46 protein-coding genes (2 of these 46 running past the window's edge) are annotated in these 57,671 nt (G+C 70.3%); 14 read left to right on the top strand and 32 right to left on the bottom strand.

All coding sequences use genetic code 11. The features are described from left to right. From ACFY0T_RS27790 to thyX, 3 genes are all read right to left on the bottom strand, one after another. Positions 1-1,053: the 5' portion of a ribonuclease J gene (locus tag ACFY0T_RS27790; protein WP_388875956.1), read on the bottom strand. It extends 633 nt beyond the left edge of the window; 1,053 of the gene's 1,686 nt are visible here — the first part of the coding sequence; the start codon lies at positions 1,051-1,053; its stop codon lies off the left edge, out of view. 136 nt (positions 1,054-1,189) lie between these two features. Beyond that, positions 1,190-2,089, bottom strand: coding sequence for a 4-hydroxy-tetrahydrodipicolinate synthase (gene dapA / locus ACFY0T_RS27785; protein WP_388875953.1), 900 nt, complete (start codon positions 2,087-2,089; stop codon positions 1,190-1,192). Between the two features lie 210 nt (positions 2,090-2,299). After that, positions 2,300-3,040: an FAD-dependent thymidylate synthase gene (thyX, locus tag ACFY0T_RS27780; RefSeq protein ID WP_388875950.1), complete on the bottom strand. Its 741-nt coding sequence runs from the start codon at positions 3,038-3,040 to the stop codon at positions 2,300-2,302. A gap of 243 nt (positions 3,041-3,283) precedes the next feature. On the opposite strand from thyX, the gene ACFY0T_RS27775 reads away from it, so the two are divergent. Continuing rightward, entirely contained in the window at positions 3,284-3,523 is a 240-nt protein-coding gene (locus tag ACFY0T_RS27775; protein ID WP_388875947.1) for a hypothetical protein, read from the top strand. A 90-nt stretch (positions 3,524-3,613) separates the two neighbouring features. Further along, complete coding sequence (locus ACFY0T_RS27770) at positions 3,614-4,171, top strand: hypothetical protein (RefSeq protein ID WP_388875944.1); 558 nt, start codon at positions 3,614-3,616, stop codon at positions 4,169-4,171. 143 nt (positions 4,172-4,314) lie between these two features. Here the strand turns inward: ACFY0T_RS27770 and ACFY0T_RS27765 are convergent, their stop codons facing one another. The 5 genes from ACFY0T_RS27765 to rpsO form a co-directional block, all read right to left on the bottom strand. Further along, a complete protein-coding gene (locus ACFY0T_RS27765; RefSeq protein ID WP_388875942.1) occupies positions 4,315-4,767 on the bottom strand; it encodes a hypothetical protein in 453 nt (150 codons plus the stop codon). Between the two features lie 32 nt (positions 4,768-4,799). Then, positions 4,800-5,552, bottom strand: coding sequence for a 4-hydroxy-tetrahydrodipicolinate reductase (dapB, locus tag ACFY0T_RS27760; protein WP_388875941.1), 753 nt, complete (start codon positions 5,550-5,552; stop codon positions 4,800-4,802). A gap of 47 nt (positions 5,553-5,599) precedes the next feature. Continuing rightward, a complete protein-coding gene (locus tag ACFY0T_RS27755) occupies positions 5,600-6,979 on the bottom strand; it encodes a M16 family metallopeptidase (RefSeq protein ID WP_388875938.1) in 1,380 nt (459 codons plus the stop codon). Next, a complete protein-coding gene (locus tag ACFY0T_RS27750; protein WP_388875935.1) occupies positions 6,976-9,192 on the bottom strand; it encodes a polyribonucleotide nucleotidyltransferase in 2,217 nt (738 codons plus the stop codon). The genes ACFY0T_RS27755 and ACFY0T_RS27750 overlap by 4 nt, the downstream gene beginning before the upstream one ends. Before the next feature lie 364 nt (positions 9,193-9,556). Beyond that, the gene (gene rpsO / locus ACFY0T_RS27745; protein ID WP_030041128.1) at positions 9,557-9,844 is read right to left on the bottom strand and encodes a 30S ribosomal protein S15; all 288 of its coding nucleotides are present in this window, start codon (positions 9,842-9,844) and stop codon (positions 9,557-9,559) included. Between the two features lie 265 nt (positions 9,845-10,109). Between rpsO and ACFY0T_RS27740 the strand changes: the two genes are divergently transcribed. After that, a complete protein-coding gene (locus ACFY0T_RS27740) occupies positions 10,110-10,406 on the top strand; it encodes a DUF397 domain-containing protein (RefSeq protein WP_388875931.1) in 297 nt (98 codons plus the stop codon). 60 nt (positions 10,407-10,466) lie between these two features. Here ACFY0T_RS27740 and ACFY0T_RS27735 read toward each other — a convergent pair whose 3' ends face one another. Continuing rightward, positions 10,467-11,948 (bottom strand): PQQ-binding-like beta-propeller repeat protein, encoded by a 1,482-nt coding sequence (locus ACFY0T_RS27735; RefSeq protein ID WP_388875928.1) that lies wholly within the window; start codon positions 11,946-11,948, stop codon positions 10,467-10,469. Positions 11,949-12,350: 402 nt separating this feature from the next. On the opposite strand from ACFY0T_RS27735, the gene ACFY0T_RS27730 reads away from it, so the two are divergent. From ACFY0T_RS27730 to ACFY0T_RS27705, 6 genes are all read left to right on the top strand, one after another. Beyond that, positions 12,351-16,055 (top strand): SCO5717 family growth-regulating ATPase, encoded by a 3,705-nt coding sequence (locus ACFY0T_RS27730; RefSeq protein ID WP_388875925.1) that lies wholly within the window; start codon positions 12,351-12,353, stop codon positions 16,053-16,055. Positions 16,056-16,372: 317 nt separating this feature from the next. Next, entirely contained in the window at positions 16,373-18,241 is a 1,869-nt protein-coding gene (locus ACFY0T_RS27725) for an ABC transporter substrate-binding protein (RefSeq protein ID WP_388875922.1), read from the top strand. Positions 18,242-18,309: 68 nt separating this feature from the next. Then, entirely contained in the window at positions 18,310-19,377 is a 1,068-nt protein-coding gene (locus tag ACFY0T_RS27720; protein ID WP_388875919.1) for an ABC transporter permease, read from the top strand. Between the two features lie 23 nt (positions 19,378-19,400). Next, positions 19,401-20,339, top strand: coding sequence for an ABC transporter permease (locus ACFY0T_RS27715; protein WP_388875993.1), 939 nt, complete (start codon positions 19,401-19,403; stop codon positions 20,337-20,339). Further along, positions 20,336-21,313, top strand: a complete 978-nt coding sequence (locus tag ACFY0T_RS27710; protein WP_388875916.1) for an ABC transporter ATP-binding protein — start codon at positions 20,336-20,338, stop codon at positions 21,311-21,313. Before ACFY0T_RS27715 ends, ACFY0T_RS27710 begins: the two co-directional genes overlap by 4 nt. Further along, positions 21,310-22,296, top strand: a complete 987-nt coding sequence (locus ACFY0T_RS27705; RefSeq protein ID WP_388875913.1) for an ABC transporter ATP-binding protein — start codon at positions 21,310-21,312, stop codon at positions 22,294-22,296. Before ACFY0T_RS27710 ends, ACFY0T_RS27705 begins: the two co-directional genes overlap by 4 nt. A 125-nt stretch (positions 22,297-22,421) precedes the next feature. On the opposite strand, the gene ACFY0T_RS27700 is transcribed toward ACFY0T_RS27705, so the two are convergent. The 9 genes from ACFY0T_RS27700 to rimP form a co-directional block, all read right to left on the bottom strand. After that, positions 22,422-23,375 (bottom strand): bifunctional riboflavin kinase/FAD synthetase, encoded by a 954-nt coding sequence (locus ACFY0T_RS27700; RefSeq protein ID WP_388875910.1) that lies wholly within the window; start codon positions 23,373-23,375, stop codon positions 22,422-22,424. Positions 23,376-23,516: 141 nt separating this feature from the next. Then, positions 23,517-27,653 (bottom strand): trypsin-like peptidase domain-containing protein, encoded by a 4,137-nt coding sequence (locus ACFY0T_RS27695; RefSeq protein ID WP_388875907.1) that lies wholly within the window; start codon positions 27,651-27,653, stop codon positions 23,517-23,519. A 258-nt stretch (positions 27,654-27,911) separates the two neighbouring features. After that, positions 27,912-28,817 (bottom strand): tRNA pseudouridine(55) synthase TruB, encoded by a 906-nt coding sequence (truB, locus tag ACFY0T_RS27690; RefSeq protein ID WP_388875905.1) that lies wholly within the window; start codon positions 28,815-28,817, stop codon positions 27,912-27,914. Next, the gene (rbfA, locus tag ACFY0T_RS27685; protein ID WP_388875902.1) at positions 28,814-29,266 is read right to left on the bottom strand and encodes a 30S ribosome-binding factor RbfA; all 453 of its coding nucleotides are present in this window, start codon (positions 29,264-29,266) and stop codon (positions 28,814-28,816) included. The genes truB and rbfA overlap by 4 nt, the downstream gene beginning before the upstream one ends. A gap of 33 nt (positions 29,267-29,299) precedes the next feature. Then, the gene (locus tag ACFY0T_RS27680) at positions 29,300-29,593 is read right to left on the bottom strand and encodes a DUF503 domain-containing protein (protein WP_388875899.1); all 294 of its coding nucleotides are present in this window, start codon (positions 29,591-29,593) and stop codon (positions 29,300-29,302) included. A 284-nt stretch (positions 29,594-29,877) separates the two neighbouring features. Continuing rightward, positions 29,878-33,000 carry a translation initiation factor IF-2 gene (gene infB / locus ACFY0T_RS27675; RefSeq protein ID WP_388875896.1) on the bottom strand — a complete coding sequence of 1,041 codons (3,123 nt, stop codon included), beginning with the start codon at positions 32,998-33,000 and terminating at the stop codon, positions 29,878-29,880. Between the two features lie 147 nt (positions 33,001-33,147). Beyond that, on the bottom strand, positions 33,148-33,426 hold the full coding sequence (locus ACFY0T_RS27670) for a YlxR family protein (protein ID WP_388875893.1): 279 nt from the start codon (positions 33,424-33,426) through the stop codon (positions 33,148-33,150). A 113-nt stretch (positions 33,427-33,539) separates the two neighbouring features. After that, positions 33,540-34,526 (bottom strand): transcription termination factor NusA, encoded by a 987-nt coding sequence (gene nusA, locus ACFY0T_RS27665; protein WP_388875890.1) that lies wholly within the window; start codon positions 34,524-34,526, stop codon positions 33,540-33,542. Between the two features lie 2 nt (positions 34,527-34,528). Continuing rightward, complete coding sequence (rimP, locus tag ACFY0T_RS27660) at positions 34,529-35,035, bottom strand: ribosome maturation factor RimP (protein WP_388875887.1); 507 nt, start codon at positions 35,033-35,035, stop codon at positions 34,529-34,531. Positions 35,036-35,647: 612 nt separating this feature from the next. Between rimP and ACFY0T_RS27655 the strand changes: the two genes are divergently transcribed. The 3 genes from ACFY0T_RS27655 to ACFY0T_RS27645 are packed head-to-tail and all read left to right on the top strand — an operon-like array spanning position 35,648 to position 37,656. After that, positions 35,648-36,208, top strand: coding sequence for a hypothetical protein (locus tag ACFY0T_RS27655; RefSeq protein ID WP_388875885.1), 561 nt, complete (start codon positions 35,648-35,650; stop codon positions 36,206-36,208). Positions 36,209-36,213: 5 nt separating this feature from the next. Next, positions 36,214-36,717, top strand: coding sequence for a ferritin-like domain-containing protein (locus tag ACFY0T_RS27650; protein WP_388875882.1), 504 nt, complete (start codon positions 36,214-36,216; stop codon positions 36,715-36,717). A gap of 27 nt (positions 36,718-36,744) precedes the next feature. Next, the gene (locus ACFY0T_RS27645) at positions 36,745-37,656 is read left to right on the top strand and encodes an aminoglycoside phosphotransferase family protein (RefSeq protein ID WP_388875879.1); all 912 of its coding nucleotides are present in this window, start codon (positions 36,745-36,747) and stop codon (positions 37,654-37,656) included. On the opposite strand, the gene ACFY0T_RS27640 is transcribed toward ACFY0T_RS27645, so the two are convergent. The 12 genes from ACFY0T_RS27640 to ACFY0T_RS27585 all read right to left on the bottom strand — a co-directional run bounded on the left by ACFY0T_RS27640 (position 37,653) and on the right by ACFY0T_RS27585 (position 53,012). Continuing rightward, complete coding sequence (locus ACFY0T_RS27640; protein WP_388875990.1) at positions 37,653-37,802, bottom strand: hypothetical protein; 150 nt, start codon at positions 37,800-37,802, stop codon at positions 37,653-37,655. The genes ACFY0T_RS27645 and ACFY0T_RS27640 overlap by 4 nt on opposite strands. A 100-nt stretch (positions 37,803-37,902) precedes the next feature. Beyond that, on the bottom strand, positions 37,903-38,958 hold the full coding sequence (locus ACFY0T_RS27635; RefSeq protein WP_388875876.1) for a hypothetical protein: 1,056 nt from the start codon (positions 38,956-38,958) through the stop codon (positions 37,903-37,905). Between the two features lie 232 nt (positions 38,959-39,190). Continuing rightward, positions 39,191-40,882, bottom strand: a complete 1,692-nt coding sequence (locus tag ACFY0T_RS27630) for a proline--tRNA ligase (RefSeq protein WP_388875873.1) — start codon at positions 40,880-40,882, stop codon at positions 39,191-39,193. A gap of 104 nt (positions 40,883-40,986) precedes the next feature. After that, positions 40,987-41,556, bottom strand: coding sequence for a GNAT family N-acetyltransferase (locus tag ACFY0T_RS27625; RefSeq protein WP_388875870.1), 570 nt, complete (start codon positions 41,554-41,556; stop codon positions 40,987-40,989). A gap of 42 nt (positions 41,557-41,598) precedes the next feature. Continuing rightward, complete coding sequence (locus ACFY0T_RS27620; RefSeq protein WP_388875867.1) at positions 41,599-42,447, bottom strand: GNAT family N-acetyltransferase; 849 nt, start codon at positions 42,445-42,447, stop codon at positions 41,599-41,601. Between the two features lie 284 nt (positions 42,448-42,731). After that, positions 42,732-43,889 carry a flavodoxin-dependent (E)-4-hydroxy-3-methylbut-2-enyl-diphosphate synthase gene (gene ispG / locus ACFY0T_RS27615; RefSeq protein ID WP_388875864.1) on the bottom strand — a complete coding sequence of 386 codons (1,158 nt, stop codon included), beginning with the start codon at positions 43,887-43,889 and terminating at the stop codon, positions 42,732-42,734. A 162-nt stretch (positions 43,890-44,051) separates the two neighbouring features. Further along, entirely contained in the window at positions 44,052-45,356 is a 1,305-nt protein-coding gene (locus tag ACFY0T_RS27610) for a M50 family metallopeptidase (protein WP_388875861.1), read from the bottom strand. Next, on the bottom strand, positions 45,353-46,609 hold the full coding sequence (dxr, locus tag ACFY0T_RS27605; protein ID WP_388875859.1) for a 1-deoxy-D-xylulose-5-phosphate reductoisomerase: 1,257 nt from the start codon (positions 46,607-46,609) through the stop codon (positions 45,353-45,355). Before dxr ends, ACFY0T_RS27610 begins: the two co-directional genes overlap by 4 nt. Positions 46,610-46,753: 144 nt before the next feature. Continuing rightward, positions 46,754-49,498, bottom strand: a complete 2,745-nt coding sequence (secA, locus tag ACFY0T_RS27600) for a preprotein translocase subunit SecA (protein ID WP_388875856.1) — start codon at positions 49,496-49,498, stop codon at positions 46,754-46,756. A 28-nt stretch (positions 49,499-49,526) separates the two neighbouring features. After that, positions 49,527-49,922, bottom strand: a complete 396-nt coding sequence (locus ACFY0T_RS27595; protein WP_388875854.1) for a hypothetical protein — start codon at positions 49,920-49,922, stop codon at positions 49,527-49,529. Positions 49,923-50,114: 192 nt separating this feature from the next. Further along, on the bottom strand, positions 50,115-52,046 hold the full coding sequence (locus ACFY0T_RS27590; RefSeq protein ID WP_388875851.1) for an acyl-CoA dehydrogenase family protein: 1,932 nt from the start codon (positions 52,044-52,046) through the stop codon (positions 50,115-50,117). Positions 52,047-52,205: 159 nt separating this feature from the next. Beyond that, positions 52,206-53,012, bottom strand: a complete 807-nt coding sequence (locus tag ACFY0T_RS27585) for an endo-1,4-beta-glucanase (RefSeq protein ID WP_388875848.1) — start codon at positions 53,010-53,012, stop codon at positions 52,206-52,208. A 232-nt stretch (positions 53,013-53,244) separates the two neighbouring features. Between ACFY0T_RS27585 and ACFY0T_RS27580 the strand changes: the two genes are divergently transcribed. Then, the gene (locus ACFY0T_RS27580; protein WP_388875845.1) at positions 53,245-54,255 is read left to right on the top strand and encodes a LacI family DNA-binding transcriptional regulator; all 1,011 of its coding nucleotides are present in this window, start codon (positions 53,245-53,247) and stop codon (positions 54,253-54,255) included. Between the two features lie 309 nt (positions 54,256-54,564). Further along, positions 54,565-56,607, top strand: a complete 2,043-nt coding sequence (locus tag ACFY0T_RS27575) for a TIM-barrel domain-containing protein (RefSeq protein ID WP_388875842.1) — start codon at positions 54,565-54,567, stop codon at positions 56,605-56,607. A 49-nt stretch (positions 56,608-56,656) separates the two neighbouring features. Here the strand turns inward: ACFY0T_RS27575 and ACFY0T_RS27570 are convergent, their stop codons facing one another. Together ACFY0T_RS27570 and ACFY0T_RS27565 are read right to left on the bottom strand one after the other, a co-directional pair. Next, positions 56,657-57,370: a hypothetical protein gene (locus ACFY0T_RS27570; RefSeq protein WP_388875839.1), complete on the bottom strand. Its 714-nt coding sequence runs from the start codon at positions 57,368-57,370 to the stop codon at positions 56,657-56,659. 35 nt (positions 57,371-57,405) lie between these two features. Beyond that, positions 57,406-57,671, bottom strand: partial view of a glycoside hydrolase N-terminal domain-containing protein gene (locus ACFY0T_RS27565; protein WP_388875836.1) — the end only. The gene runs 1,957 nt beyond the window's last position; only the last 266 of its 2,223 coding nucleotides appear in the window; its start codon lies beyond the right edge, outside the window — the gene reads right to left on this strand; it ends in the stop codon at positions 57,406-57,408.

Raw genomic sequence — 57,671 nt, 5'->3', positions numbered from 1 at the left:
GTAGACCGCGTTCTCGTTGCCCGGGATGAGCGACGAGGCCAGGATCACCGTGTCGCCCTGGACGATGCGGATCTGGTGGTCCCGGTTGGCCATCCTCGACAGGGCCGCCATCGGCTCGCCCTGGGAGCCCGTACAGACGAGCACGATCTCGTGGTCCGGAAGGTCGTCCAGCGTCTTGACGTCGACCACCAGGCCCGGCGGGACCTTCAGATAGCCCAGGTCACGTGCGATGCCCATGTTGCGGACCATCGAGCGGCCGACGAAGGCCACCCGGCGGCCGTACTCATGGGCCGCGTCCAGGATCTGCTGGATGCGGTGGACGTGGCTGGCGAAGCTGGCCACGATGATCCGCTTGCTGGCGCCGGCGAAGACCTGGCGCAGCACGTTCGAGATGTCGCGCTCGGGCGGGACGAAGCCCGGGACCTCGGCGTTCGTGGAGTCCGAGAGCAGGAGGTCGATGCCCTCCTCGCTCAACCGTGCGAACGCGTGTAGATCCGTGAGCCGGCCGTCCAGCGGGAGCTGGTCCATCTTGAAGTCGCCGGTGTGGACCGCCATGCCCGCAGGTGTGCGGATGGCGACCGCGAGGGCGTCCGGGATGGAGTGGTTGACCGCGACGAACTCACAGTCGAAGGGGCCGATGCGCTCGCGCTGCCCCTCGGCCACCTCGAGCGTGTACGGGCGGATGCGGTGCTCCTGGAGCTTCGCCTCGATCAGGGCGAGGGTCAGCTTGGAGCCGATCAGCGGGATGTCCGGCTTCTCGCGCAGGAGGTAGGGGACGCCACCGATGTGGTCCTCGTGGCCATGGGTGAGGACGATGCCCTCGATGTCGTCGAGGCGGTCCCTGATGGACGTGAAGTCCGGCAGGATCAGGTCGATTCCGGGCTGCTCCTCCTCGGGGAAGAGCACTCCGCAGTCGACGATCAGAAGGCGGCCGCCGTACTCGAAGACCGTCATGTTCCGGCCGATTTCACCGAGGCCGCCGAGCGGGGTGACCCGGAGGCCGCCCTCGGGGAGCTTCGGCGGCGGGCCGAGTTCAGGATGCGGATGACTCAAAAGACTCTCCTCACCACGCGCGCCACGTACCTGGCAAGGCACGTGGCGCGCGTGACGTTCGTGCAGTAGCAGTTGTCTGTGTGGGGTGCAGGCCGATGGCCTGCGGGTCATGCGTATTCAGTTGTGAAGTCTGTGGTTAGAGCTCTACCCCGCCGGCGGCAAGATCGATCTTGAGCTGGGCGGTCTCCTCGGGCGACAGCTCGACCATCGGGGCGCGCAGCGGTCCGGCGGGCAGGCCCTGGAGGGTGAGCGCGGCCTTGGTCGTCATGACGCCCTGGGTGCGGAACATGCCGGTGAAGACGGGGAGCAGCTTCTGGTGGATCTCGGTGGCCTTCTGCACGTCGCCCGAGACGTACGCGTCGAGCATCGCGCGCAGTTCCGGGGTGACGACGTGGCCCACGACGGAGACGAAGCCGACGGCGCCCACGGAGAGCAGCGGCAGATTCAGCATGTCGTCGCCGGAGTACCAGGCGAGGCCGGAGCGGGCGATGGCCCAGCTGGCCCGGCCGAGGTCTCCCTTGGCGTCCTTGTTGGCGACGATACGCGGGTGCTCGGCCAGGCGCACCAAGGTTTCGGTGTTGATCGGCACGCCGCTGCGGCCGGGGATGTCGTAGAGCATCACCGGCAGCTCGGTCGCGTCGGCGATGGCCTTGAAGTGCCGGTACAGGCCCTCCTGAGGGGGCTTGTTGTAGTACGGCGTGACGGTCAGCAGGCCGTGCGCGCCGGTCTTCTCGGCGGCGCGGGCGAGCTGGATGCTGTGGTGGGTGTCGTTCGTGCCGACGCCGGCGACGATGTGGGCGCGATCGCCGACCGCCTCCAGTACGGCTCGTACGAGATCCGATTTCTCCGCGTCGCTGGTGGTCGGTGACTCGCCGGTGGTGCCGTTGATGATCAGGCCGTCGTTGCCTGCGTCCACCAGGTGGGAAGCGAGCCGCTGCGCGCCGTCGAGGTCGAGTGCGCCGTCCGCCGTGAAGGGCGTGACCATGGCGGTGAGGACCCGCCCGAAGGGGGTCTGCGGAGTGGAGGTCGGAGCCATGGGTAACACGCTACTCGCTGCTCAACGCGTGGTCTGCCCTCGGGGGACACGACAAAGCGCGACAAAGGTGGAACCCGGCACTGCCTGCTCGGGGGTTCAAGCAGTGCCGGGTCCGTTTGATCAGGCTAGATGAACTTCGCGAAATGCCGCAATACGGACACTTCGCCCGGTTGAACCGTACATCTGTGCCGGACGGCATGCGGAAGCGCGTTACGGCGCCACGCGCCCGTTGGCATTGAAGGCCGCATACGTCAGCGGCATGAGCTTGGCCCACTCCGCTTCCATCCGCTCGCCGACCATCTCGATCTCGCGCTGCGGGAAGGACGGGACCTTGGCCAGCTCGTGCTGGGTGCGCAGGCCGAGGAAGTGCATCAGCGAGCGTGCATTGCACGTCGCGTACATCGAGGAGAAGAGGCCGACCGGGAGGACGGCGCGGGCCACCTCACGGGCTACGCCGGCGGCGAGCATTTCCTGGTACGCCTCGTACGCCTGTCGGTATGAGTCCTCCATCACACGGCCCGTGAGCTCCTGCTGGGCCTGGGTGCCCTCGACGAAGACGTACTTGCCGGGGCGGCCCTCCTGGACCAGCTTGCGGGACTCGTCCGGGACGTAGAAGACGGGCTGGAGCTCCCTGTACCGGCCCGATTCCTCGTTGTACGACCAGCCCACGCGGTGCCGCATGAACTCGCGGAAGACGAAGATCGGGGCGCTGATGAAGAACGTCATCGAGTTGTGCTCGAAGGGACTGCCGTGCCGGTCCCGCATCAGGTAGTTGATCAGGCCCTTCGAACGCTCCGGGTCCTTCTTCAGCTCGTCCAGGGACTGCTCCCCGGCGGTGGAGACACGGGCGGCGAACAGCACGTCGGCGTCGGACGCGGAGTGCTTGATCAGCTCGACGGTGACATCGCTGCGGAAGCTGGGCTTGAGGTCGTCGGCGGGGGTGTCGGTCACGGTTCGGAGGGTCCTTCCCATCACAGGCTCGGGCGGCGCCCACTCTACGGCCCGGCACTGACAACGGGGCGTTCGGTACCTTGCCGCGACATTCATCGGCGAACTTCTGCGAATTCGGTGATTCTGGGCACCTGATGGGGCATTCGCTCGTCTGTAGGGGTGACGGCGATTTCGTTCGAGTCGCCGGTCGCCAGGCGCCTGAGCCCTGAGCCCCTACGAGTCTCCAGAGGAGAAGCAGCCCCCATGTTCCGTCGGCGCGAGCCCGTTCCGTTCGCCTTCATCGCCGAGGCCGACAAGTTCCGCAGCAATGTCACTCCCCCACCCCGCGAGCGGGCGTCCGCCGGACAGATAGCCGGGCGGTGGCTCATCGGGCTCACCGTGGTCGCCGGGCTCATCGGGTCACTGGTCCTCGGCATGCCCGCCCTGTCCCAGGATCAGTCACCTGCGAAGACGCAGCATTCCGAGGCCTCGGACGGGCGCTGACCCTTCCGGACCCCCAAGGGTGGTGAGCGAGCACCTGGCTCGATAGCCTCACCGGGCAGAGCCCATGCGTGGATTGAGTGAGGATCAGTCGTGCCCCTGCCCTTCCTGACGGCGGACCGTGCCTTTGACGAGGCGGCGGACGATCTCGCGCTGCCCTATGACGACCGCGACCGTTGGCGGCGCCCCTACCGGCCGGGCCCGTGCCGGGTGGGCGCGGCCGCGCTCGTCCTGCTGCTCGCCTCGTACGTGCTCGTCGCCGCAGTGATCATTGCCCTCACCGGGACCCCGACCGCCGCCGCGGCCTGTCTGGGCGGCGCCGCGGTCGCCATACTCTGCGCGCTGCGGCTGCTGCGCATGGGCGTGTGGGTGAGTGCGCGGGGTCTGCGCCGGGTGGGCTTCTTCCTGACGAGTACGACGCCCTGGGAGCGGGTCGCCGTGGTGCGGACGGTGCAGCAGCCGGTGCGCTGGCTCGGGCTGCCGCGCACCGTCCAGGGGCAGGCGCTGGTCCTCGTACGCAAGGATCGGGCGCCCGAAGACGTGCCGCCCCTGCTGACCACGCACAACGCCGACTTCCTGGCGCGTATGGAGGCCTTCGACCGCGCGGCGGACGCCATCGAGGTGTGGGCGGACGAGTACGGGCGGGGCTGAGGTCCCCACGACGAAGGGCCAGGACGCCTCCCACGGCGCGGCGAAGGGCCAGTAGGCCTCCACAGCGCACATGAAGAGGGCCGGTCCGCAGCGCGCGGACCGGCCCTCTTCGTGTGCGCGTCAGCGCTGAGCCCCGTACGGCCTCAGGCCTCCACGGACCTGCCCTCGTGCAGGGCGATGGCCCGCTGCATCGCCTTGCGGGCGCGCGGGGTGTCGCGGGCATCGTGATAGGCGACCGCGAGGCGGAACCAGCTGCGCCAGTCGTCCGGGGCGTCCTCGGTCTCGGCCTTGCGCTTGGCGAAGACCTCGTCGGCCGAGTCGCGGTCGATGCGGCCCCCGGGGGTGCGCCTCAACTCGTCGACGGGCAGGCCGCCTTCGGCGTCGAGCTCGGCGGCGAGCCGGTTGGCCTTCCGGACGAACTGGGTGTTCTTCCAGAGGAACCAGATGCCGATGACCGGCAGGACCAGCACCGCGACACCGAAGGTGACGGTGATCAGGGTGCCGTTCTGGATGAGGAGCACGCCTCGGCTGCCGACCAGGACGAAATAGACGACCAGGACGGCGGCCGTGAGGGCGTAGGTGATCTTCGCGCGCATGTCTGCCGACTATCTGTTGTCCGTCCCCCGGCTCAGCCGAGGTCCAGGAAGTGTTCCAGGCCGAAGGTGAGGCCCGGCGTGCTGACCACGCGGCGGACGCCGAGCAGGATGCCCGGCATGAAGCTGCTGTGGTGGAGGGAGTCGTGGCGGATGGTGAGGGTCTCGCCCTCGCCGCCGAGCAGCACCTCCTGGTGGGCGAGCAGGCCGCGCAGGCGGACCGCGTGCACCGGGACGCCGTCGACGTTCGCGCCGCGGGCGCCCTCCAGCGCGGTGGCCGTGGCGTCGGGCTGCGGGGCGCTGCCCGCCCGCTCCCGGGCCGCGGCGATGAGCTGGGCGGTGCGCGTGGCGGTGCCGCTGGGGGCGTCGACCTTGTTCGGGTGATGCAGCTCGACGACCTCGACGGACTCGAAGTACGGCGCGGCCACCTCGGCGAACTTCATGGTCAGTACGGCCCCGATGGAGAAGTTGGGCGCGATGAGCACGCCGGTCTCCGGGGACTGGGCCAGCCAGCCCTTGAGCTGCGCGAGGCGCTCGCCGGTCCAGCCCGTCGTGCCGACCACGGCGTGGATACCGTGCCGGACGCAGAAGTCGAGGTTGTCCATCACCGAGGCCGGCGTGGTCAGTTCGACGGCGACCTGGGCGCCGGTCTCGGCCAGCGTCTCCAGTGTGTCGCCCCGGCCGAGCGCGGCCACCAGCTCCATGTCCTCGGCGGCCTCGACGGCTCGTACCGCCTCGGCTCCGATACGGCCCTTGGCACCGAGGACCGCCACGCGCAGCTTGCTCATTGCTTCGTTCCTTAGAGAGACCTTGCAGAGACCTTGCAGGGACGGGGTTACGCGACCGCGTCGTGCAGACGGGACGCCTGCTTGTCCTTGAGCGGGCCGATGACCGACAGCGAGGGCCGCTGTCCCAGGATGTCGCGGGCGACCGAACGGACCTCGTCCGGGGTGACCGACGCTATCCGGGCCAGCATGTCGTCGACGGACATCTGCTCGCCCCAGCACAGCTCGCTCTTGCCGATACGGTTCATCAGCGCACCGGTGTCCTCCAGGCCGAGGACGGTGGAGCCCTGGAGCTGGCCGATGGCGCGGCCGATCTCGTCGTCCGAGAGGCCGTGCTCGGCGACTTGGTCGAGCTCGTCGCGGCAGAGCTTGAGCACGTCGTGGACCTGGCTCGGCCGGCAGCCCGCGTACACGCCGAAGAGGCCGCAGTCGGCGAAGCCCGAGGTGTACGAGTACACGCTGTAGGCCAGGCCGCGCTTCTCGCGGACCTCCTGGAAGAGGCGGGAGGACATGCCGCCGCCGAGGGCGGTGTTCAGGACGCCCAGCGCCCAGCGGCGCTCGTCGGTGCGGGCCAGGCCCGGCATGCCGAGGACGATGTGGGCCTGCTCGGTCTTGCGGCCGAGGAGCTCGACGCGGCCCGCGGTGCGGATCGCGCGGCGGCCGTCGCGCGGGGCGATCGGCTCGGCGACGGCCTCCTTGATGGCGCCCGCCTTCTCGAAGGCGGCGCGGACCTGGCGTACGACCTTGTTGTGGTCGACGTTGCCCGCGCAGGCCACGACCAGGTGCGTGGGGTCGTAGTGCTTCTTGTAGAAGCGGCGGATGCGGTCCGCGGTGAGGGCGTTGACCGTGTCGACCGTGCCGAGGACCGGGCGGCCGAGGGGGTTGTCGCCGAACATGGTGTACGCGAACAGGTCGTGCACGCAGTCGCCCGGGTCGTCCTCGGTCATCGCGATCTCTTCGAGGATCGCGCCGCGCTCGACGTTGACGTCCTCTTCGAGGATGAGCGAGCCGGTGAGCATGTCGCAGACGACGTCGATGGCGAGCGGCAGATCGGTGTCGAGCACGCGCGCGTAGTAGCACGTGTACTCCTTCGCCGTGAACGCGTTCATCTCGCCGCCGACCGCGTCGATGGCGGAGGAGATGTCCAGGGCGCTGCGCCGGGACGTGCCCTTGAAGAGCAGGTGCTCCAGGTAGTGCGTGGCGCCGTTCAGCGTGGGCGTCTCGTCGCGGGAGCCGACGTGCGCCCAGATGCCGAAGGTCGCCGAGCGGACCGAGGGCAGGGTCTCGGTGACGATACGCAGGCCGCCGGGGAGGGTGGTCTTACGGACCGTACCGATGCCGTTCTGGCCCTTGATGAGGGTTTGGGTACGGGCGACGGCCCGCGCCTCCGAAGAGGTGCGGGCCGTCGCCGTGGAGCTACTCGACGTCACTTGTCGGTGTCGTCCTTCTTTTCGTCGTCGCCTTCGCCCTCGATCACGGGGATGAGGGAGAGCTTGCCGCGGGAGTCGATCTCGGCGATCTCGACCTGGACCTTCTGGCCCACACCGAGGACGTCCTCGACGTTCTCCACGCGCTTGCCGCCGGCGAGCTTGCGGATCTGCGAGATGTGCAGCAGACCGTCCTTGCCCGGGAGCAGCGAGACGAACGCACCGAAGGTCGTCGTCTTCACGACGGTGCCCAGGTAGCGCTCGCCGACCTCCGGCATGGTCGGGTTGGCGATGCCGTTGATCGTGGCACGGGCGGCCTCGGCGGCCGGGCCGTCGGCGGCACCGATGTAGATGGTGCCGTCGTCCTCGATCGTGATCTCGGCGCCGGTGTCCTCCTGGATCTGGTTGATCATCTTGCCCTTGGGGCCGATGACCTCGCCGATCTTGTCCACGGGGATCTTGACGGTGATGATCCGCGGGGCGTTCGGGGACATCTCGTCCGGCGTGTCGATCGCTTCCATCATCACGTCGAGGATGTGGAGGCGGGCGTCGCGGGCCTGCTTGAGGGCCGCGGCCAGAACGGAGGCCGGGATGCCGTCCAGCTTGGTGTCGAGCTGGAGGGCGGTGACGAACTCCTTCGTACCGGCGACCTTGAAGTCCATGTCGCCGAAGGCGTCCTCCGCACCGAGGATGTCGGTGAGGGCGACGTAGTGCGTCTGGCCGTCGATCTCCTGGGAGATCAGACCCATGGCGATACCGGCGACGGGGGCCTTCAGCGGCACACCCGCGTTCAGCAGCGACATGGTGGAGGCACAGACCGAACCCATCGACGTCGAACCGTTGGAGCCGAGGGCCTCGGACACCTGACGGATCGCGTAGGGGAACTCCTCGCGGGTCGGCAGGACCGGCACGAGGGCGCGCTCGGCGAGCGCGCCGTGACCGATCTCGCGGCGCTTCGGGGAGCCGACGCGGCCGGTCTCACCGACGGAGTACGGCGGGAAGTTGTAGTTGTGCATGTAGCGCTTGCGGGTCACCGGGGAGAGGGTGTCCAGCTGCTGCTCCATGCGGAGCATGTTGAGGGTGGTGACGCCCAGGATCTGGGTCTCGCCACGCTCGAACAGCGCCGAGCCGTGCACGCGCGGGATGGCCTCGACCTCGGCGGCCAGCGTACGGATGTCCGTGACGCCGCGGCCGTCGATGCGGACCTTGTCCTTGATGACGCGCTCGCGGACCAGCTTCTTGGTCAGCGCTCGGTAGGCGGCGGAGATCTCCTTCTCGCGGCCCTCGAACTGCGGGAGCAGCTTCTCGGCGGCGATCTCCTTGACGCGGTCCAGCTCGGACTCGCGCTCCTGCTTGCCGGCGATGGTGAGCGCCTGGGCGAGCTCGCTCTTGACCGCGGCGGTCAGGGCCTCGAGAACGTCGTCCTCGTAGTCCAGGAAGATCGGGAACTCGGCGGTCGGCTTGGCGGCCTTCGCGGCGAGGTCCGACTGCGCCTTGCACAGGACCTTGATGAAGGGCTTCGCGGCCTCGAGACCGGCGGCGACGACCTCCTCGGTCGGCGCCTCGGCGCCGCCCTTGACCAGCTGGATCGTCTTGTCGGTGGCCTCGGCCTCGACCATCATGATCGCGACGTCGCCGTCCTCCAGGACGCGACCGGCGACGACCATGTCGAAGACGGCGTCCTCGAGCTCGGTGTGCGTCGGGAACGCGACCCACTGGCCGTTGATCAGCGCGACGCGGACGCCGCCGACCGGGCCGGAGAAGGGCAGACCGGCCAACTGCGTGGACGCGGAGGCGGCGTTGATCGCCACGACGTCGTACAGGTGGTCGGGGTTGAGCGCCATGATCGTCGCGACGACCTGGATCTCGTTGCGCAGGCCCTTCTTGAAGGAAGGACGCAGCGGGCGGTCGATGAGACGGCAGGTGAGGACGGCGTCCTCGGAGGGACGGCCCTCACGGCGGAAGAAGCTGCCGGGGATCTTGCCGGCGGCGTACATCCGCTCCTCGACGTCCACCGTGAGGGGGAAGAAGTCGAGCTGGTCCTTGGGCTTCTTGGAAGCGCTGGTGGCCGACAGCACCATGGTGTCGTCGTCCAGGTACGCCACGGCGGAGCCGGCGGCCTGCTTGGCCAGGCGGCCCGTCTCGAAGCGGATGGTGCGGGTGCCGAAGGAGCCGTTGTCGATGACGGCCTCGGCGTAGTGGGTCTCGTTCTCCACTAGCGTTTTCTCCTCGTCTTCGTCCCGGCCTGCCCGTGTGGCAGGGGGACGGTGGCGGAGAGGCGCTCCTTCTGGTGCGGGCCGGTCTTCGATCGAAGCACCCGGGGCTCGCAATCCCCCGGGGGCCACTACCGAGGACCGGCGGCGGCGAGGTGCGCTTCTCCTCGTTCGTTGTCGTGACGGTGTCGCACCCGGCGGGTACGGCGTCATCACGCTGTGTTCGTACGTGCTGTGTCCTGCGTACTGCGGTGTGCTACCACACTACAAAGCGCCAGTGACACTCCGCACGTACAGAGACGTACAGCAGCACGTACAGCAAAAGGAGCGGCTCCCCAAGAGTGGGAACCGCTCCCTTCACGGCGTCTTACTTGGCGCCCGCCGCACCGCGGCGGATGCCCAGGCGGTCGACCAGCGCACGGAAGCGCTGGATGTCCTTCTTGGCCAGGTACTGCAGCAGGCGGCGACGCTGACCGACCAGGATCAGCAGACCACGGCGGGAGTGGTGGTCGTGCTTGTGGGTCTTGAGGTGCTCGGTCAGGTCCGAGATCCGGCGCGAGAGCATGGCGACCTGGACCTCGGGGGAGCCGGTGTCGCCCTCCTTGGTACCGAACTCGCTGATGATCTGCTTCTTCGTAGCGGCGTCGAGCGACACGCGTACTCCTCGTAGTCTCATGTGTGCCACCGAGTGCCCCTGGTCCACATCTCAGGGGAGCTTCCGTTACTCGGGAGGCGGGGATCCGCTGGGCGCGACCTCCAGAGCGGTGGGCTCCGGGGGTGCGTACACAAACGGCCGTTACACAGGGTACCAGCCTGGGCGGACGCGTCTGTCCGGGTCTCCGAACCGGCCGAACGGCGCGGACCTGGCCACTAGGGTGACCGCACAGGTCATTCGCACGTGGGGAAGGGGCCGCCGGAACATGGCCGAGGAAGCGGACAAGGACGTCAAGGCGCGCAAGGAGCGGGAGAAGGACGAGCTCTACGCCCTCGACATCTCGGGCGTCGAATGGCACAGCGCGCCGGGCACGGAGGAGCACGAGGAGCGGGTCGAGATCGCGTATCTGCCCGAGGGTGCGGTGGCCATGCGTTCGTCCCTCGACCCGGAGACGGTCCTCAGGTACACGGAGGCCGAGTGGCGGGCCTTCGTGCTCGGGGCCCGGGACGGGGAGTTCGACCTGGAGCCGGCGCCGCACAATGGCGGGCTCGCGGCGGAGTAGACGACGAGCGGGAAGACATGGGGCCGACGCGGACCTTTCCGCGTCGGCCCCATGTGTTCCTCAGCGCGCCTGGGCGATCCCCACCGCTGCCGGTACCGGGTCGTCCGGGTGCGCCGCGGATGCCGTGAGCACCCGGGGCGAGAAGAACGCCCTGCCGTGTTCGACGAGGATGTCGGACCACTCGGGGTTCTCCATGCGTGTGGTGCCGTCCGGCAGGTTGAAGTAGAGGAACGGGGTCTCCTTGCCGGTCGCGGGATCGATTCCCACGATGGCGGCGGGTCCGACGTTGTCGGAGCTCGGCCGGTAGACCAGGAGCTTGTCCCCGCTCATCTTCACGGGCCAGAGCGGCTGCAGCGGCCGACCGTCGAACTTCTTCAGGGTCTTCCCTGTCTTCACGTCGAAGTCCACGATCCAGTTCTCCGCCTGGTCGTAGCCGCCGTCCGCCTTGCTCGCGACGAAGATGTCGTCCTTCCCGACCACCATCGCGTAGCAGTTCTCCATCACTCCGAAGTAATGAGTGCCGTCCCAGGAATCGCCGCACATCGGGTCGAAGCGCCCGCCCTTCATGGAGATCGTGGCGCTGTGCCGACCCTGGTCGTCGAGGGTGATCAGGTCGGTCACGTCGTACTCCCCCGCCCCGATGGCCAGCACCGGCGGGTCGGAAGAGGGCATGTAGACGCCCGAGATGCCTTCCTTGAGCTTGTACGTCCACTGCGGCTTACCGGTGCGGGGATCGATCTTCTGCACCCGGTACGCGTGCTTGGACTCGTCTCCGCAGCGAAGCAGGACGAGGAGGCTGCGGCCGCCCGCGAAGCCGTTGTCCTCGCACTTGGAGACGTCGGTGCTCTTCCAGAGCTGCTTGCCGTCGCTCATGTCGTAGGCCACGGAGCCGTTGCCCCATGCCACCGCGACGGTGCCGCGCGTCATGGTCAGGTTCGTGTTCGTCACATACGCGGTCTTGGCGTCGGACATCGTCGCCGTCCACAGCTTCTTGCCGGTGTCGAGGTCGAAGAAGACCACCTCGTCACAGATGCCCGCGTCCTTGGTGCCCTTGCGTTTGCCGGGCTGGACGACGACGGCGGTGCGACCGTCCGCGGTGACGTGTTTGGTCGTCGCGCAGATGTGGCCGTCCAGCTTGAGGGTCCACGCCGCCTCGTCCACGCCGAACTTGAAGCCTGTGAGCGTGTTCTTGATGCCCTTGGCGAAGATCTTGTCGGTCGCCCAGGTGCCGGGCGCGTACCGGGTCTCGTCGTCCTTGAACTTCTCCTCGTCGTAGTCGATGACGAGCTTGCCCTCGAGCGTCTTGGGCGTCTTCTCGACCGTCTCCCTGATCTCGTCCGGGGCCTGCGGGGCGGCCGTCGCCTTGCTCTTCGCCGGAGTTCCGTCGCCGGTCGCGTACATCAGGAGCCACCCGCCCGCGCACAGCGCCACGACAAGTACGGCGGCGACGGCGCCGACCAGTTTCGTACGACGTCTTCGTCGGTCGCTGTCCGCCGCCAACGCGGATTGGGTGTACGGGGATGGGGGTGGGCCGAAGCTCACGCGCTCGGGTCCTTTCGTGGGAGCCGTTCGGTATCGGGGGAGTCCCCTACTATGCATGGCCCTTGATCGTGTACATGCAGGGGGCGACGTGGCTGCCTTGATGGCTTCGTTTGTCCGCTTTGGGGGTCAACAGTGAGCGTGCGTACGCCACTTCTGGGCAGGGTGTGACGTAGCGGGCGGCCGCGGTGGGGTGGACAGGCCTGCCGTAGTGACAGTCATGGTGATTAGGCTGGGACCGGGCGCGACGCCTGAACCCGTGGACGGGCCGCCCGCGTCCCAGGGGGAGCCGGGTCAATTCGGACGACCTCGAACGACTTCGGACGACTAACAGGCGTCTACGGACGACAAGAAAACGGTCGCCCCGGCACGGCTTGAGGGTGCTCGACCACACCAGGAGGAATTGTGAACAGCGATCGGGACGGGATCCGCGGGGGCTGGGCCACACCCGGCGATGACCAGTCCGACGCGGAGTCCGCCGTCGAGACGACGGGCGAGTTCACCATCGACTACGCGCCGCCCGCCTGGTACACGCAGAACGCGTCGGGGAGTTCGGGGGATTCGGAAGTCGGATCCTCGGAATCGGGGGCGGTTTCGGGGACTTCGGGGGATTCAAGGGCTTCGGGGGCTTCGGGGAGTTCGGACGCATCGACGGACTCGGACACGTCGACGGACTCGGACACGTCGACGGACTCGGAGACTTCGGCGTCGGGGGCAGCGGCCGTTGGTGAGGTGCCTGCCGGGCCTCCGGTGGGCAGTCCCGTCGCCGTGCCCAAGTTGCCGGTGGGCAGTGGGTTTGAGCCACGGGTGGCGACGGCTGATGCGGTGGCCCCTGATACGGCGACGGCTGATGCGGCGACGGCTGACGTGGCCGAGCCGGAGGCTCCGGCCGTGGCACCTGTCAGCGACGCGGGCAGTCCGACGGCTGTACCGAACTTTCCCGTGGGCGGGTTGCAGGCCCAGTGGACTCCTCCCGCTCCTCCCGCTCCTCCCGCTCCTCCGGTCGCGCCGGTTGCGCCGGTCGCCGCTTCTGACGAGGCGGAGTCGGGGAACGGGGATCTGGAGAGTGGCGCGACCATGCGGATCTCCGCTGTCGCGCTGAAGCGGGACATCGCGGCGCGGGCGGCTGCGGCGTCGGAGGAGGCGGAGGCGGAGACAGCGGCGGAAGCTGACGTCGATGCCGAGCGCGCGGCTGAAGCCGAGCCCGAGGTCGAGGCCGCGGTGGGCTCTGAGGCCGAGGCCGTGCTTGATCCGGTGGCCGCGTACCAGTCCCTGGAGGCCTCCCGGCACAGGGACCACGTCGACATAGAAGAGGAAGCAGTAGCGGCCGAGGCCGAAGTGGCCTTCCCCGGTGCGGATTCCGCCGATGAGCCGCGCGATGCCTCAGACGAGGAGCGTGTCGCCGACGTCGTGGAGCTGCGCCGCGCGGACGAGGGCGACGCGGCCGACGAGATCAGCGACGCCGTGCCGTTGGACGACGTCAGCGATGCGGTGCCGCCGCAGGCCGACCCGCTGCACGCGGAGCCAGAGGACGCCGAGCCTCAGGACAGCAGGCCTCAGGACAGCGAGCCTCAGGACAGCGAGCCTCAGGACAGCGAGCCTCAGGACGCGGTGCCCGCGGCCGGGGCAGACGCCTCCGGGGCCGTGCAGGACGCGCCCCCGGCCTGGGCTCCGCCGCCGCTGCCGCAGGGTGGGCTCCCGCCGTTGCCGCCCGCGTATCAGCCCGCGGCGCCCGCTCCCGCGGCCCACTGGCCCGCCTCCACGGAGCCTGCGGCGGCCGAGCCCGTGCAGGCGCAGGTGCCGCCGCAGGCTCAGCCGCCCGCACCGGCGCCGGGCCAGCCGTTCCAGCCGCCCACGGCGCAGACCGCGGCTCCGGCATGGCCTTCGCCCAGCGCGCCCGTCTCGCCGGAGCCGGCGCAGGGGTCCGCGCCGGTGCCCGCGCCCGCCTTCGAGAACCCGGTTCCGGCCCCGCCGCAGGCTCCGCACGCGGCACCTCCGGCTCAGGCGCAGCAGGGGAGTTACGGGTTCCCGCAACCCGGCACCCCTGCCCCGGTCCACGCCCAGGCCCCGGCCCCGGCCCCGGCCGCCGACACTCCGGCTCAGGCCCAGCAGGGCAGTTATGGGTTCCCCCAGCCCAGCACCCCGACACCGAACCCCACACCGCAGGGCGGCTACGGATTCCCGCAGCCCGGAACCCCTGCCCCAACTCCGGCCCAGGCCCCGGCCCCGCCGCAGGCTCCGCACGCGGCACCTCCGGCTCAGGCACAGCAGGGGAGTTACGGGTTCCCGCAACCCGGCACCCCTGCCCCGGCCCAGGTCCCGACCCCGACCCCGACCCCGGCCGCCGAGACACCCGCTCCCGCCCCGGCCACCGGCGCTCCAGCCCAGGCACCGCAAGGCAGCTACGGATTCCCGCAGCCCGGGGCACCGGCGCCGGCACCCGCTGCGGCCAACCCGCCCGCTCAGGGCGCCGGTTACGGCTTCCCCCAGCCTGCGACGCCGCAGGCGGACCCCGTGGCTCCACAGCCCCCCGCCCCGCAGCAGGGCTACGGATTCCCGCACCAGCCTCCGGCGCAGCAGGCGCCCAACGCTCCCGTACCGCAGCCTGGTTACGACTTCCCCGTGCCGCCTCCGGCCCCCACGCAGTCGGCCGCGCCCACCCCGGCGCAGCCGCCGGTCCCCTCGGCACAGGTGGGTCCGCCGTACCCGCAGCAGCCTCAGCCGCAGCAGGGGCAGCAGCCGGTCGATCCCCGCGCCGGAGCCGCCTGGCCGCAGCCCGTGCAGCACGACCAGCGCCAGCCCACCAACCCCGGTGCCGCCCCGCTCGGGTACACCGCCGCGGTGGAGTTGTCCTCCGACCGGCTGCTCAACAACAAGAAGCAGAAGGCCAAGAGCGGTCGCCCGGCTGCCGCCTCGTCGCGGTTCAAGCTGGGCGGGAAGAAGGAGGAAGCCGAGCGCCAGCGGAAGCTGGACTTGATCCGGACGCCGGTGCTGTCGTGCTACCGGATCGCCGTGATCAGCCTCAAGGGCGGCGTGGGCAAGACGACCACGACTACCGCGCTCGGCGCGACGCTCGCCAGTGAGCGGCAGGACAAGATCCTCGCGATCGACGCCAACCCGGACGCGGGCACGCTCGGCCGCCGGGTGCGTCGCGAGACCGGTGCCACCATCCGTGACCTCGTCCAGGCGATCCCGTACCTCAACTCGTACATGGACATCCGGCGGTTCACCTCGCAGGCGCCGTCCGGGCTGGAGATCATCGCCAACGACGTCGACCCGGCCGTGTCCACGACGTTCAACGACGAGGACTACCGGCGCGCGATCGACGTGCTGGGCAAGCAGTACCCGATCATCCTGACCGACTCCGGTACGGGTCTGCTGTACAGCGCCATGCGCGGTGTGCTCGACCTCGCCGACCAGCTCATCATCATCTCGACGCCGTCGGTCGACGGTGCGAGCAGCGCCAGTACGACGCTGGACTGGCTGTCGGCGCACGGGTACGCGGACCTCGTCTCGCGCTCCATCACCGTCATCTCCGGAGTGCGCGAGACCGGCAAGATGATCAAGGTGGAGGACATCGTCAGCCACTTCGAGACGCGCTGCCGGGGCGTTGTCGTGGTGCCCTTCGACGAGCACCTCGCCGCGGGCGCCGAGGTCGACCTCGACATGATGCGGCCCAAGGTGCGGGAGGCGTACTTCAACCTCTCCGCGATGGTGGCCGAGGACATCGCACGGCACCAGCAGTCGCACGGGCTGTGGACGAACGACGGCAACCCGCCGCCCGTCGCCGCCCCGCCGATGCCGGGCCAGTACGTTCCGGGACAGCCGGCCCCCGGCCAGCCCGTTCCGGGCCAGGCCCCCCAGCAGCCGCAGCCCGGGCAGCCGTACCCCCAGCCCGGACAGGCCTACCCGCAGCCCGGACAGGCCTACCCGCAGCCGGGCCAGCCCTACCCGCAGCCCGGTCAGGCACACCCGCAGCAGCCGCAGCCCCCGCAGGCGCACCCCCAGCCGGGACAGCCGTACCAGCCGGGCCACCAGCCCGCACCGGGTCAGCCCTACCAGCCGCACCAGGGCCAGACCCCTCCCCCGCCCGCACCCCCTCAGCAGTAACCCGATCGGCCCCTTCCGAGGGGCCGATTCCCGTCAAGGCCCGCACCGTTCCGTCACGGTGCGGGCCTTTGCGTGTCCAGGGACGAAAAGGGGCGCCACGCCCTGGCCAGGAGGGCGTCACCGGTCTGAACCAATGGGCATGAAATCCGCGTCAACTCGTTATTTCCGCAGGCCACATGGGGTTCGCGCGCCGTTGACGTGCGCAGACCGGCGCTGATAGACACACACATCAACCCCGCCGGCGTCCCCCGATCAACCGTGTTCCATCAGTTCAACTAGCCATTTATGTGCGAGCGATGACGCGAGGTCAGCGACCCATGAACACACAAGATCAGCACGACAGAAGGCGCCCGCGCCTCCGCCTCGGGACCGGGACCCGGCTCCCCCGGCTCATCGCCGCCGCCGGCGCCGCCGCGCTCACCCTCACCGCCGGTCTCGCGACCCCGCTCAACCCGGCACCCCAGCAGGCCCAGGCCAAGGAGGGCAAGAAGGTCCTGACCGTCGCGGTCGCGCAGAGCGTCGACTCGCTGAGCCCGTTCCTTGCGAGTCGCCTGGTCAGTACGAGCATTCACCGGCTCATGTACGAGTACCTGACCAACTACGACCCGGCGGACAACCACGCGATCCCGGGCCTCGCCACCAAGTGGGAACCGTCCGCCGACAAGCTCACCTGGACCTACACGATCCGCTCCAACTCCAAGTGGTCGGACGGTCAGCAGGCCACCGCCGAGGACGCGGCGTGGACGTTCAACAAGATGATGACCGACGAGGGCGCGGCCACGGCCAACGGCAGTTTCGTCGCCAACTTCAAGAAGGTCACGGCCCCCAGCGCCACCAAGCTCGTCATCGAGCTGAAGAAGCCGCAGGCCACGATGGCCGCGCTGGACGTGCCGATCGTGCCCCAGCATGTCTGGGAGAAGGTCCAGGACTTCTCGAAGTTCAACAACGACAAGAACTTCCCGATCGTCGGCAACGGGCCGTTCATCCTCACCGACTACAAGGCCGACAGCTACGTACGTCTGAAGCCCAACAAGGGCTTCTGGCGCGGCGCGCCCAAGTTCGACGAGCTGGTCTTCAAGTACTACAAGGACGGTGACGCGGCCGTCGCGGCCCTGCAGAAGGGCGAGGTGTCGTTCGTCTCCGGCCTGACACCCGCGCAGTCGGCCGCGCTCAGGAGCCAGCAGAACATCAAGGTCAACGACGCCCCGGGCCGCCGTTTCTACGCCCTGGCCACCAACCCGGGCGCCCAGGCCAAGGACGGCAAGCACTTCGGTGACGGCGCCGAGTCGCTGCTCAACCAGAAGGTGCGCCAGGCGCTCTTCATGACGATCGACCGCGAGACCCTCATCGACAAGGTCTTCCAGGGCCACGCCGTCGAGGGCGAGGGCTACATCCCGCCGCGCTTCTCGACGTACTTCTGGAAGCCGTCGGCGAGCCAGCAGCTGTCGTACGACCCGACGAAGGCGGCCCAACTCCTCGACCAGGCGGGCTACAAGAAGAACGGCGACGGCAAGCGCGTCGAGAAGAACGGCAAGCCGATCAACTACCGGATCCTCTGCCACGCCACCGACCCGAACGACAAGGCGGTCGGACAGTACCTGAAGGAGTGGTTCGGCAAGCTCGGTATCGGGGTCACCCTCAACTGCCTGGACAACGTGACCGACCCATGGCTGGCGGGCACGTACGACCTCGCGTTCGACGGCTGGTCCGTCAACCCGGACCCCGACTTCGTCCTGTCCATCCACACCTGCGCGGCCCTGCCCGCGACCGCCAAGGACACCGGCGCGACCGACAACTTCATCTGCGACAAGAAGTACGACGAGCTGTACGACCAGCAGCTCGCCGAGTACGACACCGCCAAGCGGGCGGACATCGTCAAGCAGATGGAGTCGCGGCTGTACGACACCGGGTACATGAACGTCATGGCGTACCCGAACGCGGTCGAGGCCTATCGCACCGACCAGATCAAGTCGATCGAGACGATGCCGAAGGCCGCGGGCAACATCTACGGCCAGGACGGCTACTGGAGCTGGTGGTCGGCGGTTCCGGCCGGCTCCGGTGAGTCCTCCGACGGTTCGAGCTCCACGGGCGTCATCATCGGCATCGTCGCGGGCGTCGTCGTCCTCGCGGGCGCCGGGGTGTTCTTCGCGGTGCGCCGCCGCTCGACGGCCGAGGACCGTGAGTAGCGCACGCATCGGCCCCGTGACCGAAGACCTGGGGGCACCCCATGGACGTACGAACGAATGAGTAGTTCATGACCGCTGAGGCAACACCCTCGCTGGTCGAGGCGACGGGCGGTCCGGCCGAGGCCGGGCCGTCGGTCCGCGGGCCAGCGGCGCGCACCAGGACCGCGTATCTGCGGTATGTGGCGGGCAAGCTGGGCGGCGCGGCCGTCTCGCTGCTCGCCGTCCTCGTCACCAGCTTCTTCCTCTTCCGTCTCATCCCCGGCGACCCGGTCAAGTACATGACGGGCGGCCGCCAGGTCTCCGCAGAGCAACTCGCCAACTACCGCAAGGAGTTCGGGCTCGACCTGCCGATGTGGGAGCAGTTCACCGACTACTGCGGCAAGGCGCTCACCGGGGACCTCGGCACCTCGTACCAGTTCCGGGCCCCCGTCATCGACAAGATCACCGAGGCCCTGCCGAACACGCTGCTCCTCACGGGCACGGCGTTCGTCCTCTACACCGCGCTCGGCATCTTCATCGGCACCCGCTCGGCCTGGCGCAACGGCGGGCTGAGCGACCGGCTCAACACCGGTCTGGCGCTGACGCTCTACTCGATTCCCTCGTTCTGGCTGGGGCTGCTGCTCATCATCGTCTTCTCGGTGGGCATGGGGCCGATCCCCGGTCTCTTCCCGACCGGCGGCATGGAATCGGGGGGCAAGGAGGGCTTCGCGTACGTCATCGATGTCGCCCACCACCTCGTGCTCCCCGTGGTGACGCTGGTCGCCGTCGAGTACGGGCAGACGCTGCTCGTCACCCGCTCGGCGCTGCTGGACGAGATGGGCAGCGACTATCTGACGACGGCCCGGGCGAAGGGTCTGCGGGACGATCTCGTACGCCGTCGCCATGCCGTACCGAACGCGCTGCTGCCGACGGTCACCCTGATCTTCATCAACCTCGGCCGGACGGTCGCCGGTGTGATCCTCGTCGAGACCGTCTTCTCCTGGCCGGGCCTCGGCGGGCTGTTCTACCAGGCGCTCAGCGTGCCTGATCTGCCGCTGGTGCAGGGGCTGTTCTTCGTCTTCGCGGCGGCGGTGATCGTGATGAACACGCTGGCCGATCTGATCTATCCGCTGCTGGATCCACGGGTGGGCCGATGACCGCGACCGAGTCGGACGGGCCGATGACGACCGAATCCACGACGGCCGAGAAGGCCGCGCCCGCGACGGCGAAGAGCCCGCGTGCGCTCGCCTGGCAGCGCCGCCGCCACTCCGCCGCCCGTTTCTGGAAGCGGTACCGCACCCACCGGGCGGGCGTCTTCGGGCTCGCCGCCCTCACCCTCTTCGCGCTCATCGCACTGACCGCGCCACTGACCGTCGGCTCCGACGTGCAGAGCGTGACGAACGCGCCGGGCGATCCGATGGAGAGTCCGAGTACCGAATTCCCGCTGGGCACCGACCAGTTCGGGCGCAATCTGCTCGGGCTCGTGGTGTGGGGCGCGCGCGTCTCCCTGCTGGTCGGGCTGCTCGCCGCCGTGCTGTCCGTCGCGATCGGCGCGCTCATCGGGATCACCGCGGGGCATTTCCGCGGCTGGTACGCCACCGTGATGATGCGGATCACGGACTGGTTCCTGGTCATGCCGACGTTGGTCCTCGCGATCGCCCTGGCGACCGTGATGACCCGCTCGCTCGGCACGATCATCCTGGCGATCGGGGTCACGACCTGGCCGACGACAGCCCGGCTGGTGCGCGCGCAGACCCTCGCGGTCGAGTCGCGGCCGTACATCGAGCGGGCCAGGGCGCTCGGCGGCGGGCACTGGCACATCATGTCCCGCCATGTCCTGCCCAACGTCATGCCGCTGGTGCTGGCACAGACGACCCTGATCATCTCCTCCGCGATCCTCGCCGAGGCGACGCTCGCGTTCCTCGGGCTCGGCGATCCGACGGTGGTGTCGTGGGGCGGGCTGCTCCAGGACGCCCGGGAAGCGGGCGCGGTCAGCGCGGGCAAGTGGTGGTACTTGGTGCCGCCGGGAGTCGCCATCGCGGTGGTCGCGCTGGCGTTCACGCTGTGCGGGCGCGCGGTCGAGTCGGTCCTCAACCCCAAGCTGGGGGTGGCACGTTGACACTCCTGGAGGTCAGGAACCTCGAAGTGACGTACGAGGGCGGAGCCGCCGCCGTACGCGGTGTGGACCTCTCGCTCGACGCCGGCCAGAAGCTCGGCATCGCCGGCGAGTCCGGCTGCGGCAAGTCCACGCTGGCACTCGCGCTGCTGCGGCTGCTGCCCGCGGGCGCGCGTACGAGCGGGGAGATCCTGCTCGACGGTGAGGACGTGCTCACGATGAAGTGGGGGCGGGTGCGGGCGGTCCGCTGGGCCGGCGCCTCGATCGTCTTCCAGGGCGCGATGCACTCCCTCAACGCCGTGCACCGCATCGGCGACCAGATCGCCGAGCCGATCCTGCTGCACAAGAAGGCGACCCCGGCGGGCGCCAGGAAGAAGACCGGCGAGCTGCTCGAACACGTCGGCCTGCCCGCCGCCCGCGCGGACGCCTACCCGCACGAACTCTCCGGGGGCCAGCGCCAACGCGTCATGATCGCCATGGCGCTGGCCTGCGATCCTCAGCTGGTCATCGCCGACGAACCGACCACCGCCCTCGACGTGATGATCCAGGCGCAGATCCTCCGTCTGATCGAACAGCTCGTCAGCGAGCAGGAGCTGGGCCTCGTCATGATCAGTCACGACCTCGCGGTCCTGGCCGACACCTGCGACCGGCTCGCGGTGATGTACGCGGGCCGCATCGTCGAGGAGGGCCCCGCCCAGCAGGTGTACGAGGATGCCCAACACCCTTATGGCAAGGCCCTGTCGGCCGCCTTCCCGCGCATCGGCGACACGGCGTCGCGGTTCGCGCCGCGCGGGCTGCCGGGCGACCCGCCGGATCCGTCGGCGCTGCCGTCCGGCTGCACCTTCCATCCCCGGTGTCCGGTGGCGCTGGAGTCGTGTGTGACGCAGGACCAGTCGCTGCGGGACGCGGGAGCGGAACGGTGGGCGGCCTGTGTGCACGTAGGGGCCCCGGTCCCGGACGCGAGGAGCACCGTATGACGACACCACCGCTCCTGAGCGCCGAGGGACTGCACATCGCCTTCCCCGGCCGCCACGGCGCCGCCCGGGCCCGTGCCGTGGACGGCGTCGACCTCGACATCCGGCCGGGCGAAATCGTCGCGCTGGTCGGCGAGTCGGGCTGCGGCAAGACGACGCTCGCCCGCTCCCTCCTCGGTCTCGTCCCGCCGACCGGCGGCCGCGTCGCCTTCGACGGCAAGCCGCTCGACTACTCCTCACGCGCGCTGAAGGCGTACCGCAAGCGCGTCCAGCTGGTCCTCCAGGACCCCAGCGGCTCGCTCAACCCCCGGCACACGGTGTACGACGCGGTGGCCGAGGGCCTGCGCATCCACAGGTACGTCGGCGACGAGCGGGCGGCGGTCGCCGAGGCCCTCTCCCGCGCCGGACTCCGCCCGCCGGAGCGCTTCTTCCTTCGCTACCCGCACGAGCTGTCCGGCGGCCAGCGCCAGCGCGTCGTCATCGCGGGCGCGCTCGTCCTGGAGCCCGAACTCATCGTCGCCGACGAGCCGGTGGCCTCCCTCGACGCATCGGTACGCGGCGAGATCCTCGCCCTGCTCCTCCGTCTGCGCACCGAACTCGGCCTGTCCGCCTTGGTGGTGACGCACGACCTGGGCCTGGCCTGGAACATCGCCGACCGTGTGGCGGTGATGTACCTCGGCCGGATCGTGGAGACGGGCGAGGTCGAACAGGTCCTCACGACACCCCAACACCCGTACACCCAAGCCCTGTTGTCCGTCCTCCCCGAGGCACCGGGCGATCCGGTCGTGCTGACCGGCGAACCTCCGGACCCCTCCCGCATCCCGTCCGGCTGCCGCTTCCACGCCCGCTGCCAGATCCTCGCGAGCGGGGAGGCGGAGCGGGCGGGCGTCGCGGACGCATGCCGAAGCCAGGACCTGGAGGTGCTCGGCGGGGGCGGCGGGACGCAGGTGGCGTGCCACTGGGCACGAGCACAGGTCGCTACGTGATGGGGGCGCCCGGTGCCGTCACCAGCACCGGGCGCCCCCATCCGCGTATGCACCGCGCGCCCCCATCCGCGTAGACACCGGGCACCCATCCGCGGATTCCGGGCGCGCCATCCGCGTACGGGGAGCTACTCCCCCTCGTACGCCTCGATCAGCTCGCGGCAGCGCTTGACGTCCTCGGCCATGGTTTCCAGCAGCGCCTCGATGGAGTCGAACTTGGCCATGCCGCGGACGTAGGCGAGGAAGTCGACGGCGACGTGCAGCCCGTACAGGTCGAGGCCGAGGCGGTCGATGGCGTACGCCTCGACGGTGCGCTCGGTGCCGTCGAACTGCGGGTTCGTGCCGACGGAGATCGCGGCGGGCATGGCCTCGCCCTCGACGTGCAGCCAGCCGGCGTAGACGCCGTCCGCGGGGATGGCGGTGTGCGGAAGGGTCTCGACGTTCGCCGTCGGGAAGCCGAGCTCGCGGCCGCGCTGGGCACCGCGGACGACGATGCCCTCGACGCGGTGCGGACGCCCGAGGATCTCGCGCGCGCCCTCGACATCGCCCTCGGCGACGAGCCGCCGGGTGAGGGTCGAGGAGAAGGGCTCGCCGCCGCCCGCCGCACCCGTCACATACAGATCGACGACCTCGACCTCGAAGTCGTACGTCTCGCCCTGCTCACGCAGGAAGTCGACATTGCCCGCGGCCCTGTGGCCGAAGCGGAAGTTCGGGCCCTCGACGACGGCCTTGGCGTGCAGCTTGTCGACGAGGACCTTGACGACGAAGTCGGCGGGAGACAGCTTCGAGAACTCGGTGGTGAAGGGCAGGATGAGCAGCGCGTCCACGCCCAGCTCGGCCATCAGTTCGGCGCGGCGGTGGTGCGGGGCGAGCAGCGGGGGGTGGCTGCCGGGGCGCACGACCTCGCTCGGGTGCGGGTCGAAGGTGACGACGACGGAGGGCACGCCCAGCTCCCGGGCGCGATCCACGGCATGCCGGATGATCAGCTGGTGCCCGCGGTGCACCCCGTCGTAGGAACCGATGGTGACGACGCTGCGCCCCCAGTCCTCGGGGATGTCCTCCAAGCCACGCCAGCGCTGCACTGTGACCGCTCCTTGTCGAATCCGAACTCGAACCCGTGTCCGTGATTGCCTCATTCGCAGCTCTAAGGGTGCCATGCCGCGTGCGCTCGGCTTGCATCGGCATCGAGCTGTGACGCATCCCGCACAGGCTGGGGCGCGGAGTCAGGCGGGGACCCGCACCTCCGCCAGGCTCTCGATCATGCGGCGGGTGCTCGGGCCGACCACACCGGCCCACTCTTCGGGGGCACCGGCCAGCCAGCGGGCCACCAGGGCGGCGAAGCCGGGGACGTGGCGGGCCAGTTCGACGAGACCGCGGTCGAAGCCGGTCGCTCCGGCCGGGGTGCGGACGAGGAGGAGGCCCGTGCGGTGCACCAGCTCGCGGGTGGGCTCCTCGCCCCAGCGGTCCGCGCCGTCCGCGGCGGCCTTGAGGAGGGTGTCGAGGACGGCCGGGTCGCGCTCGAGCGCGAGCAGCAGATCCAACAGCTCGCGCCGCAGCGGGCGCGAGGCGCGACTGCCCGGCGCCGCCAGAACGGCCGCGAGCGCCGCCCGCACCGGCGCGGGGCAGCCCTCCAGCAGACCGCTGACCAGTGGAAAGAGCACCGCGCGTGCGGGCGGCCCGTACTCGAGGCGCCGGTCCACATACGCGGCCACGTGCGCGGCGGCCTCCGGGCGCAGCTCCACGACCTCCCGCACCATCGCGGCGACACGGCGGGCCAGGGCGGGCGTGGTGACGTCGGCGAGGGTGCGCAGTAGCTCGCCCGTGTCGGGGCCGGGCCGCCACAGCCGGGCCCGGAAGGCGGCGAGCACCGGGTCCGGGTGTGTGGTGAGCGCGGCGACCAGAGCGCTTGCAGGCAGCTGGGCGTCGCCGGCCATGAAGCGCTGCAAGGCCTGCGGCAGGTACCGGGCCCGCGTCCACGGATCCCGTACGAGGATTCCGAGCGCTCCGGCGTGCAGTGTGCAGTCGGCGGGGCGGGCCAGCACGGCGAGCGCCGCGTAACGCAGCAGCTCCCGGTCGGCCTCCGTCCGCACGAACGGCGCGGCCCGCAGGCCGTAGGCCACCGCGGCCACCCGCCGCGCCGGCCGCTCGTCGTGCGCCCACCGGTCCACCGCCCGGCACACGGCCGACGGCTCCTCCTCGGCGAGTACGGCGAGCAGCTCGTCGCCGCGCCGATGCGCACTGTCGACCAGCGCCTCCGCCAGATCGTCCAGCGCCCGCCGCCGATGCGCGTACAGCAAGGCCTGCGCGGCGGTCGCCACGGTCGCGTGCGGCGTCGCGGGAAGGGGGCGCTCGTCGTAGAACCAGCGGGTGAGGTGAAACTGCGCGGCGGCCGGGCCGGCGGCAAGGAGACGGGCCACGGCGTCCAGATAACGGGGGTTGGTGGGGGTGGCGGCGTGTTGTCCGGTGCGGAGAGGGGATGCTGCTCCGGCACGGAGAGGAGCCGCTGCTTCGGTGTCGTGGGGGCTCTCTGCTCCCGTACGGCGTGGGTCCGCTGCTTCGGTACGGACAGGGGCCGCTGCTTCGGTAGCGGGGGGGTCCGCTGCCTCGGTACGGAGAGGAGCCGCTGCTCCGGCACCGAAGGCGTCCGCTGCTCCCGTACAGAGAGGAGCCACTGCTCTCGTACGGTGTGGGTCGGCGCCGGGGGCCGCAGCCCCACCCGGGGTACGGCGTTCGGGGACCCTGGGCAGACCGGCGCCGGCGGTCTCGTCCTCCGCGTCCGCCGCGCGCCGGGCCTCGTCCGCGACGACCAGGCGCCTCAGCAGGTCGAACCGTTCGGCCTCCGGCAGGCGCACCGTCTCCCAGAAGGACGGCCCGAACTCCCCCGGGACGGCCCTGCCTTCCTCCCGCCATCTCACGATCCGCTCGGCGAGCAGCCGCAGCACACCGACGTACGGCGTCGCGTCGGGCACGCGCAGCAGGACGTCCGCGCAGAGGTGGGTGGCCCACCAGGCGCGGTCGCCGAGCGGGCCCGGCGCCTTGGGCAGCAGGTCGTCCGCGGCATGGACCAGGTCCTCCAGACGGAGGGCGAGCTCGGCGGTGCCCTGTTGACGGGCCAGGAGGAGCAGGGCCTCGACGACGGGTCCGATGCTGTGACGGGGGACGGGGAGAGTGCGTGCCGCGGACGACGTGGACGCGGATCGGGACCACCGGGCCCGCCGACGACGCGAGGCCGCGGCCCCAGCCGCCGCGCCCCAGACTGGTGGCGACGACTTTCCCGCGGCCGCCGCAGACGCCCATGCCGCCCCCGTGGGCGGTGGCTCGGCGGCGCCCTGCGGCCGGGCCGACGCGTGTCGGGCTCGCTCCTGCCCCGACGGAACCGCCCGCCTCCGGTGGACCAAGGCGTGCAGGGCCGCGTCCAGGTCCAGATGGATGCCCTGGATCCAGTCGGCGAGTTCCTCGTGGGCGAAGCGGTAGCCGTTGCCGGCGGGGACGAGGAGTCCCTCGGTGAGGACGGCGGACGCCCAGCCGCTGGTGCCCGCGAGGCCGCGGCGCGGAGCGGGGCCCCAAGGGAAGACGGCTTCGAAGGACGCGCGGTCCAGCTCGCCCTGCCCGGGGCCCAGACAGCGCCGCGCGGCCTCGTGCACCTGGCCCGAGACCTGGGCGGCGAGCCGCCGTACGGCGTTGCCGCGCAGCCCGTTCGCCGCGGCGAGCCGGACCGCGACGCGCAGGCACATCAGGTCCAGGTACGCGGCGAAGACGTCGTCGCGGTCGAGCCGCCCTGCGGGAGCGTCCGGCAGCGCGGCCCACACCTCGGCGAGCAGCCGCAGGGTCAGGGGGTGCCGCGCGTCGGCCTCCGCCAGCGCGTCCTCGGGGATCCCGGCGCGCGACCGGGCCCGCCGGGCCTCTCCCTCGCTCAGGTCTCCCAGCCGCACACACGCCGGCAGCTCACCGCCCGTCCCGTGCAGCAACTCCCCCGGAAACTCCGCCCCCGCCTGCTCCCAGTACTCGGGCCGGCACCCGACGACGAGCCGTGCCCCGGTCTCCCGCAGCCACTCGGCCGTCCCCGCGGTCCACTCGGGGAGCCGGTGGGCAAGGGCGGGCGGCATCTCCTCGGGACCGTCGAGCAGGAGCAGCAGCGGCCGCCCCGCGTCTCGCGCCACCCGCGCCAACCGCTCCGGCCCGATGTCGCCCAGCTCACCGTCGTACCTGCCCGGAGGCAGCACATCGGAGGGCGTGGAGCCCGCGGTCTCCGCGTCCCCCTCCCCCGCTCCCGTGCCCACGCCCGCGTCCCGCGAGGCCGCCACGATCCGTCCCGCCCGCTCCAACGCCCGCGTCGCCCCGTCCGCCACGGAGGTGTCCGTGTCGAGGAGGTCGGCGCCGCGCAGCCACAGGGTGGGCGCCGGTTCGGCGCCGCGGGTGCGGCGGGCGGCGAGGGCCGCCAGTTCCGTCGTACGGCCGCTGCCGGGTGGGCCGACGAGCCCGAGCACGGCGGCCGGGCCGTCCTCGAAGGCGCCGAACTCCCCGACGACACGGGCCCGTTCGACCGGTCCGGACGGCGCGCCGCCGGATCCCACCGACGTCGTCGATCCCGGCCCGTCCGACCCCACCGAGGTCGCGGTGAGCGCCAGGACCCCCGCCAGATTCAGATCGGCCCCGTACGCGGGCACCGTCGCCGCATTGCGCGCCAGCAAGTCGTCGAGCGGCCCCGCCACACCCCGCAGGGGGACGGCGAACCCCGCTGCCCGGTGTCCGACAAGGGTCTCCCCTGCCTGATCGCGGCCGACAGCCTGAGGGAGCAGCGCGGTGCCGAGCACCCCCAGCACCGCCCCGGTCGAGGCGTCGAGGACCGGCCCGCCGGCCGCGCCACCGCCCAGCCGGAGCGCGTCCGCGCCTGCCGTGCCGATCGCCAACTCCAAGACGTCGCCCAGGAGATGGAAGCGGTCGGTCGCCGTGTACCTCACGTCGGACGTGCCGAGCACCCGCGCCTCGCGCCAGCCGCCCGCGGCGATCCGGACGTACGTGCCGGTCGCGACCCGGTCCCGCCCGGTGACGGGGAGCGGGTCGAGGCCGAGACCTTCGGTGCGTACGAGAGCCAGATCGGCGTCGGGCAGCGGCGTGACAGCGTCGGCGGTCACCACGCACGTGCGGTCGCCGGAGGCGTGCAGGACGAGGCAGGCCAGGCCGTCGACGGCTTCGTGGCTGGTGATCAACGTGCCGTGGTGGTCGGCGACGAAGCCCGTGCCGCGCGGGCGTCCCGCCAGGTCGCTGACGCGTACCAGAGCCTCGTCCCGTGTGTCCCGTGTGTCCCGGGTATCGTCGGTCGCCTGTCGGCCCCCGGTCCGCGGGCCCCGTCCCGCCATGGTCGAACCTCCCCGCCGTACTCCTGTTTCCGACGGTAGGCGCGAGGTGATCAGCGGGACAGATCGCGTGGCGAACGCGCCCCCTTCCACTCCCTCGGTTCACTCCGAGCGCCTGCACGAAGGGGTGAATTGGCGAGGACGGATGGATACACCCTTGGGTGGGGGAACCGAGGGGGGACCGTGGAGCGGCGGGCACGAAACCCCGTGATCGCCGCTCCACGGGCGAGGAGCTCCTCAGGAGCGGTCGGCGTCAGGCCCTCAGCCGAACACGGCCAGGCTCTTCGCCTTCCCCTTCTGCTCCTCCACCAGCGCCAGGAAGCGCCCCTCGGGGTCGAAGACCGCCACGGCGCCTCTGCCCGCGTACTCCTCGGGCATCTCCAGGCGTACGCCGTTGAGCAGCAGCCGCGCCCGCTTGGCATCCACGTCCCAGCGGGGGAACGCGGCCGCGGCGGCCTCGGCGATCGGCATCACGGTCAGCTCCTCCTGGAGCTGGTCGAGGGTGCGCGCGGAGTCGAGCTTGTACGGGCCGACGCGGGTGCGGCGCAGCGCGGTGAGATGACCGCCGACACCGAGGTCCGCGCCCAAGTCACGGGCGAGCGCCCGGATGTACGTCCCGGAGGAACAGACCACGGAGACGACCAGGTCCAGGACGGGCGTGCCGTCCTCGGCGACCGCGTCACGGATGTCGTACACCGCGAACGACGAGATGGTCACCGGACGGGCCGGGATCTCGAAGTCCTCGCCCTCGCGCGCCCGCTTGTACGAGCGCACTCCGTCGATCTTGATGGCGCTGACCTTGGACGGCACCTGCATGATGGCGCCGGTCAGCTTGGCGATCCCGGCATCGATGGCGTCGCGCTTCACGCCGGAGGCGTCGGTGGACGACGTGATGTCGCCCTCCGCGTCGTCCGTCAGCGTGTTCTGGCCGAGCCGGATCGTGCCGAGGTACTCCTTCTCGGTGAGCGCGAGGTGCCCGAGGAGCTTGGTCGCCTTCTCGACGCCGAGGACGAGCACGCCCGTGGCCATGGGGTCGAGGGTGCCGGCGTGTCCGACGCGGCGGGTCCTGGCGATCCCGCGCATCTTGGCGACCACGTCGTGCGAAGTGAAGCCCGACGGCTTGTCGACAATGACAAGCCCGTCGGGCGTCCGGTGCTTCTGGGTCATTCGGCGGCGTCGCCCGTCTCGTCCTCGTCGCCCGGCTTCTTGTACGGGTCCGCGTCACCGGCGAAGGTGGCGCCCGCCGAGACCTCGCGCACCTTCGCGTCCGAGGCGCGCGCCTTGTCGAGCAGGTCGTCGATGGTCTTGGCGGTGTCCGGCAGGGCGTCCGCCACAAAGGTCAGGGTCGGCGTGAACTTCACGCCCGCCGCCGCACCGACCGCGGAGCGAAGCACGCCCTTGGCGCTCTCCAGGCCGGCGGCCGTAGCCGCCCGCTCCTCGTCGTCCCCGTACACCGTGTAGAAGACGGTCGCCTCCCGGAGGTCCCCGGTGACCCGGGTGTCCGTGATGGTCACATGCGAACCGAGCCGCGGGTCCTTGATCCCGCGCTGCAGCTTCTGGGCCACCACCTCTCGGATGAGGTCCGCCAGCCTCTTCGCCCGCGCGTTGTCGGCCACTGGTCCGTCTCCTTCTTCACCTTGCTTGTTTCGTCAATCTTCGTCTGTGTGGAGTCTGCGCCGCACCGAGAGCAGCTCCACCTCCGGTCGTGCCGCGACGAGCCGTTCACACCGGTTCAGTACGTCGGTGAGGTGCTCGGTGTCTCCGGAGACCACCGCGAGGCCGATCTCGGCCCTGCGGTGAAGGTCCTGATTGCCCGTCTCCGCCACGCTCACCGCGTACTTCCGCTGAAGTTCGGCCACGATCGGCCGGACGAGAGAGCGTTTCTCCTTGAGCGAGCGAACGTCGCCGAGGAGCAGATCGAAGGACAGTGTCCCCACATACATGTGTAACCGGATGTCCCGCCGGTACGGGATAGATGGCCTGCCAAGGCACTTGGCAGGGACATCAGAACCGTACAACGAAGGGTCGGGGGCGCTCGACCGTGTTTTCGCCCCCTGCGCCCCTACCCGTCCCATCCTTGCGGGGCTCCGCCCCGGGCCTCGGGCTGCGGGCCGGTGAGGGGCTTGTCGCGCGGTTCCCCGCACCCCTGAAAGGGGCGCGGGGAACCGCGCAGACGGCAAGCTGGCCGGCGGTGACTTCTCACCGCCGGCCAGCTCGAACAACCGCGTTACGCCCGCGGCTTCTCGCGCATCTCGTACGTCGCGATGACGTCGTCGACCTTGATGTCGTTGAAGTTTCCGAGGTTGATACCACCCTCGAAGCCTTCGCGGATCTCGGTGACGTCGTCCTTGAAGCGACGCAGACCGGAGATGGTGAGGTTCTCCGCGATGACCTTGCCGTCGCGGACGAGGCGCGCCTTCGTGTTGCGCTTGACCTCGCCCGAGCGGACCAGGACACCGGCGATGTTGCCCAGCTTGGACGACTTGAAGACCTCGCGGATCTCCGCCGTGCCGAGCTCGACCTCCTCGTACTCCGGCTTGAGCATGCCCTTGAGGGCCGCCTCGATCTCCTCGATGGCCTGGTAGATCACCGAGTAGTACCGGACGTCGACGCCCTCGCGCTCCGCCATCTGCGCCGCGCGGCCCGCAGCGCGGACGTTGAAGCCGATGACGATGGCGTCGGAGCCGGTCGCCAGGTCGATGTCCGACTCGGTGACCGCACCCACACCGCGGTGCAGGACACGGATGTCGACCTCGTCGCCGACGTCGAGCTGGAGCAGCGAGGACTCGAGAGCCTCCACCGAACCGGACGCGTCGCCCTTGATGATGAGGTTGAGTTCCTGCACCAGACCGGCCTTGAGGGCCTCGTCCAGGTTCTCCAGGGAGAACCGGACACCCCGGCGGGCGAAGTTGGCGTTGCGCTCGCGCGCCGCGCGCTTCTCGGCGATCTGACGCGCCGTGCGGTCCTCGTCGACAACCAGGAAGTTGTCGCCGGCGCCCGGGACGTTGGTGAGACCGAGGACGAGGACCGGGGTCGAGGGACCCGCCTCTTCCACGTTCTCGCCCTTGTCGTCGAGCATCGCGCGGACACGGCCGTACGCGTCACCGACCACCATGGTGTCGCCGACCCGCAGGGTGCCTCGCTGGACCAGGACGGTCGCGACGGCGCCGCGGCCACGGTCGAGGTGGGACTCGATCGCGATGCCCTGCGCGTCCTGCTCCGGGTTGGCCCGCAGGTCGAGCGAGGCGTCCGCGGTCAGGACCACGGCCTCGAGCAGCTGGTCGATGTTCAGACCCTGCTTGGCGGAGATGTCGACGAACATCGTGTCGCCGCCGTACTCCTCGGCCACCAGACCGAACTCGGTGAGCTGACCGCGCACCTTCGTCGGGTCGGCGCCCTCGACGTCGATCTTGTTGACCGCGACCACGATCGGCACGTCGGCCGCCTTGGCGTGGTTCAGCGCCTCGATCGTCTGGGGCATCACACCGTCGTTGGCCGCCACCACGAGGATCGCGATGTCGGTCGACTTCGCACCACGGGCACGCATGGCGGTGAACGCCTCGTGACCCGGGGTGTCGATGAAGGTGATCCTGCGCTGCTCGTCGTTGACCTCGGTAGCGACCTGGTACGCGCCGATGTGCTGCGTGATACCGCCGGCCTCGCCCGCGACGACGTTCGTCTTGCGGATGGTGTCCAGCAGTCGGGTCTTACCGTGGTCGACGTGACCCATGACGGTCACGACCGGCGGACGCGGCATGAGGAATTCCTCGCCGCCCTCGTCCTCGCCGAACTCGATGTCGAAGGACTCGAGCAGCTCGCGGTCCTCCTCCTCCGGGCTGACGATCTCGAGGACGTAGTTCATCTCGTCCGCGAGCAGCTGGAGGGTCTCGTCGGAGACGGACTGCGTGGCAGTGACCATCTCGCCGAGGTTCATCATCACGGCGACGAGCGACGCCGGGTTGGCGTTGATCTTCTCCGCGAAGTCGGTGAGGGACGCACCGCGCGACAGGCGGACGGACTGTCCGTTGCCGCGAGGCAGCATCACGCCGCCGACGGACGGGGCCTGCATGGCCTCGTACTCCTGGCGCCTCTGCCGCTTCGACTTGCGACCACGACGCGCGGGACCACCGGGACGACCGAACGCACCCTGCGTGCCACCACGGCCACCGGGACCACCCGGACGACCGCCGAAGCCGGGACGGCCACCGCCGCCACCGCCCGGACCACCGGGACGACCGGCGAAGCCGCCGCCACCGCCACCGGGACCACCGGGACGACCCGCGAAGCCGCCACCGCCGCCGCCACCGGGACGACCGGCGAAGCCGCCGCCGCCCGGACGACCGCCACCACCGGGACCGGCGGGACGACCGCCGCCACCGGGACCACGGCCACCGGGGCCACCGCCACCGGGGCGCGGGCCCGCAGCGGGACGCTGCGGCATCATGCCGGGGTTCGGACGGTTACCGCCGGGACCACCGGGGCCGCCGCCGGGACGCGGAGCCTGCGGACGGGGCATGCCGCCCGGAGTGGGACGGGCACCGCCCGGACCGCCCTGGGGACGCGGAGCGCCACCGGGACCGCCCTGCGGACGGGGACCACCCTGACCCGCGCCCTGCGGACGCGGACCGCCGGGGGCGCCTGCGCCGCCGTGGCCGCCGGGGCCAGGACGTGCACCGCCCGGACGGGGCGCCTGCGGGCGCGCCATGCCGGTGGAGCCACCAGAGGTGAACGGGTTGTTGCCCGGACGCGGGCCGGCCGGACGAGCGCCCGGACGCGGAGCCTGGCCGCCGGGACGCGGGGCGCCCTGACGGTCGCCGCGCTCGGGACGGTCGCCACGACCCTGGCCGGGACCGGCCGGACGGGAACCGGGACGCGGGGCCTGGCCACCGGGGCGCGGGGCGCCCGGACGGGGACCTGCGGCGGGAGCCGCGGGAGCCGACGGGGGCGCGGTGAACTCGGCCGCGACCGGAGCCGGAGCCGCCGGAGCGGGCTTCGGTGCGGGCTTGGGACCCGGGGTCGGGCGCGGGCCCGGAGCAGCCGGAGTGACCGGCGCAGCCGCGGGCTTCTCGGCCGCGGCCGGCTTCGGGGCCGGCGGGCGCGGGGCAGCCGGACGGGCGGCCTGCGCGGGAGAGGGGGCTGCCGGCTTGGCCGGGGCAGCCTTACGACCGGGGGCGGGCTTGCCGCCGCCGTTGCCCTGCTGGAGGGCGTCAGTCAGTTTGCGTACAACGGGCGCCTCGATCGTCGAGGACGCCGAACGGACGAATTCACCGAGCTCTTGGAGCTTGGCCATGACGACCTTGCTCTCAACCCCGAACTCCTTGGCGAGTTCGTATACCCGGACCTTAGCCACTTCGCTCCTTTTAGGTCCGGGTTGCGTCCGGACCGTCGCTACTTCATGGGCGTACTCATCGCGTGCTCATCGAGTGCTCATCGCAATCTCGACCTACTTCCAACTCGCGGGGTACCAGGGCCGCACGGGGGTTCCGTACGACGCGTCTTACGGTGTTGCCTGCTCGACGTAGAGGCGCAACGCCGCTGTGTCGAGCGGTCCCGGGGCACGCAGCGCCCGTGGGAACGCCCGGCGGCGGACCGCCAGGTCGAGACAGACCAGGGCGGGGTGCACATACGCACCCCGGCCGGGCAGCGTACCGCGATGATCGGGGACGCATTCGCCCTCGACCGCCACGATGCGCAGCAAGTCCTTCTTGGCCGCTCGCTCCCGGCATCCCACACAGGTGCGCTCAGGGCATGCGCGGGCTCGCGTCCGGCCAGACACTCTTAAGTCTACCTCCCCGCACCGACCTCACCCCTTTGGGGCAAGAATCGAACGGTTGCTTCACGTGGATCTGTCGTGATCTGAGCCACCTGCGGCTTGGATCTATTCCCGCCCTACTCGGCGGGCTGCTCGGTGTCCGGACGGATGTCGATCCGCCAGCCGGTCAGCCGGGCCGCGAGACGGGCATTCTGCCCTTCCTTCCCGATCGCCAGCGACAGCTGGTAGTCGGGGACGGTGACGCGCGCGGAGCGGGCCGCGAGGTCGACGACCTCGACCTTGGAGACACGGGCCGGGGAGAGCGCGTTCGCGACCATCTCGGCCGGGTCGTCCGACCAGTCGACGATGTCGATCTTCTCGCCGTTGAGCTCGGCCATGACATTGCGCACGCGCCCGCCCATGGGGCCGATGCAGGCGCCCTTGGCGTTCAGCCCGGACCGCGTGGACCGAACGGCGATCTTCGTACGGTGGCCGGCCTCGCGGGCGATGGCGGCGATCTCGACGGACCCGTCGGCGATCTCCGGCACTTCGAGCGCGAAGAGCTTCTTCACCAGATTGGGATGCGTACGGGAGAGGGTCACGGACGGACCGCGGACACCCTTCGCCACCCGAACGACGTACGAGCGCAGCCGCAGGCCGTGCTCGTAGTTCTCGCCGGGGACCTGCTCCTGCACCGGCAGGATGGCTTCCAGCTTGCCGATGTCGACGAGCACGTTCTTCGGGTCGCGCCCCTGCTGGACCACACCGGTGACGATGTCTCCCTCACGTCCGGCGTACTCGCCGAGCGTGGCGTCGTCCTCGGCGTCGCGCAGGCGCTGCAGGATGACCTGCTTGGCGGTGGTCGCGGCGATGCGGCCGAAGCCGGACGGGGTGTCGTCGAACTCGCGCGCCTCCTGCCCCTCCTCCAGGTCCTCGGGGTCCTCCTTCGCCCACACGGTCACATGGCCGGTCTCCCGGTTGAGCTCCACGCGCGCGTGGCGGCGGCTTCCCTCGGTGCGGTGGTAGGCGATGAGGAGGGCCGCCTCGATCGCCTCGACCAGCAGGTCGAAGGAGATCTCCTTCTCCCGTACCAAGCCCCGCAGGGCACTCATGTCGATGTCCACGGCTACGCCTCCTCTGCGTTCTCTTCGTTCTTGTTCTTACGGCTGAACTCGACCTGGACGCGTGCCTTGGCGATGTCCTCGAAGGCGAGCCGCTTGGCGGTGGGCTTGCGCCCCTTCACGCCGGGCACCTCGACATCGACTCCGGCGTCATCGACCGTCAGGACGCGGGCGACCAGCTCCCCGTCCTCGGCAAGCTGGAACTTCACCAGGCGGTCGGTGGCGCGTACGTAGTGGCGGTGTTCCTTGAGCTCGCGCTCGGCACCAGGGGTTCCGACCTCGAGGGTGTACTCGCCCTCGCCCATCGCGTCCGTCTCGTCGAGCTTCGCCGAGAGCGCGCGGCTCACATCGGCGATGGCGTCCAGATCGGCACCTTCGTCGGAGTCGACGACGACGCGCAGCACACGCTTGCGTCCGACCGAGTCCACTTCGACCTCTTCGAGATCGAGTCCCTGAGAGCTGACGAGCGGTTCCAGCAGTTCTCGCAGCCTCTCGCTCTGGGTGGTGCTCATCCGGGTGACTCCTCGGCCGCGTGTGCTGTTGTGGGTAGGTCGCGTGTCAGGTCAAAGGGTATCCGGTCGCGGGGGGTGTTGCCGTCCATCGGGGCGGGGCGGGGGTGGGGTACGTCTTTCGCCCCCGCCGCCCCTACCCGTCCCATACCCGGGGCTCCGCCCCGGACCCCCGCCAGGGGCGCTACCCCTGAACCCCGGCGGTGGCTGCGCCCCCTGCATCCCTGCCCGGGGCTCCGCCCCCGGTCCCCGCCGGGGCTCTGCCCCTGGACCCCGAGGGCTTCGTCTCTGAGCCAGCTGGGGCTCTGCCCCAGACCCCGCCAAGGGTCTCTGCCCTGTGGACCCCCGTTCGCTCTTTCTGCGGCTGCCGCAACCTTTCCGCCCCGGGGGGCAATCTTCAGCCCGTCCGGCGTTTGAGGACGAGCACGAAGCGCGATACGGGGGTCTGGGGGCGGAGCCCCCAGGGGGGCGGAGCCCCCAGGGGGGCGGAGGGGGCGAAAAACTGATCGGAGAGCGGCGCGGGAGAGGGCTGGTGGGTGATTGGGCGGGGCGCGGGTACCGTGATCACGGGCGCATCGCCCTCCCTTTCGTACGAGCCCTCCGAGGACGTCTGTCGTGCCGTTCACCCTGCCGTCGCGCACCCCGCCGGGCCCGCGCCGAAGGAGCCTGCTCGCGTCAGCCGCGGGTGCCCTCGTCCTCACGGGGTGTTCGACCCCCGAGTCGTCCACCGACACGACGGGCGGCAGCCCCTCCGCCGCGGACCGGGCACGCGCGCGTGCCGCCCGCGACAGCCAGACGCTGGCGGGGCGCTACACCGCCGTGATCGCCGCGCATCCGGCACTGGCGGAGCGGATCCGCCCGCTGCGGGCGGAGGTCGTACGGCATGCGGAGGCATTCGGGGGTGCCGTCGGCCGACCGGGGGCGACCCCCTCGGCCACGGCCTCGGCCTCCCCCTCGACCTCTGCCTCCGCACCCCCGAGCGCCTCCCCCGCCGTATCCGCCAGCCCCAAGGACGCCCTCAGCGACCTCGCCTCCGCCGAACGCACCCTCGCGGACGAGCGCACGAAGGCCCTGCTGGAGGTCCCGGGAGAGCTGGCCAGGCTGCTGGCCTCGGTGGCGGCGGCCGGAGCCGCGCACGCCTTCTTGCTGACGCAGGGGACGGAGGGGACGAAGTGAGCGGGATGAGTAAGGAAGCCACGGGCATCAACAGCACCGGGCGAGCCGAGCGAGCCAAGGAAGCCGAGCTCAAAGCCCTGCAGGCCGCGCTCGGCGCCGAGCACGCCGTCGTCTACGGCTACGGCGTCGTCGGCGGCCAGATCGGCGAGGCCCGGCGGAGCGAGGCGCTGGCGGCGTACGACGCCCATCGGGCGCGCCGCGACGAGCTGGTGCGTGCCGTGCGGGACCTGGGCGGCAAGCCCGAGGCCGCTGCCGCGGCGTACGCGCTGCCGTTCGCGGTGAAGGACTCCGCCACGGCGGTGCGGCTCGCGGCCGAGCTGGAGGAACGCGTGGCCGGGGTGTACTCCGACCTGGTCCGCGCGTCCACGGGCGACCAGCGGCGCACGGCCGCCGAGGCGCTGCGGGAGGCGGCCGTGCGCGCGGTGCGCTGGCGCGGCGGGAGCGTAGCCTTCCCTGGTCTCGCCGAGCGGGCGGCCACCGCGTCCGCGCCGGCACCCTCGCAGACATAACGCGACCAGGAAGGGAACAACTCGCGCATGGCTTTCGAACCGCCGCAGCGCCTCGTACGGGCGCTCGGCGAGATGCAGCGCAACGGCACCGACGGGACCGGCGACTGGCTCGACAAGCTGCCCGAGCTGGCCCAAGAGGCCGTTGATCTACGCGAGTTGACCGTGGAGCGGGTGCAGGCGCCGGGCGGGCGCAGCAGCCTGGTCGTGCTGGTGCGGCGGATCGACGGGACGCCCGCCGTGCTGAAGCTGGCGCCCGAACGAGCCCGTCCGGAGAGCGAGCGGGCCGCGCTCGCCCACTGGGACGGACGGGGCGCGGTCCGCCTCCTCAATCCCGGCGATACGCACGGGGTACTGCTGCTGGAGCGGTTGCATCCCGACCTGTCCGTGCGCTCGCTGCCGGAGGCGAAGGCCCTGCTGGAGGCGGCCGGGACACTGCGCCGGCTGTGGGTCGAGCCGCCCGCGGCCCATGTCTTCGAGACCGTGGCCGAACGGACCGGGCGACAGGCGGAGGCGATGCGGGCGGCGGCGAGCGCCGACACCGAGGTCGCGGCCCTGGTGGACGCCGCGCTCGCGGCCCGCGACGAACTGCTCGCCGCCCCGCCCGAGGAACGGCTGCTGCACGGCACCTTCCGGCAGAGCAAGGTGCTCGCCGGTGAGCGCATGCCCTGGCTGGCTGTGGGCCCCGACCCCGTGGTCGGCGAGTGCGCCTTCGACCTGGCCCGGCTGGTCCGCGACCGGGTGGAGGACCTGATCGCGTCTCCTTCGGGGTCGTCGATCACGCGCCGACGGGTGAAGCGCCTCGCCGAGTCCCTGGACGTGGACCAGGAACGGCTGCGGGGCTGGACCCTGTTCCGGGCGGTCGAGTCGGGTGTCCGGGCGCGGCGGGTCGGGCGCCCGCAGGACGCGGAGCTGCTGCTGGAGTTCGCCGGCTGGCTCTAACATCCGCTTCCTGAACTCCGGCCGCTATCCCGCGAGTTCGAGGGCCAGGGCTGGGACTCGGCCACGGCTCTGCGGGCGCGTTTCAGGGTCGTACGACGGAGGGGGCCCTGGTCGAACAGGGGGTAGCCCCATTCGTCGAGCGCGATGTGCTCGGGGAGCAGTTCCGCGCAGAGGCCGTGTCCCTGGCAGGCGGTCCAGTCGACGTCGAGTCGCGTCCTACGGTCGGGGAGCAGCGTCTCTGATCAGCTAAGTGATCCCATACCAGACGTAGTGTCTGGCAACGGGATTGCCCACCGTGGAGGAGTCGCGTGGGCGTGCAGGTGGAAGCCCGCGCCCAGCGCTGCCGATGGCGGTGATGGTGCCGTCCTCGTGGAGCCGGGCGGCCTCTGCGGACAGCAGGGTGTTCAGGCCCCAGTCCACGCCCAGCGCGACCGTATGACCGCTCCGCCGCGTCTTCGGGACAGCATGTGTGTAGGCGAGGTCCGCCCGCACCTTGCCCTGGTGGAGACGCAGGGTGGGCAGGTGCAGCACCGCACTGGCGGGGATCGTCGGCGGCAACATGATCGGGCAGGCCACCCATGTCCAGTCCGCGTAGGACCGCGGATCGGGACGGCTGGGCAGCTGCACACGCAGCAGCGCCCTGCCTGGATCGTCGGCTCGTTCGATGGTGGCCTCCTGCCCGTCGCAGGCGGACAACGGCAGCATCCGCGCTGCGCGGGGCGCGGCCTCCACCTCGAACCCATCGACCGGCATCCGGCCATGCTTGTTGACAAAGGCGGCGATCTGCCGGGTACGGGACGTGATGACGCTGGACGGCAAAGACCGCCCGCCAGGCGCCGCCTCACGCACCGCGTCCCATTCTTGCGGGGTGCGCTTGGCTGGATCGGCAGGCCAGGTCGCGATGACTGCGGCGGTGAGGTCGGCACGCCACTTCGACGAGCGCAGCGTGCGCCCGGCCGTCTCCTGGGCCATCCGCACGATGCGGTCATTGACGCGGACGCCTCCGCCCGGACCGACGGTCCAGCCCAGGCGGCGCAGCGCCATCCAGGCGTTCGACGGCAGCCTCCGCCCGCCCGCGTCCTCACCGGAAGCCAGTACGTCCACGTCGGTGGTGTTCCAGTGCGTGCCCAGCAGGTCGGCGGCCATGCCGGACACCAGATCCACGGCCCAGCCCACCCGCTCCGCCAGCACAGCGGCGGGCAGGACTTCGCCCGTCTTCTCCTCCACACCTGTACGCAGCAGGCCACGGGCACAGGCGGTGCGGGCAGTCTCGCCCTCGCAGAGCGGCAGTTTCCGGCTCACCGATTCCCCCCTCCGCCCGTGATGCCGTCATCTGATAAACGACACGCCTCACGGAAGGTCACGCATTCGATGCTCGCACTCGCATACAGCTTCGGCACCGGCCACAGGGCGTGACGCCGAGAGACAGCGAATCACCGCGGATACCCGATGAACTCCGAGAGCCTGAGAGAAGTCCCTGAGGCGCCCATGCTCCGGAGATGAACCTCTTGAGCGCCTTCTGGCTGTCGTGCGGCTACGCCGTCAGGCGGGCGATCGCCTCGTCGACGGTCAGCTCCTCGCGCTCGCCGGTGCGGCGGTCCTTCAGCTCCAGGACGCCCTCGGCCGAGCGGCGGCCCGCGACCAGGATCTGCGGTACGCCAATGAGTTCGGCGTCCGTGAACTTCACGCCCGGGGAGACGCCGGCGCGGTCGTCCACCAGGACGCGTACGCCCGCGGCGCCCAGCTTCTCCGACACGTCGAGCGCCAGCTCGGTCTGCAGGGCCTTGCCCGCGGCGACCACATGGACGTCGGCGGGGGCGATCTCCTTGGGCCAGCACAGGCCCTGCTCGTCCGCCGACTGCTCGGCGAGCGCCGCCACCGCGCGGGAGACGCCGATGCCGTACGAGCCCATGGTCACGCGGACCGGCTTGCCCTGCTGGCCGAGGACGTCGAGCTGGAAGGTGTCGGCGTACTTGCGGCCGAGCTGGAAGATGTGGCCGATCTCGATGGCGCGGTCCAGCTTGAGGCCGGTGCCGCACTTGGGGCACGGGTCGCCCTCTTCCACCACGACCACGTCCAGGTAGTCGTCGACCTCGAAGTCGCGGCCGGCGACGACGTTCTTCGCATGCGTGTTGATCTTGTTCGCGCCGGTGATCCAGGCCGTGCCGGGGGCCACGCGCGGGTCGGCGATGTAGCGGACCTTCGCCAGGCCCTGCGGGCCCACGTAGCCGCGTACGAGGTCGTCGCGGCCCTCGAAGTCCTCGGCCGTGACGAGTTCGACGACGGCCGGGGCGAGGTGCTCGCCCAGCTTGCCGAGGTCGACCTCGCGGTCGCCGGGGACGCCGACGGCGACGATCTCGCCGTCGACCTTGACCAGGAGGTTCTTGAGGGTGGCGGAGGCGGGCACGCCGAGGTGCTGGGCGAGCGTCTCGATGGTCGGGGTGTCGGGGGTGTCCAGCTCCTCGACCGGGCCGTGCTCGGCCTCCACGGGCGTCAGCTTGAAGGTGACCGCCTCCGTGTTCGCCGCGTAGTCGCAGGCCGGGCAGTCCACGAAGGTGTCCTCACCGGCGGCGGCGGGGGCGAGGAACTCCTCGGAGGCCGAGCCGCCCATCGCGCCGGAGACCGCCGACACGATGCGGTAGTCCAGACCCAGGCGCGCGAAGATCTTCTGGTAGGCCTCGCGGTGCAGGCGGTAGGACTCGGCGAGCCCCTCGTCCGTCGTGTCGAAGGAGTACGAGTCCTTCATCTGGAACTCGCGGCCGCGCAGCACGCCGGAGCGCGGGCGGGCCTCGTCGCGGTACTTGGTCTGGATCTGGTAGAGCATGACCGGCAGGTCCTTGTAGGACGCCACCTGGTCCTTCACCACCAGGGTGAAGATCTCCTCGTGGGTCGGGCCGAGCAGGTACTCGCCGCCCTTGCGGTCCTTGAGGCGGAAGAGGAGGTCGCCGTACTCCTCCCAGCGGGCGGAGGCCTCGTACGGCTCCTTGGGCAGCAGGGCCGGCAGCAGGACTTCCTGCGCGCCGATGGCGTCCATCTCCTCGCGCACGACCCGGGAGATGTTGTCGAGGACCTTCTTGCCCAGCGGCAGCCACGTCCAGATGCCCGCGGAGTTGCGGCGCACGTAGCCGGCGCGGACGAGCAGCTTGTGGCTGAGTGTCTCGGCGTCTGCCGGGTCGTCACGCAGTGTCTTGACCATCAAACGGGACATGCGCTGGACCTGGGCCATGATTCTTGACTCCTGCTGCGTAAGGGTGATGGGAGCGAGGTTAGCCGGGCGGTCCATCCCGGTGGAAATCGGTTAGCGCCCGGCCGGGTAGCGGACCCGGGCGCTCAGCGCCTGCGGAGCGGCAGGGGGGCGCCCATCACGGCGTACGGCTTGGGTGCGCTGGGGAAGAGGACCTGCCGCGCGAGGTCCTCGTACCCCAGTGAGCGGTACAGGCCGCGGGCCGGGCTGTCCGTGTCGATCGCGGAGAGGATCGAGCGGGGTTCGGCGGCGGTGTCCGTGATGCCGGTGATCAGAGCGCGGCCGATGCCGCGGTTCTGGTAGTGCGGGTGGACGTGCAGTTCGGTGATCACGAAGGAGTTGTCGAGCCAGTCGTCGTGGCCCTGGCCGCGCAGATACGGCTCGACGACGGTGGACCACCAGTGCGCACGGTCGTTGGGCATCCCGTAGACGAAACCGACGAGCCGTCCGTCGGCCGTTGTCGCGCCGAGCGCGCGGGCTCCCGGGTAGGTGAGGTGGCGGAGCACGATCTGACGTCGTACGGCGATCTCGTCGGCGCCGAGCCCGAAGGCGAGGGCCTGCACGGCGAGCGCCTCGTCGACGCGCGCGGCGAGATCCAGCGGGCCGATGACCACGTCGTCGGGGTTGCGGGAGCCCTGACCGGGAAAGCGCAGCATGCCGGGGAGACTACCCGGGCGGTTCGCCGGATTGCGCACGTGTCAGAACAGCACGCTCATGAACGCGCCGATCTCCTGGAAGCCCACGCGGCGGTACGTGGCCCGGGCGGCCGTGTTGAAGTCGTTGACGTACAGGCTGGCGATCGGGGCGACGTCGGCGAGGGCGTAGCGGAGCACGGCCGCCATGCCCGGGACGGCGAGGCCCTGCCCGCGGTATTCGGGCGCCACCCAGACGCCCTGGATCTGGCAGGCCTGCGCGGTCGCGGCGCCGATCTCCGCCTTGAAGACCACCTTGCCGTTCTGGTCGAGGCGGGCGAACGACCGTCCGGATCCGACGAGTTCGGCCACGCGCGCCTGGTAGAGCAGTCCGCCGTCACCGGCGAGCGGCGAGACGCCGACCTCCTCGGTGAACATCGCCACGCACGCCGGCATGATCGTCTCCATCTCGTCCTTGCGGATGCGGCGGACGTACGGATCCGGGGTGATGTCGGCGGGCAGCCGGTTGGTGACCATCAACGGCTGGTGGGTGCGGACCTCGCGGGCGGGGCCCCAGCTCGGTTCGAGCAGCCGCCACAGCTGGGCGGTGGGTTCGGCGGGGCCGACGATCGAGGAGCAGCGGCGGCCGGCCCTTCTCGCGCGGTCGGCGAAGCCGCGGACGGCACGGGGGGTGGCGCAGATCGGGACCAGGTTGGCGCCCGCGTAGCACAAGGACTGCAGCATGCCGTCCTCGTACCAGCCCCACATCTCGCCGCCGAGACGCCAGGGGTCGAGGCCTGCGACCTGGACCCGGGAGGCGACGAAAGCGTTCGCGACCGGCTCGCGGTCGAGGACGGCGAGCGCGGCGTCCAGGTCACTCGGTTCGAGGACCCTGGTGGTGGTCTGCGTCAACACGTGCGGGGGCCTCACCATAACGGTCTGCTGATTTCCGCACTGTACCCGCAGAGATTCGCCCCCGCCGCCCCTACCCAATCCCGGCCTTGGGGGCTGCGCCCCCGGGACCCCCATGGGGGCTTGCCGCGCAGTTCCCCGCGCCCTTTCCGGGGCGCGGGGAACTGCGCAATCTTTTGGCGGGGGTCTGGGGGCGCAGCCCCCAGGGACGATGGGGGTCCCCCTGCTCGAGCGAAGCCGAGAGCTTGGGGGAGGGTAGGGGCGGGGGCGAGAAAACCGCTTCGAGGTCAGCCCGCCACCGACACCGACGGCTCGCCCGAGGCGATTCCCTCCGCCTCCATCTGCTCGGCGATCTTCATCGCCTCCTCGATGAGGGTCTCGACGATCTTCGACTCGGGCACGGTCTTGATGACCTCGCCCTTGACGAAGATCTGCCCCTTGCCATTGCCGGAGGCCACGCCGAGGTCGGCCTCACGCGCCTCACCGGGACCGTTCACGACGCACCCCATGACGGCGACGCGCAGCGGAACCTCCATCCCCTCCAGACCGGCGGTGACTTCCTCGGCCAGCTTGTAGACGTCGACCTGGGCGCGACCGCAGGACGGGCAGGACACGATCTCCAGACCGCGCTGCTTGAGGTTGAGGGATTCCAGGATCTGCAGGCCGACCTTGACCTCCTCGGCGGGCGGAGCCGAGAGGGAGACGCGGATCGTGTCGCCGATGCCCTCGGAGAGCAGCGCGCCGAAGGCCACCGCCGACTTGATCGTGCCCTGGAAGGCGGGGCCCGCCTCGGTCACGCCGAGGTGCAGGGGGTAGTCGCACGCCGCGGCCAGCTGCCGGTACGCGTTGACCATGACCACCGGGTCGTTGTGCTTGACCGAGATCTTGATGTCCCGGAAGTCGTGCTCCTCGAAGAGGGAGGCCTCCCACAGCGCCGACTCGACGAGCGCCTCGGGCGTCGCCTTGCCGTACTTCTGGAGCAGCCGCTTGTCGAGCGACCCGGCGTTGACGCCGATCCGGATCGGGGTGCCGGTGTCCTTCGCGGCCCGCGCGATCTCCTTGACCTGGTCGTCGAACTGCTTGATGTTGCCGGGGTTGACGCGCACGGCCGCGCAGCCCGCCTTGATGGCGGCGAAGACGTACTTCGGCTGGAAGTGGATGTCCGCGATGACGGGAATCTGTGACTTGCGGGCGATCGTCGCGAGGGCGTCGGCGTCGTCCTGGGTCGGGCAGGCGACACGGACGATCTGGCAGCCGGACGCGGTCAGCTCGGCGATCTGCTGCAGCGTGGCGCCGATGTCCGACGTACGCGTCGTCGTCATCGACTGCACCGACACCGGTGCGTCTCCACCCACGGCCACCGTTCCGACCTGGATCTGCCGGCTCTTGCGGCGCTCGGCCAGCTTGGTCGGAACGGACGGCATGCCGAGAGAAATCGCAGTCATCTGCTGTGCAACCCCAAGTTGTGGATCAAGGTCCCGGAATCGTGGGCTCCAGGCCTCGAGATTACGGCACGGGCGCCCGCCCGAGCACATCCCGCCCCTGAACCCACCCAATGGAGGGCGGCCGGACACCCATGGTGTCCGGCCGCCCGAAACAGCGCCTTGCTAGGAGATTTTCACCGGGTTAACCACGTCCGCGATGAGCACCAGAATCGTGAAGCAGACGAAGATTCCGGCCACCACGTACGCGACGGGCATCAGCTTCGCCACGTCGAACGGACCCGGGTCGGGCCGCCTCAGCACCTTCGCCGTGTTCCGCCGCAGCGACTCCCACAGCGCCCCCGCGATGTGCCCGCCGTCGAGCGGGAGCAGCGGGAGCATGTTGAAGAGGAACAACGACAGGTTGAAGCCCGCGACCAGCAGCAGCATCATCGCGACCTGTTGCGACGCCGGGATGTCCAGCGTGAAGACGTCACCGCCGATGCGGGCCGCGCCGACCACGCCCATCGGGGAGTCGGCCTTGCGCGGGCCGTCGCCGAAGGCCGCGTCCCACAGGTCCGGGACCTTGCCGGGCAGGGCGACCAGCGACTCGACGCCGTTCTGCATCATGTCACCCATGCGGTCCACGGACTGCGAGAACGACTGCTGGACGATGCCGGAGGCGGGCGTGAAGCCGAGGAAGCCGGCGTACACGTACTTGCCCTCGACATAGCCGCCGTTGCCGTCGGTCTTGCTCACCTGGTTCTTGATCAGGTGAGCCGTGAGGTCGACCCGCTCGCCCTTGCGCTCGACGGTGAGCGTGACGTCCTTGCCGGGGTTGGCGCGGATGTCGGACTGGAGGGTCGACCAGTCGTCGACCGCCTTGCCGTTGAACGCGACGATCTTGTCGCCGCCCTGGAGCCCGGCGGCCTTGGCGGGCGCGGCCTGGTCGCCCTTCTCGCACTTCGTCCGGTCCTCGCTCTGCTGGATGACGCAGTCCGAGACCTTGCCGACCGTGGTGGTCTGGGTCTGGATGCCGAACGTCATCATCACGCCGAGGAAGATCGCGACGGCCAGGATGAGGTTCATGAAGGGGCCCGCGAACATCACGATCACGCGCTTCCACGGCTTGCGCGTGTAGAAGAGGCGGGTCTCGTCGCCGGGCTTGAGCTCCTCGAAGGCGGCCGACCTGGCGTCCTCGATCATGCCCCGGAAGGGGGAGGTCGAGCGGGCCTCGATCCGGCCGTCCGGGCCCGGCGGGAACATTCCGATCATGCGGATGTAGCCGCCGAGCGGGACCGCCTTGACCCCGTACTCGGTCTCGCCCTTCTTGCGCGACCAGATGGTCGGGCCGAAGCCGACCATGTACTGCGGCACGCGGATGCCGAAGAGCTTGGCCGTCGACAGATGTCCCAGCTCGTGCCACGCGATCGAGATGAGCAGGCCGACCACGAAGACGACTATGCCGAGGATCATCATCAGGGTCGTCATGCACGAGCCTCCGCGGTTGTCGTCTGTGCCGTCAGTTCGCGGGCCCGGGCGCGCGCCCAGGTCTCCGCTTCGAGGACGTCCGCGACGGTCAGGGAAGTTCCCGTATCCGGGGTGCCGTGTTCCTCGACCACCCGTGTGACGGTCTCCATGATCCCGTTGAACGCCAATGTGCCGTTCAGGAACGCGTCCACGCACTCCTCGTTGGCCGCATTGAACACCGCCGGGGCCGTGCCCGCGAGCTGCCCGACGTGCCGGGCGAGCCCGACCGACGGGAACGCGTCGTTGTCGAGCGGGAAGAACTCCCAGCTCGATGCCTTGGTCCAGTCGAACGCGGGCGCGGCGTCCGGCACGCGCTCGGGCCAGCCGAGCCCGATGGCGATCGGCCCCCTCATGTCGGGGGGCGTCGCCTGGGCGATCGTCGATCCGTCCGTGAATTCCACCATCGAGTGGACATACGACTGCGGGTGCACGACCACCTCAATGCGATCGAAGGGAATGTCGTAGAGGAGGTGCGCCTCGATGACTTCGAGTCCCTTGTTGACCAGGGTCGCGGAGTTGATGGTGATGACCGGGCCCATGGCCCAGGTGGGGTGCGCGAGGGCGTCGGCCGGTGTGACGTCGGCCAGTTCCGCCTTCGTACGGCCGCGGAAGGGGCCGCCGGAGGCGGTCACGACCAGCTTGCGTACGTCCGCCCGCGTACCGGAGGCGAGGGCCTGGAAGAGGGCCGCGTGCTCGGAGTCGACGGGGATGATCTGGCCCGGCTTGGCCAGCGCCTTGACCAGCGGGCCGCCGACGATGAGCGACTCCTTGTTGGCGAGCGCGAGGGTGCGGCCCGCCTCCAGGGCGGCGAGGGTCGGGGCGAGGCCGATGGAGCCGGTGATGCCGTTGAGCACGGTGTGGCAGTCGGAGGCGGCGAGCTGGCTGGCGGCATCCGCCCCGGCCAGTATCTCGGGGAGGGCCTCGCCCGGGGCGTACTGCGCCGCGAGGGCCTCGCGCAGCGCCGGTACGACGTCCTCGCGGGCGACGGCGACCGTCTTCACACGCAGCCGGTGGGCCTGCTCGGCGAGCAGTCCGACCCTGCCGCCGGCGGCGGAGAGCGCGGTGACCCGGAACCGGTCGGGGTTGCGCAGCACGAGGTCGATGGCCTGGGTGCCGATCGAGCCGGTGGAGCCGAGGATCACGACATCCCGGACTCCGTCCACGGGGTCGAAGACAAGATGCGGATCGGCGAGGGGGGCTGGACTGTCGCTCATCCCTCCATTGTGGCCGCTACGCGTGCCCCGCAGGACAGGGCGCCCCTTTTTTCGCCCCCTCCGCCCCTACCCGTCCCACCCCTGGGGGCTCCGCCCCCAGACCCCCGTATCGCGCTTCGGGCTCGTTTGAGGGAACTCACCCGGTCACCGCTTGCGGCGGCGGCGTGCCTTGGGCCTGGCGGGGCGCGTGCCGCCGCGCCGTTCGGGCGCGGTGCCGGTGGGGTGGTCCGGCGGTGGCTCCGCCGAGGGGAAGTGGCCCTCGACCACGCCCTCGGCGGTGTCCAGCGTCGGCGCGGTGAAGCGGAGGCCGTCGGTGGGCCCGCGTCCCGTCTCGGCGCCCGGGGCCGTGGCGTCGAGGTTGAAGACGTAGCCGACGGACTCCTCCTTGATGGCGTCCGTCATCGCGCCGTACATGTCGAAGCCCTCGCGCTCGTACTCGACGATCGGCTCCCTGCCCAGGGTCCAGCGCAGGCCGATGCCGTCGCGGAGGTAGTCCATCTCGTAGAGGTGCTCGCGCCATTTGCGGTCGAGGACGGAGAGGACGACCAGGCGTTCCAGGTCGCGCAGGGCCTCGGAGCCGAGTTCGGCCTCGCGCTCCTCGTAGCGGGCGTGGATGTCCTCCGTGATCGCCTCGATCAGGTCGTCGGCGGTGAGGTTCGCGCGGCCGTCCGCGGCGTCCTCCAGTTCCTCGATGGTGACCCGCACCGGGTAGAGCTGCTTGAACGCGCCCCACAGCCGCTCGAGGTCCCACTCCTCGGGGAAGCCCTCACCGGTCTCCTGCTCGATGTACGCGCGGACGGTGTCGTCCATGAAGTGCACGATCTGTTCGCGCAGGTCCTCGCCCGCGAGGACACGGCGGCGTTCGGCGTAGATGAGGGTGCGCTGACGGTTGAGGACCTCGTCGAACTTCAGGACGTCCTTGCGGGACTCGAAGTGCTGCTGCTCCAGCTGGGCCTGGGCGGAGGCGATGGCGCGGGTGACCATCTTGTTCTCGATGGGCACGTCGTCGGGGACGTTCGCCATGGACATCACGCGGTCGACGACGTTGGCGCGGAAGAGCCGCATCAGGTCGTCCTGGAGCGAGAGGTAGAAGCGGGAGGCGCCGGGGTCGCCCTGGCGGCCGGAGCGGCCGCGCAGCTGGTTGTCGATGCGCCGTGACTCGTGGCGCTCGGTGCCGAGGACGTAGAGGCCGCCCAGTTCCTTGACCTCTTCGTGCTCCACGGCGACCGCGGAGGTGATCCGGTCGAGCGCCTTCTGGCGCTCCTCCGAGTCCGCGTCCTCTCCGGCTTCGGCCAGCGCCATCGCCTCCGGGTTGCCGCCGAGCATGATGTCGGTGCCGCGGCCCGCCATGTTCGTGGCCACGGTGACCGCGCCCTTGCGCCCGGCCTGCGCGACGATCTGGGCCTCGCGCTGGTGGTTCTTGGCGTTGAGCACCTCGTGCCGGATGTTCTTCTTCCTGAGCCGCGCGGACAGCACCTCGGACTTCTCGACGGAGGTGGTGCCCACCAGGATCGGCTGGCCCCGCTCGTGCTTCTCGGCGATGTCGGCGAGGATCGCGGCGTACTTCGCCTCCTCGGTGCGGTAGATCTGGTCGGAGTCGTCGCGGCGGACCATCGGCCGGTTGGTGGGGATCGGCACGACGTGCAGCTTGTAGATCTGGTGGAACTCGGCCGCCTCGGTCATGGCGGTGCCGGTCATGCCGGCGAGCTTCTCGTAGAGGCGGAAGAAGTTCTGCAGGGTGATCGTGGCGAGCGTCTGGTTCTCGTCCTTGATCGTGACGTCTTCCTTGGCCTCGATGGCCTGGTGCAGGCCTTCGTTGTAGCGGCGGCCCGCGAGGATGCGGCCGGTGTGCTCGTCGACGATGAGCACCTCGCCGTCCACGACGACGTAGTCCTTGTCCCGCTTGAAGTGCTCCTTGGCCTTGAGGGCGTTGTTGAGGTGCCCGATGAGCGGGGTGTGGTCGGACTCGTAGAGGCTGTCGATGCCGAGCTGGTCCTGGAGGAAGTCCACTCCGGAGTCCAGGATGGCCACCGTGCGCTTCTTGGGGTCGTACTCGTAGTCGTACTGGGTCCGCAGCTCCGCGAGGCGGTCCTTGTCGGCCTGGGTGGTGAACTGCTCCTCCTGCACGAGCACGCCCCGCATCCGCTGCGCGAACGCGGCGAAGGCCTCGTACCAGTGCGTGGGCTGATCGGCCGGACCGGAGATGATCAGCGGGGTGCGCGCCTCGTCGATGAGGATCGAGTCGGCCTCGTCGACGATCGCGAAGTGGTGGCCCCGCTGGACCAGTTCGTCCTGCGACCACGCCATGTTGTCGCGCAGGTAGTCGAAGCCGAATTCGGTGTTGGTGCCGTAGGTGATGTCGCAGGCGTACTGCGCGCGCCGCTCGGCCGGGGTCGACTGCGTCTTAACCACCCCGACGGTCAGCCCCATGAACCGGTACGCGCGCCCCATCCACGCGGCGTCCCGCTCGGCCAGGTAGTCGTTGACGGTGACCAGGTGAACGCCCTTGCCGGTCAGGGCGTTCAGATACACGGGAAGCGTGCCGACCAGGGTCTTTCCCTCGCCGGTCTGCATCTCGGCGATGTTGCCGGAGTGCAGCGCCGCGCCGCCCATGATCTGTACGTCGAAGTGGCGCATGCCCAGGGTGCGCCGGGCCGCCTCGCGCATCGCGGCGAAGGCCTCCGGCAGCAGGTCGTCCAGGCTCTCGCCGCCCGCGTACCGCTCCTTGAACTCCGGGGTGAGCGCCTTGAGCTCGTCGTCGGTCAGCGCGGTGAACTCCTCCTCCAAGGAGCCGACCTGTTCGGCGATGCGCTCGAGGCGGCGCAGCATCCTGCCCTCGCCGGCGCGCATGATCCTGCCGGTGATGGCATCGAGACCTTTACCTGGCATGGGAATTCCCCCACAACTCTGAGCACATCTAAACGGCGTCCACAAGCATTCTTATCCAGCGATTGGCCCGCTGGAGAATATGCACGCCCTGTTGATTCGCTTTGATCACTTCGCGCAGCACGGGGTCCTTGACCACGTCGAGGGCGGCGCGGAAGAGCTGCTGGATGACGGGCCGCTCACCCGGCCGTCCGGCGTCGAGCAGACCGTCGACGTCGCGGAGGTCGATCCGCCGGATCCGCAGCGCGTCGAAGGAGGCCACGGGCGGCCGCGGTGCGGCGTCGACCAGGGACAACGCGCAGTCGTTCAGGAGGACCGCGAGCGCGTCCCGGTGCCCTTCGAAGGTGTCCGGCGCGGCCTCGCGCAGTTTCTGCGCCAAGGGCTGCACCTCATTGCGCACGGTCCTGAGCGCCCGTACGAGATCCATCTCATCGAGCTGCCGCCACGCCTCCCCGCGGGCGCGCGTCAGCTGTACGGAAAACCCATGACTGTATTCTTCCCCGACTCCTTGGCGCATCTGCCGTCCCCGTTCGCCATTCCCTTCATTGTTGACGCACAGCTTCGGTGCGGCAAGCAGGGGAATGGCGAACGGGACTGCTGTGCATTCCTGGGGAAAGGGTCAGCGAATGGGTCGGTGAACGTTTTCCTTCTTGCTCGGGCCGGGCGTCGCGTCCGCGATCCACGGACCCGCGCCGGACGGGTCGACGACGCCCTGCTCCAGCCACTCGTAGGTGCCCGACAGGACGCCCTTGACCACCTTGCGGTCGAGGTCGTCGGTGTTGGTCCACAGGCGGGCGAAGAGTTCCTCGACGCGGATGCGGGACTGGCGGCAGAAGGCGTCGGCGAGCTGGTAGGCCTCGCGGCCGTGCTCCTCGGTGGTGCGCAGGAGCTCGGCGCGGACGCAGGCCGCGCTCATCGCGAAGAGCTCGGCGCCGATGTCGACGATCCGGCTCAGGAAGCCCTGCTTGGTCTCCATGCGGCCCTGCCAGCGGGACATGGCGTAGAAGGTGGAGCGGGCGAGCTTGCGCGCGCTGCGTTCGACGTAGCGCAGGTGCGGGGAGAGATCCACCTGCTGGTTGAACTCGTTGTACGAGCGCGGGAGTTGACCAGGTCCCGCGACCAGCTTCGGCAGCCACTTGGCGTAGAAGACACCGGCGTTCGCGCCTGCCTTCGCCTTGTCCGCGAGGGACTTGTCGGGGTCGATGAGGTCGCCCGCGACCGACAGGTGGGCGTCGACGGCCTCGCGGGCGATCAGCAGATGCATGATCTCCGTGGAGCCCTCGAAGATGCGGTTGATGCGCAGGTCGCGCAGGATCTGCTCGGCGGGGACCGCCCGCTCCCCGCGGGCCGCGAGCGACTCGGCGGTCTCGAAGCCGCGGCCGCCGCGGATCTGGACCAGCTCGTCGGCCATCAGCCAGGCCATCTCGGAGCCGTACAGCTTGGCGAGGGCGGCCTCGATGCGGATGTCGTTGCGGTCCTCGTCGGCCATCTGGCTCGACAGGTCCAGCACGGCCTCCAGGGCGAAGGTCGTCGCCGCGATGAAGGAGATCTTCGCGCCGACCGCCTCGTGGAAGGCCACCGGCTTGCCCCACTGCTCACGCGCCGCCGACCACTCGCGGGCGATCTTCAGACACCACTTGCCGGCGCCCACGCACATGGCGGGCAGCGAGAGCCGTCCGGTGTTGAGGGTGGTCAGGGCGATCTTGAGGCCCGCTCCCTCGGGGCCGATCCGGTTCGCGGCGGGGACACGGACCTGGTGGAAGCGCGTGACGCCGTTCTCCAGGCCGCGCAGGCCCATGAAGGCGTTGCGGTTCTCGACGGTGACGCCCTCGGAGCCGGCCTCCACCACGAACGCCGTGATGCCGCCCTTGTGCCCCTCGGACTTCGGCACGCGCGCCATGACGACGAGGAGGTCCGCGACGACCCCGTTGGTCGTCCACAGTTTCACTCCATCGAGGACGTAGTCGTCCCCGTCCGGTACGGCGGCGGTGGCGAGCCGTGCCGGGTCGGAACCCACGTCCGGTTCGGTCAGCAGGAAGGCGGAGATGTCGGTCCGGGCGCAGCGCGGCAGGAAGGTGTCCTTCTGCTCCTGGGTGCCGAAGAGCTTCAGCGGCTGCGGTACGCCGATCGACTGATGCGCGGAGAGCAGGGCGCCGATCGCGGGGCTCGCGGAGCCGACCAGGGCGAGCGCCTTGTTGTAGTACACCTGGGTGAGGCCGAGGCCGCCGTACTTGGTGTCGATCTTCATGCCGAAGGCGCCGAGCTCCTTGAGCCCGTCGATGACCTCGTCGGGGATCTGCGCCTCGCGCTCGATACGGGCCGAGTCGATCTTCGTCTCGCAGAAGTCGCGCAGCTTGGCGAGGAACTCCTCGCCGTGCTGCGCTTCCTCGTCGGCGGGCATGGGGTGCGGGTGGATCAGGTCGAGGCGGAAGCGGCCGAGGAACAGCTCCTTGGCGAAGCTGGGCTTGCGCCAGTCCTGTTCGCGCGCCGCCTCCGCGACCTGGCGTGCCTCACGTTCGGTGACTGTGGGCTTTTGGGGTGTTGCGGACATGAGGCTCACCTCGCCGCGAATCGGGATCCGGGATGCGTACGCCGATCAGTGCGATCTTGGGCGTACGTTACTGATCGGTCTACTCGATCGTATGTACCCGATTCCGGGCGGCCCCACCAGTCCTCGCGCGGCCGTTCGGCCGAAGCCCTTTACGCGGTATCAGCCGATGTCCACCGAGTACGCCTTCGTGTCGAGCCGCCCGGTACCGCGGAAGACCTCGGTGCCCGACTCGATGCCGGAGAGGTACTTGTCGTTGCTCAGCAGCTTGCGGCGGACCAGGGCCTGGGTGAAGTCGTCCAGGTTGAGCGAGGCCTTGGTGGTGTTGGTGCGGCGGACGAAGGAGTACACCTTCCAGCCGATGTCGCCCTGGTAGATGTCCCACATCGCGCCGCCCAGGCTGACGCTGCCGTACTTGGTGCCGAGCGGGCCCGCGCCGCCCTGGCGGTTGAGCCAGACCATGATTTCGTCGGTGGGCTGGTCCTGCCAGTCCGCGTTGTTCTTGGCGTGCAGCCACAGGTCGTAGGCGACGTTCATGGTGCCGGGACTGGAGCTGACCGAGAACTCCCAGCTGGTCTTCACCGGCTTGCGGTCGCCGACGCGGAGGGGCAGCTCGGTGGCCGCCTTGTCCACCTTCCAGCCCCAGTGCCAGCCGAGCACCGTGCTCGCGTAGGACTTCACGGAGTTTTCCTTGCCGGCCTTGCTGGTCCAGCTGTAGTTCGTGCCCCAGCCGATGGTGTCGCCGGAGTGCGAGGTGTCCCAGACGCACTGGGTGCCCGTGCCGCCGTCCTGCCCCCAGAGGTTGTTGTTGACGTAGTACTTGCCGAGCGTGACGGTGTCGAAGGCGCCGCACTTCTTGCTGTCCTCGCCCGCCTGGGCGATCGTGACGGACGCGGCGGCCGCGAGTGCCACCGAGCCCGCGAGGAGCGTCTTCGCCTTCTTGGACAGGCGCGGTCGACGGTGTTGCATCGGGGGTCCTTCCGGGGGGACGGTCTGTGTACGCCCCTCGGTGGCCACCGGGTGCCCAAAGGGTTGCCGCGGCGTAAGCGGTTGCCATGACGTACTCAAAAAATTTCGTTGTCGAAGCGCTTCGACAACCTATGGACACACCTTCTCCACCGAGCTACTGTCGAGCCACCCTCACTCGCCCTATCCGCAATACGCGCACTGTCGAAGCGCTTCACAAAGCTTGGAGAGCTGGATGGTCACCCTCGCCGAGGTCGCCCAGCACGCCGGAGTCTCGGCGAGCACGGTGAGCTATGTCCTCAGCGGCAAGCGGTCCATCTCCGCGGGCACCCGGGAGCGGGTCGAGCGGAGCATCCAGGAGCTCGGCTACCACCCGAACGCGGGCGCCCGGGCCCTGGCGAGCAGCCGGTCCAACATCATCGCGCTGATGATTCCGCTCCGTACCGACATGTACGTACCCGTGATGATGGAGATCGCCATCGCGGTGGCGACCAACGCCCGCACCCATGGGTACGACGTGCTGCTACTCACCGGCGAGGAGGGTCCCGACGCGGTACGCCGGGTCACCGGCAGCGGTCTCGCCGACGCGATGATCCTGATGGACGTCGAACTCGACGACGAGCGGCTGCCGTTGCTGCGCCAGACGGACCAGCCGTCCGTGCTCATCGGACTGCCCGCCGACACCTCCGGACTGACCTGCGTCGACCTCGACTTCGGCGCGACGGGCGCGCTGTGCGCCGAGCATCTGGCGATGCTCGGCCACCGTGACATCGCTGTCATCGGCGAGGCGCCCGCGGTCTACGAGCGGCACACCGGCTTCGCCGAGCGCACGCTCGACGGACTCCGGTCCCGCTCACGGGAGTTGGGCCTGCGCGTGCTGCACCGCCCCTGCGAGGGCGGGTACGACGCGATGGCCGTGACGCTCGCCCGGATCCTCGACGAGCGCCCCGGCACCACGGGCTTCGTCGTGCAGAACGAGTCCGCGGTCGAGCCGCTGCTCGCGCTGCTGCGTCAGCAGGGCCGCGCCGTGCCGGAGGACGTGTCGGTGATAGCGATCTGCCCGGACCAGGTCGCCACACAGGCCTCGGTACGGCTGACCTCGGTCGCCATCCCCGCGCAGGAGATGGGCCGGCACGCCGTGGAGCATCTGGTCGCCAAGCTCGAAGGGCGCGGCAAGGACGAAGTCGTGCTGATCGCCCCCGAGTTGACGGTACGGGCGAGCACGGGCCCGGCCCCGGCCGCCTGACCCGACGCGCGCCCGGCCGCGGGGCGCGCACACCACCTCGTACGCCGCCCCCGTCACGGGACGCCACCACCACTTCGAACACCGCCCCGCCACGAGGCACCGCACACCACCCCGAACACCACCCCCGCCACCAGGCACCGCACACCAACGTCGTACGCCCCGCCGCGGGCGCCGTTCACCGAGCCGTACGCCCTCCCGGGGGTCCGGCGCGGATGAGCCACGCACTCGTGCGAGGGCACCCCGCCCTGTCCCGGCCCGCCAGAGCCGCGCCGGGTCACTTCGCCACTCCTTCCCCCAGGAGCAACCCACGTGAATCAGCCTGCCGCACACCAGCCCCAGGTCAGCCTCGCGCAGTCCTCCCCGACCGTTGGCACGTTCCGCGAGCGGGACGGCGCGCTGGAGTGGAGCGGCCGCACGGAGACCGTACGCATCGAGCCCTGGGGCCCGGACGCGGTCCGGGTCCGGGCGCGGCTCGGCGGTCCGGTCCTCGAAGGCCTCCCCGGCGCGCTGCTCGACGAGCCGGAGGCCACCGAGAGCTCCGTCAAACTCCAGGACGGCGAGGGCCAGTTGACCGTCGGCGCGCTGACCGTCCAGGTCAGCGCCGAGGGCCTGATCCGATTCGTGCGGACGGCGGACGGAGCCGAGCTGCTCGCCGAGGAGCGCGCCCACTTCTGGTGGCCGGGCTCACGGCTCTACACCCCGACCGGCAGCGGCCACCACCGCCTGGAGCAGCGGTTCGCCGCGTACGAGGGCGAGAAGCTGTACGGGCTCGGACAGCACCAGCACGGGCTGCTCGACCAGAAGGGCGCGGTCCTGGACCTGATCCAGCGCAACGCCGAGGTGACCATCCCGGTGCTCACCTCCAGCCGCGGCTACACGTTCCTGTGGAACAGCCCGGCCATCGGCCGCGTGGAGCTCGCGGGCAACGGCACCCGCTGGGTCGCCGACTCGGCCCGCCAGCTCGACTACTGGATCACGGCGGGCACCCCGGCCGACGCCCAGCGCCGTTACAGCGCCGCGACCGGCCGTACACCCATGCTGCCCGAGTGGGCGGCCGGCTTCTGGCAGTGCAAGCTGCGCTACCGCACCCAGGACGAACTCCTCGACGTGGCAAGGGAGTACAAGCGCCGAAGCCTGCCCCTGTCGGTCATCGTCTGCGACTTCTTCCACTGGACCCACCTGGGCGAGTGGAGGTTCGACCCGGCGGAGTGGCCGGACCCGGCGGCGATGCAGCGCGAACTCGCCGAGCTCGGCGTCAAGTTGGTCGTATCCGTCTGGCCGTCGGTCTCGCCGCTCTCCGAGAACCACCAGCTCATGGAGCAGCGCGGCTACTTCATCGGCACGGAGTACGGCCCGATGGCGCACGCCGACTGGCCCGACAAGGAGGTCGCGTCCACCGTCCAGGTGGCCTTCTACGACGCGACGAACCCCGAGGCACGCGCGTTCGTCTGGTCGCGCGTGAAGGACAACTACCTGGAGCCGTACGGGATCAAGGCCTTCTGGCTGGACGCCTGTGAGCCGGAGCTGAAGCCGGGCTTCTCGGAGAACCTGCGCTACTACGCGGGCCCCGGCCTGGAGGTGGGCAATCTCTACCCCCGCGAGAACGCCCGCACCTTCTACGAGGGCATGCTGGCCGCCGGTGAGACCGAGGTCGTCACCCTCAACCGCTCGGCGTGGGCGGGCAGTCAGCGCTACGGCGCCGCCCTGTGGTCCGGCGACATCGGCACGGACTTCGCGACCCTGCGCCGCCAGATCGCGGCGGGCCTCAACACGGCGCTGTCCGGCATCCCTTGGTGGAACACCGATATCGGCGGCTTCCACGGCGGCGACCCGGACGACCCGGCGTACCGCGAGGTCATGGTCCGCTGGTTCCAGTTCGGCGCGCTGTCCCCGCTGATGCGCCTGCACGGCTTCCGCGACCCGGGCATGCCGCTCGGCCCCGCCATGACCGGCGGTCCGAACGAGGTCTGGTCGTACGGCGAGGAGGCCGGCGCCGTCCTGGAGAAGTACCTGCGCCTGCGCGAGCGCCTGAAGCCGTACGTGCTGGACGTGATGCGGGAGGCCCACGAGGAGGGCCTGCCGGTGATGCGCCCGCTGTTCCTGGAGTTCCCGGACGACCAGGCGACCTGGTCCGTGGACGACTCGTATCTCTTCGGCCCCGACCTGCTGGTCGCCCCGGTCCTCACGGCGGGCGCGACGGCCCGGACGGCCTACCTCCCGGCGGGCGCCCGCTGGACCGACGCGTGGACCGGCGAGACGTACGAAGGGGGCGCGACCGTGACCGTCGACGCCCCACTGGACCGCATTCCGCTGTTCCTGCGGGACGGTGCGCGGTTGCCCGTGGCCGAATAGCCGAGTGTGGCCGGTCCCCGTGGGGACCGGCCACACTCTTGCGCATGGATCAACTGCTGCTGACCGTCAGGCTGTTGGTGATGAAGTCGAGCCCGCCCGAGGACGAGGTGATCTCGAAGCCGAACTGCACGTCACCGATGGTCTCGTTGCCGAACCAGCCCTTGGTGTCCTTGATCCACTTCAGGATCGGCAGGACGTTCACCGTGCCGGAGCTGGAGTTCGAGGTGCGCACGAACGAGAAGACCTCGTTGGCGCCGTTGTTGCCCTTGTAGACGGTCCAGGTGTGACCGCCCAGCGTCACGTTGCCCTGCGAGGTGCCGAGGGGACCGACGGCTCCGGTCTTGTTGACCCAGAGCATGATCTCGTAGTCGTAGTCGGTGTCCCAGATGTCGTACGAGGTGTTGTAGGCGCCGGAGGACGGGACCGTGACGTTGTAGCTGCTGGAGAGCGAGCCGAGCGAGGTGATCGACTTGTTGATCACCTTCTTGGAGTTGGGGTAGGACTTGATGCCGCCGGTGTTCGGGTGGTTCGCCCACACTCCCCAGCTGGTACCGGAGTTGGCCCAGATGCACTGGCTGCCGGCGCCGGAGCCCCAGATGTTGTTGTAGAGCGTGTAGCCGTTCAGGGTCGTGTTGCCCCACTGGTCGCAGGAGTTCCAGACGGCGGCCTGGGCGGGGGCGGAGGCGAGGCCGATGGTGGCGCCGAGCGCGAGGGCGGGGGCCAGCATCGCCTTGGTGATCCTGCTCAGCGTGCGTGTTGCCATGGGTGTCCCTTCCATGGGTGGGGGGATGGCGCTGCCTACCACGCCCCCAGGGTGAGGACGTGGTCTTCTCCGGCGACGAGGTCGAGCGGTTCGGCGCCGGAGGAAGTCCGGAGTTCGATGCGGTGGGTACGGGCGGGGCGTATGACCGCGGCGGCTTCTCGCGGGCTCCAGGTGAGGTCGATCTCCGCCCCGAACCGTGTGCGGATGCCCCGTAGCCGCCCCGCCGGGTAGGCCGCCGGGAGCGCGGGCAGCAGGACCAGCCGGTCGGGGGTCGACTGGACCAGCGCCTCGATGATCACGG

The organism is Streptomyces sp. NPDC001530 (genome assembly GCF_042894545.1).
Lineage (GTDB): Bacteria > Actinomycetota > Actinomycetes > Streptomycetales > Streptomycetaceae > Streptomyces.
Note: the sequence above shows the minus strand (reverse complement) of the source record. Positions and strands in the feature narration are given on the sequence as shown.

What these genes read in the sequence shown, in the direction of transcription:
- dapA (WP_388875953.1), bottom strand. Translation starts at nt 2,089, where the DNA reads ATGGCTCCGACCTCCACTCCGCAGACCCCCTTCGGGCGGGTCCTCACC.
- ACFY0T_RS27775 (WP_388875947.1), top strand. Translation starts at nt 3,284, where the DNA reads ATGTTCCGTCGGCGCGAGCCCGTTCCGTTCGCCTTCATCGCCGAGGCC.
- ACFY0T_RS27765 (WP_388875942.1), bottom strand. Translation starts at nt 4,767, where the DNA reads ATGCGCGCGAAGATCACCTACGCCCTCACGGCCGCCGTCCTGGTCGTC.
- dapB (WP_388875941.1), bottom strand. Translation starts at nt 5,552, where the DNA reads ATGAGCAAGCTGCGCGTGGCGGTCCTCGGTGCCAAGGGCCGTATCGGA.
- ACFY0T_RS27740 (WP_388875931.1), top strand. Translation starts at nt 10,110, where the DNA reads ATGGCCGAGGAAGCGGACAAGGACGTCAAGGCGCGCAAGGAGCGGGAG.
- ACFY0T_RS27725 (WP_388875922.1), top strand. Translation starts at nt 16,373, where the DNA reads ATGAACACACAAGATCAGCACGACAGAAGGCGCCCGCGCCTCCGCCTC.
- ACFY0T_RS27720 (WP_388875919.1), top strand. Translation starts at nt 18,310, where the DNA reads ATGACCGCTGAGGCAACACCCTCGCTGGTCGAGGCGACGGGCGGTCCG.
- ACFY0T_RS27715 (WP_388875993.1), top strand. Translation starts at nt 19,401, where the DNA reads ATGACGACCGAATCCACGACGGCCGAGAAGGCCGCGCCCGCGACGGCG.
- ACFY0T_RS27705 (WP_388875913.1), top strand. Translation starts at nt 21,310, where the DNA reads ATGACGACACCACCGCTCCTGAGCGCCGAGGGACTGCACATCGCCTTC.
- ACFY0T_RS27695 (WP_388875907.1), bottom strand. Translation starts at nt 27,653, where the DNA reads ATGGCGGGACGGGGCCCGCGGACCGGGGGCCGACAGGCGACCGACGAT.
- truB (WP_388875905.1), bottom strand. Translation starts at nt 28,817, where the DNA reads ATGACCCAGAAGCACCGGACGCCCGACGGGCTTGTCATTGTCGACAAG.
- ACFY0T_RS27680 (WP_388875899.1), bottom strand. Translation starts at nt 29,593, where the DNA reads ATGTATGTGGGGACACTGTCCTTCGATCTGCTCCTCGGCGACGTTCGC.
- rimP (WP_388875887.1), bottom strand. Translation starts at nt 35,035, where the DNA reads ATGAGCACCACCCAGAGCGAGAGGCTGCGAGAACTGCTGGAACCGCTC.
- ACFY0T_RS27650 (WP_388875882.1), top strand. Translation starts at nt 36,214, where the DNA reads ATGAGTAAGGAAGCCACGGGCATCAACAGCACCGGGCGAGCCGAGCGA.
- ACFY0T_RS27645 (WP_388875879.1), top strand. Translation starts at nt 36,745, where the DNA reads ATGGCTTTCGAACCGCCGCAGCGCCTCGTACGGGCGCTCGGCGAGATG.
- ACFY0T_RS27630 (WP_388875873.1), bottom strand. Translation starts at nt 40,882, where the DNA reads ATGGCCCAGGTCCAGCGCATGTCCCGTTTGATGGTCAAGACACTGCGT.
- ACFY0T_RS27625 (WP_388875870.1), bottom strand. Translation starts at nt 41,556, where the DNA reads ATGCTGCGCTTTCCCGGTCAGGGCTCCCGCAACCCCGACGACGTGGTC.
- ispG (WP_388875864.1), bottom strand. Translation starts at nt 43,889, where the DNA reads ATGACTGCGATTTCTCTCGGCATGCCGTCCGTTCCGACCAAGCTGGCC.
- ACFY0T_RS27610 (WP_388875861.1), bottom strand. Translation starts at nt 45,356, where the DNA reads ATGACGACCCTGATGATGATCCTCGGCATAGTCGTCTTCGTGGTCGGC.
- dxr (WP_388875859.1), bottom strand. Translation starts at nt 46,609, where the DNA reads ATGAGCGACAGTCCAGCCCCCCTCGCCGATCCGCATCTTGTCTTCGAC.
- secA (WP_388875856.1), bottom strand. Translation starts at nt 49,498, where the DNA reads ATGCCAGGTAAAGGTCTCGATGCCATCACCGGCAGGATCATGCGCGCC.
- ACFY0T_RS27595 (WP_388875854.1), bottom strand. Translation starts at nt 49,922, where the DNA reads ATGGATCTCGTACGGGCGCTCAGGACCGTGCGCAATGAGGTGCAGCCC.
- ACFY0T_RS27590 (WP_388875851.1), bottom strand. Translation starts at nt 52,046, where the DNA reads ATGTCCGCAACACCCCAAAAGCCCACAGTCACCGAACGTGAGGCACGC.
- ACFY0T_RS27585 (WP_388875848.1), bottom strand. Translation starts at nt 53,012, where the DNA reads ATGCAACACCGTCGACCGCGCCTGTCCAAGAAGGCGAAGACGCTCCTC.
- ACFY0T_RS27580 (WP_388875845.1), top strand. Translation starts at nt 53,245, where the DNA reads ATGGTCACCCTCGCCGAGGTCGCCCAGCACGCCGGAGTCTCGGCGAGC.
- ACFY0T_RS27570 (WP_388875839.1), bottom strand. Translation starts at nt 57,370, where the DNA reads ATGGCAACACGCACGCTGAGCAGGATCACCAAGGCGATGCTGGCCCCC.